Origin of the sequence: Marinobacter sp. NP-4(2019) (genome assembly GCF_003994855.1) — a bacterium.
In the GTDB taxonomy this organism is placed as follows: Bacteria; Pseudomonadota; Gammaproteobacteria; order Pseudomonadales; family Oleiphilaceae; genus Marinobacter.
The window spans coordinates 2767548-2825056 of sequence record NZ_CP034142.1 but is presented as its reverse complement, the minus strand read 5'-3'; the positions used below and the strand labels follow the sequence as shown (position 1 = coordinate 2825056).

Annotated in this window: 51 protein-coding genes (2 of these 51 cut by a window edge); 31 read left to right on the top strand and 20 right to left on the bottom strand. The window is 57.9% G+C overall.

What is annotated here, in order from left to right:
* On the top strand, nt 1–63 hold the 3' portion of the coding sequence (locus EHN06_RS12845) for a nucleotidyltransferase family protein (protein ID WP_127332948.1). 501 nt of this gene lie to the left of the window's left edge; 63 of the gene's 564 nt are visible here — the last part of the coding sequence; its start codon lies off the left edge, out of view; the stop codon is at nt 61–63.
* Here the strand turns inward: EHN06_RS12845 and EHN06_RS12840 are convergent.
* The 3 genes from EHN06_RS12840 to EHN06_RS12830 all read right to left on the bottom strand — a co-directional run bounded on the left by EHN06_RS12840 (nt 23) and on the right by EHN06_RS12830 (nt 2877).
* The gene (locus EHN06_RS12840; RefSeq protein WP_127332947.1) at nt 23–1018 is read right to left on the bottom strand and encodes a response regulator; all 996 of its coding nucleotides are present in this window, start codon (nt 1016–1018) and stop codon (nt 23–25) included. The genes EHN06_RS12845 and EHN06_RS12840 overlap by 41 nt on opposite strands.
* A gap of 50 nt (nt 1019–1068) precedes the next feature.
* A complete protein-coding gene (locus EHN06_RS12835; RefSeq protein WP_127332946.1) occupies nt 1069–2220 on the bottom strand; it encodes a PEGA domain-containing protein in 1152 nt (383 codons plus the stop codon).
* Nucleotides 2221–2322: 102 nt separating this feature from the next.
* A complete protein-coding gene (locus tag EHN06_RS12830) occupies nt 2323–2877 on the bottom strand; it encodes a hypothetical protein (protein ID WP_228257301.1) in 555 nt (184 codons plus the stop codon).
* 121 nt (nt 2878–2998) lie between these two features.
* On the opposite strand from EHN06_RS12830, the gene EHN06_RS12825 reads away from it, so the two are divergent.
* Nucleotides 2999–5923 (top strand): insulinase family protein, encoded by a 2925-nt coding sequence (locus tag EHN06_RS12825; protein WP_127332945.1) that lies wholly within the window; start codon nt 2999–3001, stop codon nt 5921–5923.
* Nucleotides 5924–5984: 61 nt separating this feature from the next.
* On the opposite strand, the gene EHN06_RS12820 is transcribed toward EHN06_RS12825, so the two are convergent.
* Nucleotides 5985–6800, bottom strand: a complete 816-nt coding sequence (locus EHN06_RS12820) for a pyruvate, water dikinase regulatory protein (protein ID WP_127332944.1) — start codon at nt 6798–6800, stop codon at nt 5985–5987.
* Between the two features lie 159 nt (nt 6801–6959).
* On the opposite strand from EHN06_RS12820, the gene ppsA reads away from it, so the two are divergent.
* On the top strand, nt 6960–9296 hold the full coding sequence (ppsA, locus tag EHN06_RS12815; RefSeq protein WP_416332559.1) for a phosphoenolpyruvate synthase: 2337 nt from the start codon (nt 6960–6962) through the stop codon (nt 9294–9296).
* 30 nt (nt 9297–9326) lie between these two features.
* On the top strand, nt 9327–9806 hold the full coding sequence (rraA, locus tag EHN06_RS12810) for a ribonuclease E activity regulator RraA (protein WP_127332942.1): 480 nt from the start codon (nt 9327–9329) through the stop codon (nt 9804–9806).
* 56 nt (nt 9807–9862) lie between these two features.
* On the opposite strand, the gene EHN06_RS12805 is transcribed toward rraA, so the two are convergent.
* From EHN06_RS12805 to EHN06_RS12795, 3 genes are all read right to left on the bottom strand, one after another.
* On the bottom strand, nt 9863–10153 hold the full coding sequence (locus EHN06_RS12805) for a PilZ domain-containing protein (protein ID WP_127332941.1): 291 nt from the start codon (nt 10151–10153) through the stop codon (nt 9863–9865).
* A 4-nt stretch (nt 10154–10157) separates the two neighbouring features.
* Nucleotides 10158–10829, bottom strand: a complete 672-nt coding sequence (locus EHN06_RS12800) for a TIGR04211 family SH3 domain-containing protein (protein ID WP_228257300.1) — start codon at nt 10827–10829, stop codon at nt 10158–10160.
* Nucleotides 10830–10954: 125 nt separating this feature from the next.
* Nucleotides 10955–11254 carry a YciI family protein gene (locus EHN06_RS12795; RefSeq protein ID WP_127332940.1) on the bottom strand — a complete coding sequence of 100 codons (300 nt, stop codon included), beginning with the start codon at nt 11252–11254 and terminating at the stop codon, nt 10955–10957.
* Between the two features lie 87 nt (nt 11255–11341).
* On the opposite strand from EHN06_RS12795, the gene EHN06_RS12790 reads away from it, so the two are divergent.
* The gene (locus EHN06_RS12790; protein WP_127332939.1) at nt 11342–12220 is read left to right on the top strand and encodes a PHP domain-containing protein; all 879 of its coding nucleotides are present in this window, start codon (nt 11342–11344) and stop codon (nt 12218–12220) included.
* On the opposite strand, the gene EHN06_RS12785 is transcribed toward EHN06_RS12790, so the two are convergent.
* Both EHN06_RS12785 and rne read right to left on the bottom strand, forming a co-directional pair.
* Nucleotides 12217–12759, bottom strand: a complete 543-nt coding sequence (locus EHN06_RS12785) for a YecA family protein (protein WP_127332938.1) — start codon at nt 12757–12759, stop codon at nt 12217–12219. The genes EHN06_RS12790 and EHN06_RS12785 overlap by 4 nt on opposite strands.
* A 3-nt stretch (nt 12760–12762) precedes the next feature.
* Nucleotides 12763–15882 (bottom strand): ribonuclease E, encoded by a 3120-nt coding sequence (gene rne / locus EHN06_RS12780; protein WP_127332937.1) that lies wholly within the window; start codon nt 15880–15882, stop codon nt 12763–12765.
* Between the two features lie 600 nt (nt 15883–16482).
* Here rne and rluC point away from each other — a divergent pair.
* The 3 genes from rluC to EHN06_RS12765 are packed head-to-tail and all read left to right on the top strand — an operon-like array spanning nt 16483 to nt 19325.
* Nucleotides 16483–17571 carry a 23S rRNA pseudouridine(955/2504/2580) synthase RluC gene (gene rluC / locus EHN06_RS12775; RefSeq protein WP_127332936.1) on the top strand — a complete coding sequence of 363 codons (1089 nt, stop codon included), beginning with the start codon at nt 16483–16485 and terminating at the stop codon, nt 17569–17571.
* Nucleotides 17572–17616: 45 nt separating this feature from the next.
* Nucleotides 17617–18264, top strand: a complete 648-nt coding sequence (locus EHN06_RS12770) for an HAD family hydrolase (protein WP_127332935.1) — start codon at nt 17617–17619, stop codon at nt 18262–18264.
* A 29-nt stretch (nt 18265–18293) separates the two neighbouring features.
* Entirely contained in the window at nt 18294–19325 is a 1032-nt protein-coding gene (locus tag EHN06_RS12765; protein WP_127332934.1) for a S49 family peptidase, read from the top strand.
* Here the strand turns inward: EHN06_RS12765 and EHN06_RS12760 are convergent.
* Nucleotides 19322–19915 carry a Maf family protein gene (locus EHN06_RS12760; protein ID WP_127332933.1) on the bottom strand — a complete coding sequence of 198 codons (594 nt, stop codon included), beginning with the start codon at nt 19913–19915 and terminating at the stop codon, nt 19322–19324. The genes EHN06_RS12765 and EHN06_RS12760 overlap by 4 nt on opposite strands.
* Nucleotides 19916–20044: 129 nt before the next feature.
* Between EHN06_RS12760 and EHN06_RS12755 the strand changes: the two genes are divergently transcribed.
* From EHN06_RS12755 to putP, 13 genes are all read left to right on the top strand, one after another.
* Nucleotides 20045–20599, top strand: coding sequence for a YceD family protein (locus EHN06_RS12755; RefSeq protein WP_127332932.1), 555 nt, complete (start codon nt 20045–20047; stop codon nt 20597–20599).
* Nucleotides 20600–20688: 89 nt separating this feature from the next.
* Complete coding sequence (rpmF, locus tag EHN06_RS12750) at nt 20689–20868, top strand: 50S ribosomal protein L32 (RefSeq protein WP_127332931.1); 180 nt, start codon at nt 20689–20691, stop codon at nt 20866–20868.
* A 43-nt stretch (nt 20869–20911) separates the two neighbouring features.
* A complete protein-coding gene (gene plsX, locus EHN06_RS12745; protein WP_127332930.1) occupies nt 20912–21913 on the top strand; it encodes a phosphate acyltransferase PlsX in 1002 nt (333 codons plus the stop codon).
* Between the two features lie 113 nt (nt 21914–22026).
* Nucleotides 22027–22965: an ACP S-malonyltransferase gene (gene fabD / locus EHN06_RS12740; RefSeq protein ID WP_127332929.1), complete on the top strand. Its 939-nt coding sequence runs from the start codon at nt 22027–22029 to the stop codon at nt 22963–22965.
* Between the two features lie 35 nt (nt 22966–23000).
* Entirely contained in the window at nt 23001–23744 is a 744-nt protein-coding gene (gene fabG / locus EHN06_RS12735) for a 3-oxoacyl-ACP reductase FabG (protein WP_127332928.1), read from the top strand.
* A gap of 132 nt (nt 23745–23876) precedes the next feature.
* Nucleotides 23877–24110, top strand: a complete 234-nt coding sequence (gene acpP, locus EHN06_RS12730) for an acyl carrier protein (RefSeq protein WP_008174976.1) — start codon at nt 23877–23879, stop codon at nt 24108–24110.
* Nucleotides 24111–24242: 132 nt separating this feature from the next.
* Nucleotides 24243–25490 carry a beta-ketoacyl-ACP synthase II gene (fabF, locus tag EHN06_RS12725; RefSeq protein ID WP_127332927.1) on the top strand — a complete coding sequence of 416 codons (1248 nt, stop codon included), beginning with the start codon at nt 24243–24245 and terminating at the stop codon, nt 25488–25490.
* A 6-nt stretch (nt 25491–25496) separates the two neighbouring features.
* Nucleotides 25497–26318 (top strand): aminodeoxychorismate lyase, encoded by an 822-nt coding sequence (gene pabC, locus EHN06_RS12720; RefSeq protein WP_127332926.1) that lies wholly within the window; start codon nt 25497–25499, stop codon nt 26316–26318.
* 1 nt (nt 26319) lies between these two features.
* Complete coding sequence (gene mltG, locus EHN06_RS12715) at nt 26320–27375, top strand: endolytic transglycosylase MltG (protein WP_127332925.1); 1056 nt, start codon at nt 26320–26322, stop codon at nt 27373–27375.
* Nucleotides 27372–28007, top strand: a complete 636-nt coding sequence (tmk, locus tag EHN06_RS12710; protein ID WP_127332924.1) for a dTMP kinase — start codon at nt 27372–27374, stop codon at nt 28005–28007. Before mltG ends, tmk begins: the two co-directional genes overlap by 4 nt.
* Nucleotides 28008–28114: 107 nt before the next feature.
* Nucleotides 28115–28894 carry a helix-turn-helix transcriptional regulator gene (locus EHN06_RS12705; RefSeq protein ID WP_127332923.1) on the top strand — a complete coding sequence of 260 codons (780 nt, stop codon included), beginning with the start codon at nt 28115–28117 and terminating at the stop codon, nt 28892–28894.
* 202 nt (nt 28895–29096) lie between these two features.
* The gene (gene putA, locus EHN06_RS12700; protein ID WP_127332922.1) at nt 29097–32285 is read left to right on the top strand and encodes a bifunctional proline dehydrogenase/L-glutamate gamma-semialdehyde dehydrogenase PutA; all 3189 of its coding nucleotides are present in this window, start codon (nt 29097–29099) and stop codon (nt 32283–32285) included.
* Between the two features lie 66 nt (nt 32286–32351).
* Nucleotides 32352–33845: a sodium/proline symporter PutP gene (putP, locus tag EHN06_RS12695; RefSeq protein WP_127332921.1), complete on the top strand. Its 1494-nt coding sequence runs from the start codon at nt 32352–32354 to the stop codon at nt 33843–33845.
* A 125-nt stretch (nt 33846–33970) separates the two neighbouring features.
* Here putP and EHN06_RS12690 read toward each other — a convergent pair whose 3' ends face one another.
* Nucleotides 33971–36565, bottom strand: a complete 2595-nt coding sequence (locus EHN06_RS12690; RefSeq protein WP_127334441.1) for a bifunctional aconitate hydratase 2/2-methylisocitrate dehydratase — start codon at nt 36563–36565, stop codon at nt 33971–33973.
* Between the two features lie 258 nt (nt 36566–36823).
* Between EHN06_RS12690 and EHN06_RS12685 the strand changes: the two genes are divergently transcribed.
* Entirely contained in the window at nt 36824–37432 is a 609-nt protein-coding gene (locus tag EHN06_RS12685) for a tRNA-(ms[2]io[6]A)-hydroxylase (protein WP_127332920.1), read from the top strand.
* A gap of 6 nt (nt 37433–37438) precedes the next feature.
* On the opposite strand, the gene EHN06_RS12680 is transcribed toward EHN06_RS12685, so the two are convergent.
* Nucleotides 37439–38320 carry a LysR family transcriptional regulator gene (locus EHN06_RS12680; RefSeq protein ID WP_127332919.1) on the bottom strand — a complete coding sequence of 294 codons (882 nt, stop codon included), beginning with the start codon at nt 38318–38320 and terminating at the stop codon, nt 37439–37441.
* A 143-nt stretch (nt 38321–38463) separates the two neighbouring features.
* Between EHN06_RS12680 and EHN06_RS12675 the strand changes: the two genes are divergently transcribed.
* Nucleotides 38464–39234, top strand: coding sequence for a ferredoxin--NADP reductase (locus tag EHN06_RS12675; protein ID WP_127332918.1), 771 nt, complete (start codon nt 38464–38466; stop codon nt 39232–39234).
* 144 nt (nt 39235–39378) lie between these two features.
* A complete protein-coding gene (locus tag EHN06_RS12670; RefSeq protein ID WP_228257299.1) occupies nt 39379–40452 on the top strand; it encodes a hypothetical protein in 1074 nt (357 codons plus the stop codon).
* Here EHN06_RS12670 and EHN06_RS12665 read toward each other — a convergent pair.
* On the bottom strand, nt 40428–41534 hold the full coding sequence (locus EHN06_RS12665) for a class I SAM-dependent methyltransferase (RefSeq protein ID WP_127332917.1): 1107 nt from the start codon (nt 41532–41534) through the stop codon (nt 40428–40430). The two genes, EHN06_RS12670 and EHN06_RS12665, sit on opposite strands and share 25 nt — an antisense overlap.
* Nucleotides 41535–41755: 221 nt before the next feature.
* On the opposite strand from EHN06_RS12665, the gene EHN06_RS12660 reads away from it, so the two are divergent.
* The 3 genes from EHN06_RS12660 to EHN06_RS12650 are packed head-to-tail and all read left to right on the top strand — an operon-like array spanning nt 41756 to nt 44834.
* Nucleotides 41756–42376 carry a TetR/AcrR family transcriptional regulator gene (locus tag EHN06_RS12660; RefSeq protein WP_127332916.1) on the top strand — a complete coding sequence of 207 codons (621 nt, stop codon included), beginning with the start codon at nt 41756–41758 and terminating at the stop codon, nt 42374–42376.
* Nucleotides 42377–42414: 38 nt separating this feature from the next.
* Nucleotides 42415–43995 (top strand): PQQ-dependent sugar dehydrogenase, encoded by a 1581-nt coding sequence (locus tag EHN06_RS12655; RefSeq protein ID WP_127332915.1) that lies wholly within the window; start codon nt 42415–42417, stop codon nt 43993–43995.
* Nucleotides 43996–44042: 47 nt separating this feature from the next.
* A complete protein-coding gene (locus tag EHN06_RS12650; RefSeq protein WP_127332914.1) occupies nt 44043–44834 on the top strand; it encodes a TSUP family transporter in 792 nt (263 codons plus the stop codon).
* An 11-nt stretch (nt 44835–44845) separates the two neighbouring features.
* Here the strand turns inward: EHN06_RS12650 and EHN06_RS12645 are convergent, their stop codons facing one another.
* On the bottom strand, nt 44846–45907 hold the full coding sequence (locus EHN06_RS12645; protein ID WP_127332913.1) for a PA0069 family radical SAM protein: 1062 nt from the start codon (nt 45905–45907) through the stop codon (nt 44846–44848).
* A 168-nt stretch (nt 45908–46075) separates the two neighbouring features.
* On the opposite strand from EHN06_RS12645, the gene EHN06_RS12640 reads away from it, so the two are divergent.
* Genes EHN06_RS12640 through EHN06_RS12630 form a run of 3 tightly spaced genes read left to right on the top strand, consistent with a single transcriptional unit; the run spans nt 46076 to nt 48073 of the window.
* A complete protein-coding gene (locus tag EHN06_RS12640; RefSeq protein ID WP_206075789.1) occupies nt 46076–46672 on the top strand; it encodes a LemA family protein in 597 nt (198 codons plus the stop codon).
* Nucleotides 46672–47421: a TPM domain-containing protein gene (locus tag EHN06_RS12635; RefSeq protein WP_228257298.1), complete on the top strand. Its 750-nt coding sequence runs from the start codon at nt 46672–46674 to the stop codon at nt 47419–47421. The genes EHN06_RS12640 and EHN06_RS12635 overlap by 1 nt, the downstream gene beginning before the upstream one ends.
* A 34-nt stretch (nt 47422–47455) precedes the next feature.
* Complete coding sequence (locus tag EHN06_RS12630) at nt 47456–48073, top strand: TPM domain-containing protein (protein WP_127332911.1); 618 nt, start codon at nt 47456–47458, stop codon at nt 48071–48073.
* A 25-nt stretch (nt 48074–48098) separates the two neighbouring features.
* Here the strand turns inward: EHN06_RS12630 and EHN06_RS12625 are convergent, their stop codons facing one another.
* The 4 genes from EHN06_RS12625 to EHN06_RS12610 all read right to left on the bottom strand — a co-directional run bounded on the left by EHN06_RS12625 (nt 48099) and on the right by EHN06_RS12610 (nt 55607).
* Nucleotides 48099–51620: a mechanosensitive ion channel domain-containing protein gene (locus EHN06_RS12625; RefSeq protein WP_228257297.1), complete on the bottom strand. Its 3522-nt coding sequence runs from the start codon at nt 51618–51620 to the stop codon at nt 48099–48101.
* Nucleotides 51620–51790 (bottom strand): hypothetical protein, encoded by a 171-nt coding sequence (locus tag EHN06_RS21175; protein ID WP_164735571.1) that lies wholly within the window; start codon nt 51788–51790, stop codon nt 51620–51622. The genes EHN06_RS12625 and EHN06_RS21175 overlap by 1 nt, the downstream gene beginning before the upstream one ends.
* Nucleotides 51791–51889: 99 nt before the next feature.
* Nucleotides 51890–53698, bottom strand: a complete 1809-nt coding sequence (locus EHN06_RS12615) for a glycerophosphodiester phosphodiesterase family protein (protein ID WP_127332910.1) — start codon at nt 53696–53698, stop codon at nt 51890–51892.
* A gap of 37 nt (nt 53699–53735) precedes the next feature.
* On the bottom strand, nt 53736–55607 hold the full coding sequence (locus EHN06_RS12610; protein WP_127332909.1) for an LTA synthase family protein: 1872 nt from the start codon (nt 55605–55607) through the stop codon (nt 53736–53738).
* A 168-nt stretch (nt 55608–55775) separates the two neighbouring features.
* On the opposite strand from EHN06_RS12610, the gene EHN06_RS12605 reads away from it, so the two are divergent.
* Nucleotides 55776–56591 (top strand): hypothetical protein, encoded by an 816-nt coding sequence (locus tag EHN06_RS12605; protein WP_127332908.1) that lies wholly within the window; start codon nt 55776–55778, stop codon nt 56589–56591.
* Nucleotides 56592–56600: 9 nt separating this feature from the next.
* On the opposite strand, the gene EHN06_RS12600 is transcribed toward EHN06_RS12605, so the two are convergent.
* On the bottom strand, nt 56601–57326 hold the full coding sequence (locus EHN06_RS12600; RefSeq protein WP_127332907.1) for a UDP-2,3-diacylglucosamine diphosphatase: 726 nt from the start codon (nt 57324–57326) through the stop codon (nt 56601–56603).
* A protein-coding gene (locus EHN06_RS12595) for a peptidylprolyl isomerase (protein ID WP_127332906.1) crosses the window boundary here: on the bottom strand, nt 57323–57509 show its 3' portion. It continues 323 nt past the right edge of the window; the window shows 187 of its 510 coding nt (coding positions 324–510); its start codon lies off the right edge, out of view — the gene reads right to left on this strand; its stop codon occupies nt 57323–57325. Before EHN06_RS12595 ends, EHN06_RS12600 begins: the two co-directional genes overlap by 4 nt.

Here is a 57509-nt window from a genome sequence, read left to right as displayed (position 1 = left end):
TGGCAGGCGGTCCGTAAACGCCTCAGCCAAACAGACCTGACAACCAGGCAATCCCGACCGTGAAAATACTGAGGCTGATGGTCAGGCCGACGGCGTAGAATTTTGAGGTGGAAGAGCGCTGTCGCGCCAGATACAGATCCACTGTGCGCTGGGCAATATCTTCCGCCGTTTGCCGGGAAATTTCATGAGCCTGTTGGATCGCCTCGGACTGCAGGGTTTGCCAGAATTCCGTATCAATGGTCTGGACGCTGGTGATGTGGTCTTTCAGGTCGGCCATGTGTTCACTGGTAAAGCCATTACTCCGTGCCAGGGTCTGGCGTAAGTCAGTCAGTTCCCTGCCCAGATTAAGATTGACCTCTGCGGCTACCTCGTCCCTCAGGTGAAGCGTACTCTCGCGGATGCGCTCTTCCAGTGCCGTGAATTTTTCCTCGATCATCCCCTCCTGCTTTCGCCTGGATTCGTCCAGGGCCCGCTTGAGGTGATCGAATTGTTCATCAAACAGGTCACTCAGTAGTTCGTGCAGGCGGTTGTTGATGTGGGTTTTAACCGCCGAGCGGGCAATCTGTTCGACCTGTCCCTCGTCCTCCCTGGCCTGAGGTGTGCCATTCAGTAATTCCGGTGGCTCGGGCAGAGTGCCTTTGGAAACATCGCTGGAGAGCTGGGTCAGGACCTGGCCAAGGCCCTCGGTGTGAGGTGGCTTGGTGAGGATGTTGTAGACGCCGAAATTCTGTGCCTCTTCCATGAAGGACGGCGATTTCCTGGAGGTGCACATGATGATGGGAATGCCGGCTGTTTCAGGGTTGCCCTTGATGGCTTTTGTGGCTTCCATACCATTCATGCCGGGCATCAGGTGGTCCATAAAGATCACGTCCGGTCGGCGGTGGCTGCTGAGGAAATCCAGCGCCTCCTCCGCGGAGCCGGCCATGTTGACTTCCATGTCGTGGTTTTCCAGCAGCTTGCTCAGGGCAAATCTTGCCACTTTTGAGTCGTCTACCAGGAGTGCGCTCTTGATCGCCATGTCACAACCTCAACCTGTTACAGCAATGCGTTCATTATCGGGCCGGTGAATTACCAGCCTTCCAGTGGCGGGCACTGGGTTGCCCGGTAACTCTTTTCTCGATAACAGACACCGGGTTCCGTGGTGCGGGCGGTGAAAACCTCGCCGGCCGCGGTTGTCAGACGAACCTGTCCGTAGGGTTCGCCGTGTTTGAAGGTGGCCTCAATGGAGCTGCCATTGGGGTTGCGAAGCAGGCCCTCGCCGTGGAACTTGCCGTCAATGTAGCCACCTTCATATTTCTTCCCGTCGGCAAACACTTCGGCACCGGCGCCGTGGAAATCACCATTGGAGAATTCGCCCTCGTAATGGCGGCCGTCGGGGTAGGTCAGGCTGCCCTGGCCGTGGAATTCGCCGTCGCGGAAGCCGCCAACGTAGAGCATCCCGTCTGCCGTAGTGAGGGAGCCATGGCCATTCAGCTGACCTTCTGACCATTCGCCTGTCAGGATGTCGCCGTTGGCGCGCCTCAACGTTCCCTGGCCGTGAAAGTCACCATCTACGAAGTGGCCTTCGTATAGCCCTTCACTGTCCTGGTAGGTGCCGTCACCGGTCTTTACGCCGCCAATCCAGATGCCCTCGCGGAAGTTCACCGTGGTATAGGCCTTCAGCCTGCCGACCAGGGTCTTTGTCTGCCCGGCTTTCATGGCGATGGTTTGACTCCAGGGTTTGAATCCGGCTTTGCTGATGGTGACGTCATATGTGCCTGGAGCCAGCTCCAGGTCGAGGCGGGTGGCACCATAGTCACGACCGTTGATGGTGACGGTATCGCCGATAACGTTAGAGCGCAGGACCAGGGAGGCGGTTGTGGGCTCCGGTTGCGCGACAGGCTTTGGTTCTTGTGTGCTCTCCGGCTCGGCCAGCGCCACCGCCTCAGAGGCATCTGGCATGGGAGGGATGGTGAAGGGCTCCACGTCCGGAAGGTTGCGAACCCTTCCCTCGGCGGGAGGTGGCGTAATGTTCACCGTTTCGATACTTGGGGTGTCCGGTGGAGGAGGGGAGTTTTCAGGTTCCGCGGCGGTGTCTGCAAGGATGACGTTCGGGGCTTCCGGTTCCGCAGTGACCTCCTCAACTACTGACGTATCCTGGTGGATCGAGGCAAACCCCGCCGTGACCATTAGCATCAGGGCCAGTGCATTGATGAATAGCAGTGGTCGGGCGTCGACCATGGGAAACCTCGCATTCCTGCATTGCGGACGGCTCCATCTTAACCAGTGAGTGCAAAGTTATGTAACAGAAAGTATCTGAACTTAACGAGAATGCAGGACAAATCACACTTTGTCCGGAAGTCGATCATGGTTGAGCTGTTCCCATGAGCGCATATAGACATCCGCTTCGTATTCATAGGGAGAACGAAACGGGGTAAGCACGAAATCGAATACCAGGAAGAAAAATCCGACGGACGCCCAGGCGATGGCCAGGGTGCTGATGGTAGTTGCCTGAACTTCCGGGTTGGAGTCAACAAAGCCCTGTAGCAGGGGAATCAGGTCGGTTGCCATGACGACCGGGTTGAAGCTCGACAGTACGAAGGGGACCCAGAAAGCCAGGAAAACAGGGAAAAAACCGAATGACCAGAGTAGGCGGCGCAGCAGATACATACCGGCTTCCCGCCAATAACGCTGTCTGACTTCCGGTACCTTTCGGATTCGCTCGACGTAGCGACGGCGCTCGGCCCAGTATGCGGCGACTTCCGGTGCCTGCACGGCGCCTTTTCCTGAAATCGCGCCCGGCCTGGCGGTTGTATCGGCGCGTTGAGGAGCGGCCTGAGCGGCTGAATCGTTCAGATCCGGAGTCTGGCTGGCGTCGTTGGTGATTTCTGTGGTCATGGATTCGGGGATTACCTTAATTGGCTACAGGGCTGTCTTGTTGGCTACAGGACAGGTGCATGATAATCGATAGTACGTGTTACCCTACAAGTCTCAAATCGTTAAAGACAGGATAGATTGAATGGCTGCAGTGATCGACAACGCAACCCATCCGGCTTTTGAGAAGCTTCGCAGTCACCGGATTGGTACTCTGAACCTGACCGTTGAAGAGTATCGTCATCGCAAGACCGGCGCGCGGCATTTGCACATGGCCGCCGATAACGATGAGAACGTGTTCTTCGTGGCCTTGCGCACATTTCCGATGGATTCCACCGGTGTGGCCCATATCCTGGAGCATACCGCACTGTGCGGCAGTGAGCGTTATCCCGTGCGGGATCCCTTCTTCATGATGATCCGGCGTTCCCTAAATACCTTCATGAATGCGTTTACCAGCAGCGACTGGACGGCTTATCCGTTCGCCAGCATGAATCGCAAGGATTTCGACAACCTGTTGTCGGTGTATCTGGATTCGGTGTTCTTTTCCAAGCTGGATCCGCTGGATTTCGCCCAGGAAGGCCACCGCCTGGAGTTCGACAAGCCGGAAGATCCCGGCACGGACCTGGTCTATCGTGGAGTGGTCTACAACGAAATGAAGGGGGCCATGAGCGCGCCAACTTCCCAGTTGTGGCAGAACCTGTCCAGCCATCTGTTCCAGACCACGACGTATCACTACAACAGTGGCGGCGAGCCGGATCACATCGTGGACCTGAGTTACGATGATCTGGTGAAGTTCTACCGCCACCACTATCACCCCAGCAACGCGATTTTTGCCACCTACGGCAACATTCCGGCCCACGAGCATCACGAGCGTTTCGAGAGCCTGGCGCTGAATCGCTTTGACCGCCAGGACATCGAGCTGCCGGTCAGGGATGAAAAACGCATATTTGCGCCCGTACGGGTTGAGCAGGGGTACGCCGTTAACGAAGGGGAAGAGACCAGCAAGAAAACCCACATTGTCATGGGTTGGCTGCTGGGCCATAGCTTTGAGTTGCAGGAGAACCTGGAGGGGCAATTGCTGTCAGCGGTGCTGCTGGAGAACAGTGCCTCCCCGTTGATGCGCGCTCTGGAGACCACCGATATCGGCCATGCGCCATCTCCCATGTGCGGTCTTGAGGATTCCAACCGTGAAATGACCTTTGTCTGTGGTATCGAGGGCAGTGAACCCGAGCAGCAGAGGGCGTTGGAGGCACTGGTCGAGGGCACACTGCGCAAGGTGGTGGAAGAGGGCGTCAGTGAGGAGCGTCTTGAAGCCATCCTTCATCAACTGGAATTGCATCAGCGCGAGATTGCCGGTGATCAGTTCCCTTATGGGTTGCAACTGATCATGCAGGCCATTGCCCCCATGGTCCATGGTGGTGATCCGGTGGAATTGCTGGATCTGGAACCGGTGCTGGCGGATATGCGTGAAAAAATACGCGATCCTCAGTATGTGCCGGACCTGATCCGCAGGAAACTGCTGGAGAACCCACATCGGGTGACACTGACCCTGCGCCCGGACGACCAGTTGGAGAGCCGTCGCCAACAGGCGATTCGTGAGTCGCTGGCTCGGCGCAAGGCGGCGTTGACCGAAGAGGAGGTCAAACAGATTGTGGAGCGCGCCCGGGCACTGGAAGAGCGCCAGCAGCGTAAGGATGACGATTCCATTCTGCCGAAGGTGGATCTGACGGATGTGCCCCTGCAGATGCCGGAGCCGGAAAGCCGGTACGCCGGCGATATCGGGGCGACGGTCTATGCCCGTGGCACCAACGGCCTGGTCTACGAGCAGGTTGTCCTGCCGGTGCCTGACTTGAGCGAAGACGAGCTGTTGCTGCTGCCTTACTACACCACGCTGATCCCTGAGGTGGGCTGTGGGGAGCTGGATTATCTGCAGATGCAGGATCGAATTTCGGCGGAATCCGGTGGAATCAGCGCCTCTTTCTCCGCGAAAGGCGGCATTGACGATGTTCAGAAGCTGTCCGGGTACCTGATTTTTAACGGTAAGGCCCTGGCCCGCAATCGGACCGAGCTGACCCGCTTGTTGAGCGATGTGTTTCATGGCGCCCGCTTTGACGAGACCGAGCGGGTGCGCGAGCTGATTGCCCAGATCCGCGCCCGCCGTGAGCAGTCGGTGACCGGCAGTGGCCATGCCCTCGCCATGGGGGCGGCCTCCCAGGGGATGAGCCCGGGGGCCTGGCTGTCGTTCCGCATTGGTGGTCTGGAGGCGATACGTGGTACCAAGGCCTTGGACAAGGCGCTTAACGATCCCACCGAGCTGGAAGCGTTTTGCAACAGGCTGGCGGACCTGCATCGCAAGATCCAGAGGCAGTCGCGGCAGTTCCTGGTCATCGGCGAAAATGACCAGCTCAGTCCAATGCTGGATGACCTGAAGGCGTGCTGGCAGTCAGTCGAATCTACGGAATCCGCTCGCTGGACAATGGCTCCGGTTAACTACAGCACTCGCCAGGCCTGGCTCACGTCTACCCAGGTAAATTTCTGTGCCAGGGCGTACAGCACGGTGGCGGTGGATCATGAAGATGCCGCAGCATTGACCGTCCTGGGCGGCTTCCTGCGTAATGGCTACCTGCATCGGGCGATTCGCGAGAAAGGCGGAGCCTACGGCGGTGGCGCCGGCCAGGACAGCGTCAACGGTACGTTCCGGTTTTTCTCCTACCGCGATCCGCGGCTTGCAGATACCCTCGAGGAATTTGACAGCGCTCTGAACTGGCTGCAGGAAGCAGACCATGATCCTCAGGAACTCGAAGAATCCATCCTCGGGGTGATTAGCCAGCTGGACCGCCCCCGCTCTCCGGCGGGTGCGGCGAGACATGCCTTCCATAACCAGTTGTTTGGCCGTACCCCTGAGCAGCGCGCCAGATTCCGGGAGCGTGTATTGGCGGTGACGCTGGATGACCTGAAGCGGGTTGCGCGCCAATGGCTGGTGCCGGAATATGCCAGCACCGCCGTGGTGACCAGTCCGGAAAACCGTAAGGTAGCGGAACAGCTGGGGCTGGAAATTCAGGAATTATAAGCAGTGATGGTCGGGACAGCGCTCGTCCGGGCGCTGTCCCGGTGTTCATCGGGATCGGTGCCTACCGGTTTCGTTTCAGGCCCGTGGCGACCATGATGCGGGTGGAGATTTCCTCGACAGAGTAAGCTGTGGTATTCAGGTAAGGAATTCGCTCACGCCGATACATCAACTCAATCTCTTCGATTTCGTGCATACACTGCTTGATTGAAGAATACCGCGAGTTAGGGCGCCGTTCGTTACGAATGGTGGCCAGCCGCTCCGGCTCAATGGTAAGTCCGAAAATCTTCTCTTTATGCGGTTTCAGGGCCGCAGGCATCTGCTGGTCCTGGAGGTCTTCTTCCGTAATGGGGTAGTTGGCGGCTTTAACCCCATACTGCAGAGCCAGGTAGAGACAGGTGGGCGTCTTGCCGCTGCGGGAGGCGCCGACCAGGATCAGATCGGCCTCGTTGTAATAGCGTGTGCGGGCACCGTCATCGTTGTCGAGGGCAAAGTTAACGGCTGCGATGCGGCGTTCGTAATTGCCTTCGTTGTTAATCGAGTGGGATTTGCCCACGGAGTAGGACGACGACGATTGTAATTCCTGTTCCAGAGGGTTCAGGAAGGTACCAAAGATATCCACCATGAATCCGTCGGCGTCGGAAATGATGCCACGGATATCACTGTTAACAATGGTATCGAACACCAGTGGGCGGCTCTGGTCGGTTTCCGAGGCCTTGTTGATGCGCTTGACCATGTCCCGGGCCTTGTCCGCATCGTCAATGTAGGGCACCGTTACTCTTTCAAATTCAATCTTTTCAAATTGGGCGAGAAGGCTGTTGCCGAGGGCTTCGGCGGTAAGGCCGGTGCCGTCGGAAATAAAGAAGGCAGTTCGTTTCATGGTTGTTGTCCAGCTCCGGATTCGACGGGTTCCCTAGGTAATTGCCGCAGGTTACAGTATCATACACGGCCAGTTCGAGACTGCGCAGCGCAGAATGCTCTAATGAATCAAGGGAGACGTGCTTTGGAAGATTACATTATCTGGTTTGATCACCTGGGAATGTCCGATGTTGACCGGGTAGGGGGCAAAAACGCCTCGCTCGGTGAAATGATCAGTAATCTCGCCAATGCAGGTGTTACCGTTCCGGGTGGGTTCGCAACCACGGCCCATGCTTACCGTGAATTTTTGGCCACCGATGGACTGAAGGACAAGATCGACCAGGCTCTTGATGAGCTGGACGTCAACGATGTGAACGAACTGGCCAGGGTGGGTTCCCGCATTCGCCAGTGGGTGATCGATACCCCGTTCCCGGAAGTGCTTGATAATGCCCTAAAAGAGGCTTACGCCAAGCTGCAGGATGGCAACGACAAGATGGCCGTCGCTGTGCGTTCCTCTGCCACTGCGGAAGACCTGCCGGACGCGTCGTTCGCTGGCCAGCAGGAGACCTTCCTGAATGTGGTGGGTCTGGATCAGGTGCGTACTTCGGTCAAGGAGGTATTTGCCTCCCTGTTTAACGACCGCGCTATTTCCTATCGCGTTCATCACGGTTTTGACCATAAGCTGGTGGCGTTGTCTGCCGGTATCCAGAAGATGGTGCGCAGTGAAACCGCTGCCAGTGGCGTGATGTTTACCCTCGATACCGAATCCGGCTTCCGTGATGTGGTGTTTGTCACCGCTTCTTATGGCTTGGGCGAGACGGTGGTTCAGGGTGCCGTTAACCCGGACGAGTTCTATGTTCACAAGCCCACCCTTCAGGCCGGTCGCCCTGCGGTCCTGCGCCGTAACCTGGGAAGCAAGGCCATCAAGATGGTCTACCATTCCAGCCCCGGCGAAGGTCAGTTTGTTGAGACCGTGAAGGTTGAGCAGGAAGATCGTAACCGCTTCTGTATTAACGATGCGGAAGTGGAAGAATTGGCCAAGCAGGCCATGATCATCGAAAAGCATTATGACCGGCCGATGGATATTGAATGGGCCAAGGACGGTGACGACGGCCGAATCTACATCGTTCAGGCGCGCCCCGAAACGGTCAAGAGTCGTGCTGCCGCCAACGTCATGGAGCGTTATCTGCTGAAAGAAACCGGCAAGGTGCTGGTGGAAGGTCGGAGTATCGGTCACAAAATCGGTAGCGGTCCGGTCAAAATCGTCGAAAGTATCAATGAAATGGATCGCGTTCAGCCGGGCGATGTTCTGGTCACGGATATGACGGATCCGGACTGGGAGCCGGTGATGAAGCGCGCTTCTGCCATTGTCACTGACCGTGGTGGCCGTACCTGCCACGCCGCTATCATTGCCCGTGAGTTGGGCATCCCTGCGGTCGTTGGCTGCGGTGACGCGACGGAAATACTGAAAGACGGCCAGGAAGTGACGGTTTCCTGTGCCGAGGGCGATACCGGCATGATCTACGAGGGCGCCCTGGATTTTGAGTTGCGGGAAAATACCGTCGACTCCATGCCCAATATTCCGTTCAAGATCATGATGAATGTGGGCAACCCGGATCGTGCGTTTGATTTCCAGGCGCTGCCAAATGAAGGCGTCGGTCTGGCCCGCCTGGAATTCATCATCAACCGCATGATCGGTGTTCACCCCAAGGCGCTGCTCAACTTCGATGGTCTGCCGCGGGACATCAAACAGACCGTTGAAAAGCGTATTTCCGGCTATTCGTCCCCGGTCGACTTTTACATCGACAAGCTGGTTGAGGGTATCTCCACCCTGGCGGCGGCGTTTGCACCCAAGAAGGTGATTGTGCGCCTGTCGGACTTCAAGTCCAACGAATACGCCAACCTGATTGGCGGTACGCTGTATGAGCCGGATGAAGAAAACCCGATGCTGGGCTTCCGCGGTGCCTCCCGCTACATTTCCGAAACCTTCCGGGACTGCTTTGAGCTGGAATGCCGTGCCTTGCAGAAAGTACGCAATGAGATGGGGCTGACCAACGTTGAGGTCATGGTGCCGTTCGTCCGTACCGTTGGTGAAGCCGAGCAGGTTGTGAATCTGTTGGCCGAGAACGGGTTGAAGCGCGGCGATAATGGCCTGCGGGTGATCATGATGTGTGAGCTCCCGGCGAACGCCATCCTGGCGGAGCAGTTCCTGGAGCATTTCGATGGTTTCTCTATCGGCTCCAACGATCTGACCCAGTTGACCCTGGGCCTGGATCGGGATTCCGGCATCATTGCACACCTGTTTGATGAGCGGAACGAAGCCGTCAAGGCGCTGCTGTCCAATGCGATTCAGGCCTGCAAGAAAGCCAACAAGTACATCGGTATCTGTGGTCAGGGCCCGTCCGATCATCCGGATCTGGCCAAGTGGCTGATGGATCAGGGTATTGATACCGTATCCCTGAACCCGGATTCGGTACTGGATACCTGGTTCTTCCTGGCCGACGAAAAGATTGACTGAGTTCATTTCCAGGATAAGGAGAGCGACAACGTGGCAAACATTATTACCCCTGACCTGTGTGACGAGTTTCCGGAAGTAAAGGTTGCGGAGCCGGGCTTCAATAACTACGGAGGCATCAAGGCCTTCGGCGGTGAGATTGTGACCGTAAAGTGCTTTGAGGATAACTCCGTGGTCAAGGAGCAGGTTGGGCTGCCCGGTGAGGGCCGGGTGATGGTTGTCGATGGAGGCGGGTCAAAGCGCCATGCCTTATTGGGTGACATGCTGGCAGAAAAAGCGGCGAGCAACGGCTGGGCAGGCCTGATTATCTATGGCTGCGTGCGTGACGTGGATGAGATCGGCAACACCGAGCTGGGTGTCCAGGCCCTGGATACCTATCCACGCAAGAGCGAGAAGCGCGGCCTGGGTGACCTGAACGTACCGGTGACCTTTCACGGGGTGACGTTCCAGCCGGGACATTACGTGTATGCTGATAACAACGGTATCATCGTATCGGAGAAGCCGCTGGTCTGACCTTCGGTTTTCCCGCTACGAATAAGAACGGCGGCCATTGGCCGCCGTTTCTGGTTTCAGCGAGTGACTTCGCTGATGTTGGCTCCCAGCAGAAATCCGTCACCCTCGGGCTCACATCGGACTACTTCGCACACGGTTTCCAAGGGAGGGAACTGGTCGCTGGAGGGGTGAAGAACAGTCTGTAGCTCTTCACCAACCGCAAAGGACCGCTCAACATACAACTGCATGCCGGTGGCGCTCAGGTCCCGGCAAACGCCGGTGAATGTCTCGCCTTTGCTGTCGGTAATCTTGATCTCCGAGTTCACCTGCATGCGATGGAAATCGCGTTTTTCCGAGTAGTCCTTCATAGGTTTACGCCCAGTTGTCTGTTTTTCTTGTGGGTTTGAGCATTGGAATAATGAGGGCCAGGAGGACGCCGCCCAGTACCAGCGCAGCGCCTAGCAGCATGAAATCGGATTCCTTGCTGGCTTCAAGCCGTTCGTTTTCGGCGGTCAGCACTTCCAGGTCATTGCGGAGTTTCTGATTTTCCTCGCGCAGCTCCCGGTTTCGTTGTTGGATGTTCAGGGCATCGGCAGAAACTTCCTTGACCCGCCTGAGTTCCTGTTGGAGTTCTTCAGAACGGTTGGAAAGCGAGGTCTCGGAGCTGCGCAATTCGTCTCGTTCCGCGGTAACCGTGCTGAGCCGTTCCCTGGCCTCGTTCAATTCGCTGCGAGCGGCCTCCAACTGACGAGTGGCGCGCTCCAGGCGGTCGCGGGCAATGGGGGTGTCGGTCAGGTACTGCTTGGATACCCAGCCCTCGGTCCCCTTGGGCGTCCTTACCTTGGTGTAGTTCTCATTGGAGGTGTCGAGTACTTCCAGCGGCGTGCCGCTCGGCAAGGCGTTTTCAATGATTCGGTACTGAGTGCCGGGGCCCGAACGAACAGGCAGGTATAACTGGTCGTCCACATACATGGTCCTCGCCTGGGCTACGGCTATGGAGGACACGATAATAAAAATACTGAGAATAAAGCGAATGAACGTCACTGGTTATATTTCCTGAGTTTTGCGATGGTCGGACAGTCAGCGATTAAAGACGCAATTTTGTCACAGCCTCTCCGGCGTTCAAGCAGCGTATTATTACAATACGCTCATGGACACTTGTCGGTGGCTCAGGGCAGAACGGCCTTGAACGGCTTGACGGTGACTTTCTGGTAAACACCGGCGTCAACGTATGGGTCTGCGTCTGCCCAACTCTGTGCAGCCTCCAGAGAGTCGAATTCGGCAATCACAAGGCTGCCTGTAAAGCCGGCTTCGCCGGGCTCCGGCGTGTCCAGGGCAGGATGAGGGCCGGCCACCAACAGCCGCCCTTCGGCCTTAAGCGCCTGAAGACGTTCAATGTGCGCGGGGCGGGCGGTTTGCCTCAAGGGCAGGCTGTTCTCGACGTCCTCACTGATAATGGCGTAGTACATGAAAGGCTCCGGGATATTGAGTGATACAGGCAGCGGCCTGACTGGTACACTGCCTGCCAGTACTTCATATTAGCTTCAGGAATTTTTGTGACTATACCCCAAGAATCCGCATTCTGCATTGATCTGCACTGCCACAGCACCGCTTCGGATGGTGCCCTGGCGCCCACTGATGTGGTCCGCAGGGCAGCCGAACAGGGTGTAACCCACCTGGCGTTGACTGACCACGACACCATTGATGGTTTACCTGAGGCGCAGGCGGCGGCGGATGCTGCCGGGATAACGTTGATCAATGGCACCGAATTGTCCTGTCTCTGGAAAACCCAGACCATTCATATCGTCGGTCTTGATTTTGATCGCGACAACCCGGTCCTTGTTGAGGCACTTACGCGCCAGCACGAGAATCGCTGGGCCCGGGCGCGAATGATTGAAGAGCGCCTCCGAAAGGTCGGAGTCTCTGAGTTACTGGCTAAAGCCACGGACAAAGCCGGTGGTGACGTGCCTGGGCGGCCCCACTTTGCCCGGGTGCTGGTAGAAGAAGGGAAAGTGAAGGACTCGGCGCAGGCGTTCAAGCGCTATCTGGGAGCCGGTAAGCCTGGAGACGTAAAGGCCTTCTGGCCGGAGTTGGCGGAAGTTGTCCAATGGATCACTAAGGCGGGTGGTGTAGCGGTACTTGCCCATCCACGTAAATACCGTATGACGGCCACCAAATTGCGCAACCTGGTTCATGACTTCATCAGGGCTGGCGGGCGCTCGATAGAGGTATCAACTTCCGGTCAATCCAGTGGCGACCTGGGGTTTCTGGCGGAGCTGTGTCGCCGGCAGGAATTGCTGGCCTCCCAGGGAAGCGATTTCCATTTCCCGGGGGCGCCTTGGTGTGAGCTGGGCAATATCATGAAAATGCCAGACGGGCTGGAGCCGGTCTGGCATCATTTCAAACAGCCTGCAGGGCTGAGTGCGCCCACTTAATCGGGCGCGTGGAAGAGCAGGTACAGGTCGGTCAGTGAGTCCGGGATAGCGTCGGCCATCTGCCGGGACAGCTTGTCACTGTTGCGGACCTTCTGGAAGTCCTCATCGTCAAACAGGCCGGACAACGTCAGCATTGGCACCAGGAGGTCAGCGGTTTCATCCTCGCCTCCGGCCTGCAACCATTCATCCTCACGCTCCAGGAAGGTGTCCACGAACCCGGCGCACCAGTTTTCCAGAGCGTTCATCGGGTCGCCGTCTTCCGGCTCAGGAAGCTCAAGGGCCTGGCCCATATCCAGGGAATGGGCCATGTCCCGGGTCAGCTGGTTGACGCAGTGGCTGAAAATCTCCGGTACCTGACCTTCGGGAAGCTGGTCGCTTCCCGTGGCCAGGCGGAAGATCTCTTCCGTCGACAGTTCAACCGGCCCGACAACGCTGGCGCAAACCACTCCGTGAAGCCCGAAGAAATCCAGGGCGTCGTCGCCCCAGGGTTCCGCGAACAGAATATCTTCCAGTGCTTCAATATCCGAATTGGATAGCATGCCTTAGTTACTCCCGGCCTTTTTGGCCTCTTCCGCAGCTCGCTGACGTTTGCGAACTTCCCTCGGATCATTGTAGGCACGTCCGGGCGTTACCGGTACTTCCGGGGCCTTATCGGCGCTCGGTTGCTCGGCTGCTTTCTCCGGCTGCTTTGTTTCTGGCTCGGGCTGTTTAGTCTCCGGCTCAGGCTTTTTGGCCTCGGGCTCGGGCTTTTTGGCCTCGGGCTCGGGCTGTTTTTCGGCCTCCGCAGGTTTTTCTGAAGACTTGTCCGCAGGTGCAGGTTCCGTCTTGGCTTCCTGTTTTTCCGGTTGTGCCGCAGGTTTTTCTACCTTGGGTGCCGGCTTTTCGGCAGCGGGTTCAGCCTTGGGCTCGGTCCTGGTGTCAGCGGCAGGTGTCTCCGGCTTGGCGACATCGGCCTTGGGTGCTTGCGCTTTGTCCTCAGCGGCCTGCTTGTCCTGGTCGCCAGACTTTGCAGCGGTTTCCGGCGCTTCAGTGGCTTTTGGAGCCTCGCCGGGGACTGCCGGCTTGCTGTCAGCGACTTTGCTTTCAGCCTTGGGCTCTTTCGGAGCTTTGTCCTCTGTCTTGCTCTCAGCCTTTTTCTCCGGCTGCTTCCGTGCGGGCTTGCTTTCGGGTTTTGTTTCAGCCTTGGTGTCTGAGGCTGGAGCCCCATCGTTCCGGGCTTTCTCGCCAGCCTTTGATTCGCTCTTCTGTTCAGGCTGTTCCGGCTTTTTCTCTGTCTTGGCCGGAGTCTGACTGTCTGCTTTGGTCGCTTTCTCGGAAGGTTTATCCTCCGCCTTCGGTGCCTGGGCTTCCGCGACTTTGGGCTTGGCGTCAGCTTTCACCTCCGGTTGGGAGGTGTCCTGGCGTTCTTCCGGCTGAGTGTCCTTCTGGTGCCGCTCGCTGCGAGACGCCTTGCGATCCGCCGGCGTGGATGCCGGAGTTTCGGCCGGGGAGCCATCACGATTGCGGGCGCGACGCGGTTTGCGGCGCTTGTCATCGCTACCGCCTTTTTCAGGGGCGCTCTTGGCGGTGCTGTCCTGCTGCTCGCGGGTGTCTTTTTGGTCCTTCTGTTCGCGCTGGTCTTTTTGATCCCGCTGTGGGCGGTTGCGTCCCTGGCCACGGCCCTGACCTCCGCGACGGCTGTCGCCACCTTTGCCATCAGCACCCTGGCGACCCTGCTGGCCACCACGGCTTTGGTCCTCACCGCGGGCACGGCTACGATTACGGTTATCGTCGCCACGGCTCTGCTGCTGACCGGACTGTCTGCGATCACCGCCGCTGCGGTTGCCCTGGCGGCCATCATCCCGTGCTACGCGGGATTTACGGCGATCCTGACGCCCCTGGGTGCGACGGTCTTCGCGCACGGTGCGTGCGGTTTGTTGCTGCTCTTTGTCGGTAGTGGTGCTCTCACCCCTGAAGAAGCAGGCAATCTTGCGGCCCAGTTTGCGGAACAGGCCTTCTTCCTGGTCGTTCGCTGCGGTGGCAGTTACCTTAGCCGGCGTGGGTGCCGGGGCGGCAGTGGGCCGGATAGCTTTCACTGCGGCCTGTTCGCGCACCGGTTGCTGGGCAGTCGGTGCCTCATACACCTCTTCTTCGCGCTGACTGTACTCTTCGGCAACCTGATAACTGGAGACATGCTCGGGACCGGTTTCGTCATCGCGCATACGGACAATTTCGAAATGCGGTGTTTCCATATGAGGTGCCGGCACGACCACCAGGCTGACTTCCTGGCGCGCTTCGATGTCAGCGAGCTGCTTGCGCTTCTCGTTGAGCAGGAAGGTGGCAACGGCGACCGGGACGATGGCCCGTACTTCTCCGGTCTTTTCTTTGGAAGACTCCTCGTAAATCAGGCGCATGATGCTCAGGGCGAGGGACTCGATACCGCGGATGGTGCCCTGACCCTCACAGCGGGGGCAGACCTCGCTGCGGGTTTCGCCCAGGGACGGACGCAGGCGCTGGCGGGACATCTCCAGCAGGCCAAAACGGGAGATCTTGCCGACCTGGACCCGGGCGCGGTCAATTTCCAGCGCTTCGCGCATCTTCTGCTCGACTTCGCGCTGGTGTTTGGCCGGGGTCATGTCGATGAAATCGATCACGATCAGGCCGCCCATGTCGCGCAGGCGGAGCTGGCGCGCGATCTCTTCCGCAGCTTCCAGGTTGGTCTGCAGCGCGGTTTCTTCGATGTCGTGACCCTTGGTGGCGCGGGAGGAGTTGATGTCGATGGACACCAGTGCCTCGGTCGGGTCGATGACGATGGAGCCGCCGGAGGGCAACTTTACTTCGCGTTGGAACGCGGTTTCGATCTGACCTTCGATCTGATAGCGGCTGAACAGCGGAATTTCATCCTTGTACAGCTTGATCTTGTTCTCGAAGGTGGGCATGACCGCGCGAACAAAGTTCAGTACGTCCTCGTGGACGGTCGGAGCGTCGATCAGCACTTCGCCGATGTCCTGGCGGAGGTAGTCGCGCACCGCGCGGATGATGACATTGCTTTCCTGGTGGATCAGGAAGGGCGCCTTGCGCTCGCTGGCGGCCTGGGTAATGGCCTCCCAGAACTGCACCAGGTAGTCGAGGTCCCACTGGAGTTCTTCCGTGGAGCGGCCAATACCGGCGGTACGGACGATAATGCCCATGGACTTGGGCACCTGAACGTCGTTCATGGCCTCTTTCAGTTGGGCGCGTTCCTCGCCTTCGATGCGGCGGGAAATACCACCGGCACGGGGGTTGTTGGGCATCAGGACCAGATAGCGGCCCGCGAGGGAAATGAAGGTGGTCAGGGCTGCGCCCTTGTTGCCACGCTCTTCCTTGTCAACCTGAATGATGACTTCCTGGCCTTCGGAGACCACGTCCTTGATGTTGATCTTGCCTTCGATCTGCCCCGGGGATTTCTTGAAATACTCCTTGGAGATTTCCTTCAGGGGCAGAAAGCCGTGCCGTTCCGCGCCGAAGTCGACAAAGGCGGCTTCCAGGCTGGGCTCTACGCGGGTGATACGACCCTTGTAGATGTTGGCTTTCTTCTGCTCACGGGAGCTGGATTCGATATCAAGATCAAACAGACGCTGGCCGTCTACGAGGGCGACGCGCAACTCTTCAGGATGAGTTGCATTGATTAGCATTCTTTTCATGGAAAGAAAGGGTTCCTGTCGTTTGGTTTTGACAGAAAACCGGGGGGAGAAACATCTGCGAAGCAGAACGTGCGTGCCGCGGGCTTCCTACTGCTGAAGCGAACCGGCGGCCAGACGGATCAGGCCCTGAGGGGAAGTTGTCCCGTGAGCCTGAGACCACCGCCGACGGTCCGTCTGCCATAGGGCAGGGAGAAGTCGTGTAAGGTAAGTGTCTGTTGACGCATGTTATCCGTTTTCAGGTTCACACTGGTGCCTGGGTCTCACGTCGTATTCGTAATCTGGACGGCCCGGCCCTGCGTGCTGGTAATGATTCTTCGCGATGTCGCCCGACGGTTTTCCGTACGGTTGTTTCCACTCTCCCGGGGCCCGGTCAGAGGCCGTCAATGTGGCTTGCCGTGATGACCCGGGAGCATTTTAATCGCCGTACCCGGTAATGATTGGGCTTACGGCGTTCAAACTCTTAAATAGTGTCGGTATACTTCTGCCGCTCCGGCTTCTGACTCATTGGGTCAGGCCGTAGACAAACGGCAAAGCACGCCGGAATATAACAGTATTCTTTCGGGGCTTCAATCCCGCATTTACATCACCGATAAGGTATTCATGTCCAAAGCGCCCAGAAACAGGCAGGCACGGCAATCCGGTCCCCGGCGGGGGCAGGCTGCCCGCCCCCAGAAACCCGCAACGGGAGGTCGGCCGCAGCAGGTGTCAGCGCCATCCGGGGGAAAAGCTGGCGAGATTCGCCAGGGGGTCCGGCGGGTCGTGGTGGATGAGGACAACGAAGGTCAGCGGCTGGACAACTTTTTGCTGGCGCAGCTTCGCGGTGTTCCCAAGAGCATTATCTATCGCGTTATTCGCAAGGGTGAAGTCCGGGTTAACAAGGGCCGGGTAAAACCGGATACCCGGCTCAAGGCTGGCGATGAGGTGCGCATCCCCCCGGTGACGCGCAAGGAGAAACCGGAACAGGTCGCGCCGGGCTCGCGGGTGCAGGGGGTGATGGAGAATGCCATTGTGTTCGAGAATGAGCACATGCTGGTGGTGAACAAGCCCTCCGGCATCGCTGTCCATGGTGGCAGCGGGCTGAGTTTCGGGCTGATCGAGGTGCTGCGTTCCGCGCGCCCGGGCACCCGTTTTCTCGAGTTGGTGCATCGCCTGGACCGGGATACCTCGGGGCTGGTGATGGTGGCCAAGAAGCGGTCGGCGCTGCGGTATCTTCAGGACGAGCTTCGCCATAAGCGCATCCGTAAGCACTACCACGCTTTGGTGGCGGGTGACTGGCCGGATGACGTGAGCCGGGTGGAGCAGCCGCTGTTGCGTTATGAGATGCCCAATGGCGAGCGCCGGGTCCGGGTGGATGAGGCTGGTAAGGCATCGCTGACAACGTTCCGGTGTCTTTCGGCCTTCGGCGGTTACAGTCTGGTCGAAGCGTCGCCGGTAACGGGCCGGACTCACCAGATTCGTGTGCATGCCTTGTGGGCAGGTCATCCGATTGCCGGGGATGACAAGTATATGGATGATGTCAGCCTGAAAGCGTTTCGTGCCGCTGGCGGGCAGAGGCTGATGCTGCATGCCCGCGCGCTGGAGTTTTCCCTGCCGGTGACCGGTGAGCCGGTGCGGCTGGAGGCGGCTTATGACGATGCGTTTCAACAGTTTCTCGACAGGCTGGCGTTGCGTCGAAATTCAAACCGGTAACCCAGGCCCGCAGTGCCAGTTTATCGGGAAAGCAGGAACAGGTTTATGGACGTTAAAGTCGTGATTTTTGACTGGGATGGCACCCTGGTGGATTCCGTGGAACATATTGCGGACAGCCTTCATCAGGCGGCCACTGACTTGGGCTACCCGGCCCTTGAGCGTGAAGCGTATCGGGATATCATCGGATTAGGGATGGTCGAGGCTCTGGAAAAGCTCTATCCGGGCATCAGTCGCGCAGAAATGAACGCGATCCGTGAAGGTTACGCACGCTATTTTTTCGCCAAGGTAACCACGCCCCAGAATGTGTTTGAGGGGATGGCGGATGTGGTGACGGATATTCGTCTTGCAGGCCGAGGGTGTTCGGTGGCGACCGGTAAGAGTCGCCGGGGGCTGGACGGTGCTTTGGTGTCGAGCGGGCTTGGGGTGCATTTCGACATCACCCGTTGTGCCGATGAGACTCGGTCCAAGCCGGACCCGGCCATGTTGAAAGAGATCATTACGTTTTACGGAATTGAGCCCTCCGAGGCAGTGATGATCGGTGATACCCGCTACGATCTTGAGATGGCGCAGCGTATCGGGATGCCTTCAATCGGAGTCGAGTGGGGTGTCCACAAGCGGGATGTTCTCGGGCAGTATGCGCCGCATGCGGTCGTCGAATCCGTGCGGGATCTGCGGGATGTACTGGGTTTGTGAGCGGTATCAGTAACTAAGGAAAGCTGGGTATGAGTGAGTGGAATTCTGACAACAAGCCCGAGTGGGGAGATCCTCCGGCAACGCCTGAGTCGTCGGGTGGCGGCAGGAAGCCGAATCTGCCGCCGGAAAGCGGTCGTGACTGGAAGCTGATTGAAAAGCTGGTGCTTTCCCTTCAGTCCGAGCAGCGGAAAAGTCGCCGCTGGGGGATCTTTTTCAAGCTGCTGACGTTTGCATACCTGTTTGCCTTGCTGTTTATCATCAAGTTTCCTTTGGGTGACAGCCTGGAGGCGGCCACGGGCTCGCATACAGCTTTGGTGGAGATAAACGGAACCATCGCGGCTGACGAACTTGCCAGTGCGGACAATATCGTCGGCTCCCTGCGTAAGGCTTTCGAGGCGGATAATTCCGTTGCGGTTGTGTTGCGCATTAATAGCGGAGGCGGCAGTCCGGTTCAGGCCGGCTATGTCTACGATGAGATTCAGCGTCTTCGTGGCGAGCATCCGGACAAGAAGGTCTATGCTGTCATTTCCGATGTCGGTGCCTCCGGGGCTTACTACATTGCCGCCGCTGCGGATGAGATATATGCCGATAAGGCCAGTCTGGTGGGCTCCATCGGCGTAGTGGCCGGTGGTTTCGGGTTTACCGGGGTGATGGATAAGGTCGGGATTGAGCGCCGGCTATACACTGCGGGCGAAAATAAGGCTTTCCTGGACCCGTTCTCTCCGGAAAATGAAGAGGAAGTTGCTTTCTGGCAGGGTGTGCTGGAAACCACCCATAGCCAGTTCATTGAAAAGGTCCGGGAAGGGCGAGGTGATCGCCTGGCGGATGACGAGCGGCTGTTTTCGGGGCTGGTCTGGAGTGGAGAGCAGGCGCTGGAGTTGGGGTTGATCGATGGTCTGGGGAGTGCCTCTCACGTTGCCCGTCAGGTGATTGGCGAGGAAGACTTGGTTGACTACAGTCGTCGCAAGTCACCGTTCCAGGATATCGTTGATCAGTTTGGGGTGTCTGTCGGTAATGCCCTGGCCAATCGCATGATGGAAGCGCGTTTTGAGCTTCGCTAGCGCAGCAAAGGGTTCTGGCCCCAGGAGCGCAACATGTCGATCAGGGCAATCAGTGGCAGGCCGACCAGGCTGTTCGGGTCCCGTCCTTCCAGGGACTCGAACAGGGCGATGCCCAGCCCTTCCATCTTGAAGCTGCCGGCGCAGTCATAGGGCTGTTCCCTTGCCAGGTAGCTTTCTATTTCCCTGGTTTCCAGGGTTCTGAAGTGCACCTGGTAGGGCTCGCAGTGAACCTGGCTGGCGCCAGTGTCGGCATTAGTCAGGGCAAGGCCTGTCAGGAAGGTGACCTGCTGGCCGCTGCTTCTGGTGAGTTGGCGAACGGCCTGTTCGTGGTTGCCCGGTTTGTTGAGTATGGTGCCGTCGGGCAGGCAGGCAACCTGGTCGGAGCCGATAATCCAGTGTCCCGGGTGGCTGGATGCCAGTGCCTGGGCCTTTTGCCTGGCCAGTCTGGTGGCCAAGTTCTCCGCAGTTTCACCGGGCTGGATGGATTCGTCTATATCCGGGCTTGCGCAGGTAAAGGGCAGGCCCAGCCGTTGGAGCAACTCCCGGCGATAGGGGGAAGACGAGGCGAGCAGTAATGGTTGTGACTTCATGAATTTGCCTGTTTTTCAGCGGCACTGCCGGGATTTGTCGTAGAATACACCTATTCATACCGGAACCGCTGTGCAAAAGGCAATGAAGTCTTTGACAGCGGCCCGTCGGGCCCCTAAAATTGCGCGCCTATGTCAAAAGCGTCAAACGCCGAGTTACCCAGATCTGTCGATCCCTATCGGTTGGCGGAGCAGAACACCGTGTTGGAGGGAGAAATTCCTCTGATCGGGTTGTCGCGTTTCCGTGAAGCGATACTGGGTTATGGCGAGGGGGCGGTGTGCCGGGTTCGTCTGTCATTCACCATGGACAGTCAACGTCGTCGCATCGTATCGGGAGAGTTGCGGGCGCCGGTCGATCTGGAATGCCAGCGCTGCATGAATGCCATGCACCGGACACTGGATTCTGAATTTACGCTGGGGCTCGTTACCAGTGATGAACAGGCGCAGCAGTTACCGAAGGAGTTGGAGCCGTTCCTGACGGATGAGTTCAGTGCGGATCTCTGGTCCATGTGTGAAGATGAACTGCTGCTGGTGCTGCCACCATTCCCGCTTCACGACCGGAACGACTGTCCGGCCCGGGAAGATCTGGAAGCATACGAGCCTGATGGTGAGTCGGCTGCGCCGGAGAAACCATCAGGTGAGAACCCGTTCAGTGTGCTGGCGGATCTCAAGACGAAGAAGCATTAACCGGGCGCGGTGTCCTGCGGGAAGCCAGCGCGATACTAACGAATAGACGTTACTGTTTTAGTTCACGTTAACAGGTCAGGAGCATAATCATGGCTGTACAGCAAAACCGAAAGACCCGCTCAAAGCGTGGCATGCGCCGTTCACACGACGCCCTGAGCGCCGCAACTCTGTCCACTGACACAACCACCGGCGAAGTTCATCGTCGTCACCACGTGTCTCCGGACGGCTTTTACCGTGGTAAGCAGGTAATCGAAGCGCGCGACGAGTAACTCGTTGCAGTCAGGCCGCAATCCAGTGCCGGATGCAAAAAGGGTGACGTCAGTCACCATTGCGATTGATGCCATGAGTGGCGATCGCGGGGCCGCGGTGGTTGCCTCCGCGGCACTGGATGCGGTGCGCGAAAATGAAGCCTTGAGTCTTATTCTGGTTGGTATCCGGAGTGAGCTCGAGGCTTTTTTGGATCCCGGGCACCCCCGAATTCGCATCGTTGAAGCGGCGGATGTGGTTCGGATGAACGAACGCCCGTCCCATGCGCTCAGACACAAGCGCAATTCCTCAATGGCGGTAGCCCTCAGTCTGGTGCGCGATGGCGAGGCCCAGGGCTGTGTCAGTGCGGGCAATACCGGCGCGCTGATGGCGTTTGGCCGATCCATTATTCGGATGTACCCGGGTATTGAGCGCCCGGCGATTTCCAAACTGATTCCCTCCCTGCGCGGTCGGTGCCATGTTCTGGATCTGGGCGCCAATGTCGATTCCACTGCGGAAAACCTGTATCAATACGCCCTGATGGGGTCGCTGATGGCATCCGCAATATGTGCCCAGCCAGAACCCCGGGTGGCCCTGCTTAACGTGGGTGAGGAAGAGATCAAGGGAAATGAGCAGGTGCGTCTCGCCTCTCACATGTTGGCCCAGTGCGATACCATCAATTACATCGGCTACGTAGAAGGCAGTGATCTGTTTCGCGATGTGGCGGATGTCGTGGTCTGTGATGGCTTTGTCGGCAATATTGCCCTCAAAACCGGAGAGGGCGTGGCGGGCCTGTTGATCGAATTGATGGAGCAGACCTTTACCCGCACCCTCTATGGGCGATTTGTTGGGTTGCTGGCGCGCCCGCTTATTGGTCGGTTGCTGCGGTTGATGGACCCATCCCGTCACAATGGTGCCAGCTTGCTGGGTCTGCAGGGCGTGGTGATCAAAAGCCATGGCAATGCCAACGAGCGCGCCATGCTCTCGGCCATTCGTCAGGCGGTCAGGGAGGTTGAGCTGGAGGTGCCCCAGCGTATCAATGAGCGCCTTGACGATTTGATGATTTGACCTGTCTGCGACTAAAGTCTGTTCTCTGAAGCCGGTACATTGGTGCGACTTTACCTTAAATTGTACTATTGGCTAATCTCCCGCAACCCTCCAATGACGGTAAGATTCCGCTTATGAAATCAGCCTTTATTTTTCCCGGACAGGGGTCGCAGTCAGTAGGCATGCTGGCAACAGCTGCCGAGCACTGGCCCATTATCGAACAGACCTTCTCCGAAGCGTCTCAACATCTTGGTTACGATCTGTGGCACCTTTGTCAGAAAGGCCCCGCAGAAGAGCTCAACCAGACCATGGTTACCCAACCCGCGTTGCTGACTGCAAGCATTGCCCTTTGGCGGCAGTGGTTTGTTGCTGGTGGTAAACGGCCCGATTTTCTGGCCGGGCACAGCCTGGGTGAATACAGTGCACTGGTGGCGGCGGAAAGCCTGGACTTTCTGGATGCCATCGAGCTCGTGCGCCTGCGTGGCGAGTTGATGCAGAATGCTGTGCCCGCCGGTGAGGGCAAAATGGCGGCTATTCTCGGGCTTGAGGATGCTGACGTGGTTGCCGCCTGCGAAGAAGCGGCCAGCGGCGACGTGGTGTCTGCTGTTAATTTCAATGCACCGGGGCAAGTGGTTATTGCCGGTTCCGCTGCGGCTGTGGAGCGCGCGGTCGAGGCCTGCAAGGCGAAAGGGGCTCGCAAGGCCATGCCATTGCCGGTGAGTGTGCCCTCTCATTGTGCACTGATGAAAGGCGCCGCTGAGGAACTGGCCACCGCACTGGATGAAGTCAGTTTTAATGATGCTGTCATCCCCATCATACAGAATGTTAATGCATCGGCGGGGACGGATGCCGATACACTGAAGGCCAATCTGGTCAAGCAGCTTTATTCGCCGGTGCTCTGGACCGATTCGGTACGTGCGCTGGTCGCCAGTGACGTGCAGGTTGCCGTTGAATGTGGGGCTGGTAAGGTTCTTGCTGGTCTGATCAAGCGTATCGACCGCAATTTGTCGGTGCATGGAATTGAAGACCCGGATGCGCTCGCGAAAGCAATGGATGCATTCGGACAGTCCTGAACCGTTGGATAGTCCTAAACAGAAGGGAGCGAACCATGTCTCTTGAAGGCAAAACCGCACTGGTTACCGGTGCGACCCGCGGTATTGGTAAGGCCATTGCGCGGGCATTGGCAGAGCAGGGCGCCGAGGTGGTAGGTACGGCAACCAGCGCTGAGGGGGCTGAATCGATTTCGGCCGCCATGAAAGAGGCGGGGCTGAATGGCTACGGCATCGTGATGAACGTCGCGGACCCCGGCAGTATCGAGGAAGGCCTCAAGGCGGTGTCGGAAAAATCCGGCGCGCCGGTGATCCTGGTCAATAATGCCGGTATTACCCGTGATAACCTCCTGATGCGTCTGAAGGATGATGACTGGACTTCCGTGCTGGAAACCAACCTGTCCAGCGTGTACCGCACCAGCAAGGCGGTGCTTCGCGGGATGGCCAAGGCCCGTTGGGGGCGAATCATCAATATCAGTTCCGTCGTGGCGGGCATGGGTAACCCCGGGCAGGGCAACTACTGCGCTGCAAAAGCCGGCGTGGAAGGCTTTACCCGAAGCCTGGCGAAAGAAATGTCGAATCGTGGCATCACTGCAAATTGCGTGGCGCCCGGATTTATCGACACGGATATGACTCGAAAACTGGACGATAAGCAACGCGAGGCTATGCTGGAAGTCATACCCGCGGGTCGTCTGGGTGAGCCGGAAGAAGTCGCAGCCGTGGTTGCCTTCCTGGCGTCGGAATCGGCCGGTTACGTAACGGGTGAGACCATCCACGTAAACGGTGGCATGTACATGGGATAAGCCCATTTCAGGGCTTGTGCGCAACTCCTTGTCGCACAACATGTTTAACAGAATCCCTGCTTGTTTGCGGGTAGGGTTTAAACTACACTTGCAGCACTTAAGTTGCTTGGTTGACACAAAAGTGAGGACATTATGAGTACAGTTGAAGAGCGCGTGAAGAAGATCGTTTGTGAGCAGTTGGGCGTTAAAGAGTCCGAAGTTCAGAATTCATCTTCTTTTGTAGAGGATCTTGGCGCTGACTCACTGGACACCGTTGAGCTGGTTATGGCACTGGAAGAGGAATTTGAAACCGAGATTCCTGACGAAGAGGCCGAGAAGCTGACAAGTGTTCAGGACGCGATCGACTACATTGTCGCGCACACCTGATACTCTGCACGTTTTTTAAGCCAGGCCAGAAGCCGTCCTAGTGTAAAATCTAAGGACGGCTTTTTTATTGGCTGATCTTAATTTCTAATTCGGATTTCGGTGTCACACGGTTCAAATCAGGTGAAAGGGGTTATGACTAAACGACGTGTTGTGATTACAGGCATGGGCATGCTGTCGCCACTGGGTAACAGTGTCGAGTCCTCGTGGGAAGGAATCCAGGCGGGGCGGAGCGGAATAGGGACGATTGATCGCTTTGATGCTTCCGGCTACAACACCCGGATAGGCGGTGCCGTCAAGGATCTGGACATCGAACCCTACCTGTCGGCAAAGGATGCCCGAAAGCTGGACGCCTTTATCCATTACGGTCTGATTGCCGCGCAACAGGCAGTCGAGGCTAGCGGCCTGGATCAATACACCGATCTGGATAGCGAACGTGTGGGTGTCGCTATCGGCTCGGGTATCGGTGGCCTGGAATTTATCGAGAAAAGCGTACTGGCCATGGATAAGTCAGGGCCGCGCAAGGTGTCGCCGTTCTTTGTGCCTGCCTCGGTGATCAATATGATTTCCGGGAATGTGGCCATCCGCTTTGGCTATCGCGGCCCCAATATTGCCATTACCACGGCCTGCACGACGGGTACCCACAATATCGGTTACGCCGCCCGGACAATTGCCTACGGTGATGCCGACGTGATGCTGGCTGGTGGTTCGGAAATGGCCACCACCCGCACCGGCTTGGCGGCGTTCTCCGCGGCCCGGGCGCTGTCCACCCGCAACGACGAGCCGCAGAAGGCGAGTCGCCCCTGGGACAGGGAGCGGGACGGTTTTGTCCTGAGCGACGGTGCCGGGGTGCTGGTGCTGGAAGATCTGGAACATGCCCAGCGCCGTGGCGCCACGATCTACGGTGAAGTGATCGGGTTTGGCATGAGTGACGATGCCCACCACATCACCGCTCCCCCGGAGTCTGGTGAAGGGGCTGCGCGCTCGATGAAAAACGCCATTCGGGATGCGGGCATCGAGCCGTCCGAGATTGATTATATCAATGCCCATGGTACCTCGACCCAGGTGGGGGACGTGGCCGAAGTCGCAGCGGTGAAGAGTGTGTTTGCCGATCATGCCGGTAAACTCGCCATGAGCAGTACCAAGTCCATGACCGGGCATTTGCTGGGAGCGGCCGGTGCGGTTGAGGCAATTTTTTCTGTGTTGGCGATTCGTGAGGGCGTATTGCCTCCCACGATCAATCTGGACAACCCGGATGACGGCTGTGATCTGGACTTCGTTGCCAACCAGAGCCGGAAAGCGGATGTTCGCGTTGCCCTGTCCAATTCCTTCGGTTTTGGTGGTACCAACGGCACGTTGATTTTCCGCCGTTACGAGGATTAAACCGGTTTGTTGAACGTAATTTCGGCGAACAGTAACAACGTTTCTGCGACCGATCGTGGTCTGTCGTACGGCGACGGACTGTTTGAAACCATTCGTATGGAAGGCTGCGGGGCAGTTCTGCTTTCCCGACACCTCCGGAGAATGGTGGCGGACGCCGCAGTGCTGGGCATTGCCGTTACTGAACCGGAGTTACGTGCCGCCGTACGCGATGCGGTTGGAGTGCACGCGGAGACCTTTGGCTCCGGAAGCTGGGTTCTCAAGCTGGTACTGACCCGCGGAAGCGGTGGGCGTGGCTACCGCCCTGCGGACGAAGGGATGCCGAATCTGATTGTGTCCGTCAGTGCTATGCCACCCGTTCCCGGTCCTGAAGGTGTTGTGGCCGGTGTCTCGGAGTTTCCGTTGACCGTTAATCCACGCCTCGCTGGCATCAAGACGCTCAATCGCCTGGAGCAGGTGATGGCGAGCCGTGGGCTGACCGATGAGCTGTATGAAGTGGCGATGTGTGACTCTGCCGGTCAACTGGTTGAGGGAACCCGCACCAACGTGTTGATGAAAACCTCCGCTCACTGGATAACTCCGCCTCGGGAGTGCCTGGCGGTTGCAGGGGTCATGCGCGGCCATGTGATGGATTACCTGGATCGTCAGGGGGAGAAAGTGGAATATTCGGCGATCCCCCCTTCGAAGCTCAAAGGGCCTGATTTTCAGGGGCTCTACCTGATGAACAGCGTGATTGGTATAGTGCCAGTTCGCAGATTTGACGGGCTGGATTTGCCAGTTAATGACGCTCTTGCGACAATCTTCAACCCTCTCGATTTAGTGGAATTCTAGTTTGCTCCGGAAGTTACTGATAGCCGTTGTTTGTCTTCTGATCCTGGCCGGTTCCGGCGGTGCGCTTTGGGTATGGCAGGGAATGAAAACCCTGGATATCCCGGTGACACTGGAAGAGCCGGTGCTGTTCGATGTGCCTATGGGGACGGGCTTTGGCCAGGTGGCACGCAAGCTGGAAGCCGAGGGGTTTCTGGAGGATTCCCTGTGGATGCGACTTCATGGTCGCCTTAACCCGGAGGTAATCCAGGTAAAGGCCGGAGAGTATGAGATTAACTCTGGTATGAGTCCCCGGCAGATTCTGTCGAAGATGGTCGCTGGCGATACCAAACAATGGTCGATTCAGTTCATAGAAGGCTGGACGTTCCAGGACATGCGTCAGGCCTTGGCAAACAGCGAACATCTCGTGCTGGAAACCACCGATTGGAGTGATGACGACATCATGAAAGCGGTTGGTGCCGAAGGCGAGCATCCCGAGGGTCGCTTTTTCCCGGACACCTATGCGTTTACCCGTGGTGAGACGGATCTGGATCTCCTGCGGCGGTCTTTTGAGCGCATGGAGCAGGTCCTGGCGGAGGAATGGGAGGATCGGGCGGAAAACCTGCCGTACGATTCTCCCTACGAAGCCCTGATCATGGCGTCCATCGTCGAGAGGGAAACCGGGGCCCCTGCCGAGCGTGGCGAGGTGGCCGGTGTCTTCGTGCGACGGTTGCAGAAGGGCATGCGGCTGCAGACGGACCCCACGGTCATTTACGGCATGGGGGATCGTTACGTTGGCCGCATTACCCGCAAGGATCTGCAGCGCCATACGCCCTACAATACCTACCGAATTGACGGGCTGCCGCCCACACCTATTGCCTTGCCGGGCAGGGAAGCGATTCACGCGGCGCTGAACCCGGAAGGCGGGGATGCGCTCTACTTCGTCGCCCGGGGTGACGGCACCCACAAATTTTCCAGAACTTTGAGCGAGCATCAGAAGGCGGTAAGGGAATTCCAGCTTAATCGCCGTTCGGACTACCGGTCATCCCCGGCTCCCGTCGTTAACGGGGAGAACCCATGACTCAGCGTGGCCGATTCATTACCTTCGAAGGTACCGAGGGCGTTGGGAAATCCACCCAGTTGCAGACTGCGGCGGATACGCTGACCGCGCTGGGGGTGGAATTTATTGTCACCCGGGAGCCTGGTGGTACGCCGATGGCCGAAGCCATTCGGGAGTTGCTGCTGACGCCGCGGGACGAACCGGTCAACGAGACCACAGAACTCCTGCTGATGTTTGCAGCTCGTGCTCAACATCTGCACACCCGTATTCTGCCGGAACTGAATGCGGGGCGGTGGGTGTTGTGTGACCGCTTTACCGATGCCACATTCGCCTATCAGGGCGGTGGTCGCGGTGTCCCGGAAGAACACATTGCGTTGCTGGAAGATCTGGTGCAGGGGGAGGTCCGGCCGGATCAGGTGATTCTGCTGGATGCACCGGTCGAAACCGGAATGACCCGCGCCCGCCATCGCGGTGACCTGGATCGCTTTGAGCAGGAAGCTTTGGCGTTCTTTGAGCGCATCCGCGCTACCTACCTGAAACGGGCCTCTGCAGACCCTGAGCGTTATCAGATCGTTGACGCCGCCAGGTCACTGGAAGTGGTCACTGAGGACGTAGTCAGTCGTATCACTGCGATGGTGACAAAGGCATCCTGATGGCCCGGCTGCCTTTGTGATATCGACGTTTCGGTCAATTTCGTGCAAGTTTTGACCTGATCTGCTTTAATTGAGTCACATTCTCAAAAGAAATCCGGAAACCGGAAATGTTGAACGCACGCTTGTTGAAACTTCCCATAGCGTCACACCAGCATCGCCATGAGCATCATCAGATAGTCGTGGGTGTGAGGGGAGAGGCCGATATCAGCGTGGATGGCACCGGTTCTCACCTCGATACCTGGCGAGCTTGCCTGGTGCCCACGGAAGCACGCCACGACTATTGTGGGGATAACCAGAACCATGTTCTGGTGATTAATCTGGATCCCTACATGCCTGCCCTCAACACGCCCGCCCATGCGGAATACGAGCGATTGGCTCCTCTGTTTGAGCGGCCGAGAACCCTGGACATGGATAATAGACTGCAAGGGCTGGTGCAGTTCACCGCCGGTGAGTTTGACCGGGCACCGGAAAACGATGGCCTTAAGCAGCATCTGGCGGCCAGCATCCTGCATTGCATGGCGGAGCGCCTGAATGACGGGCGATCAGTACAGGCCCATCGTCATACCATCCGGCCGGACACCATTCGCCGCTATATCATGGAAAACCTGCATCGCAAGATCACGGTTACCGACCTGGCGGGAGTGGCCTGCCTGAGTGTCAGCCGATTCCATGAAATGTTCCGGGAAGTCACCGGCATTACTCCTCATCAGTTCCTGTTGCAGACTCGCCTTGATCAGGCGGCACAGTTACTCCTTTCCACCGGACTTTCGGTGTCTGAAGTCAGTTACCGGACCGGGTTTTCATCCCAGGGTGCCCTTACCAATGCGCTGAGAAAATACAAGGGCACTACTCCCACCAAGTTACGGTTAGGTGAAAAAGTCGCCTGATTTCACTAAAAATCAGCAGTTCCGGACGAATTTGCAAAAGAATCGTAGGAATTTGTAAGTCTGTAATCCGTAGTAATACTAACTTACAGGTTCAGTTGATCATCGTCAGGACGCTGCCGGAACCAGGCGCCTGTTTCCTGACCTGAAAGCACTATGTTGGATATCGGAGAGACCGTCTCCGATATCGGGAAGGGGTATGCCTATGTTCAGTGCAAGCAAGGTTCTTGAGCCGGCATTCCAGGAGCAGTCGCGATCCTGTTTCTGGGAGAGCATTATCGGAAACTATGCCGTTGACGAAACCCGCTACCTGAATGAGCTGATTCCCCTGGCCCAGAGCGATGCAGCAGAACAACGTGCGGTTACCGAAACAGCCACCACGCTGATCAGAAAAGTGCGCGAGCAGGACGACGCCGTCCATATGGTCGATGCCTTGTTGCAGGAATACAGCCTGGATACCGAGGAAGGTATCCTGTTGATGTGCCTGGCTGAAGCCCTGATGCGAATCCCGGACAAATACACTGCGGATGCCCTGATCGGCGACAAAATGTCAGTGGCAGACTGGCAGAAACACGTTGGCCGCAGTGAGTCCACGCTGGTTAATGCCTCCACTTGGGGGCTACTGCTTACCGGCCACGTGGTCAAGATGGACAAGCGCCTCGATGGATCCCCCTCCAGCATCTGGAGGCGGCTGGTCAAGCGCAGCGGCGAACCGGTCATCCGTAGTGCCATGTACCGCGCCATGGCAATTATGGGTAAGCAATTCGTGCTGGGGCGGGATATCGACGAAGCCCTGAAGAACGCTCGTGAATATCGTGACCTGGGCTATACCTATTCTTTCGATATGCTTGGCGAAGCCGCCTTGACCAGAGACGATGCCGAGCGCTATTTACAGGATTATCTGCGCGCCATAGAGTCTGTAGGCAACGATACCTACCCTTCGGCCGGCGTACCGTCCCCCTCTATTTCCATCAAATTATCTGCCCTGCATCCACGTTACGAAGTCGCTCAGGAAGAGCGGGTCCTCAAGGAGCTGGCTGAGACTGTGGGCGGATTATTGGAACGGGCGCGGGAAAAAGGCGTGTCGATTACCATCGATGCAGAGGAGATGGACCGCCTTGAACTTTCCCTCAAGTTGTTTGAGAAAGTTTACACGTCACCGGTTGCCCGGGGTTGGGGCGGGTTTGGTCTGGTTATCCAGGCTTATTCCAAGCGTGCATTGCCGGTGCTGTGCTGGTTGACCAGGCTGGCAAAAGAGCAGGGCGATGAAATCCCGATTCGGCTGGTCAAGGGCGCGTACTGGGATACCGAGATCAAGATCTGCCAACAATTGGGTCTCGACAGCTATCCGGTGTTTACCCGTAAGGAAGCCACGGACACATCCTATCTGGCGTGCCTGCGCTACCTGCTGAGCGATTACACCGATGGCGCCCTTTACCCTCAGCTGGCCAGCCACAATGCCCATACCGTGGCTTCGGTGCTGGCGATGTCAAAGAACAAGAGCCGGAAGATCGAGTTCCAACGCCTGCATGGCATGGGGGATGCGCTTTACAACGGGATTCTTCAGGAGCATGACATTCCGGTTCGTATTTACGCCCCCGTTGGTGCCCACAAGGATCTGCTGCCCTATCTGGTGCGTCGCTTGCTGGAAAATGGCGCCAACTCTTCTTTCGTGCATCGCCTGGTGGATGCTGCCACACCGATTGAAGCCCTGGTGCAGGACCCGGTTCAGGAGCTGCAGAAGTACGATTCCCTGCCAAACGACCGCATCCCCTTGCCAACGGATATCTACGGTGGCGAGCGCAGGAACTCAAAAGGCCTGAACATTCATATTGCCGCCCACCTGAATCCTCTGATGAATCATCTGGCCGAGTGGGGGAACACCAGTTGGGATGCCGGTCCGGTGATCAACGGTACTCGCCGTCGGGATGGAGAACGTACGCAGGTTCGCTCACCGTACGACCGGACCCGGTCTGTCGGGCATGTGGTGTGGGCCGGCGAAGGCCATGCGGCGGAAGCCCTGGAGGTTGCTACGGCAGGTTTCCGGAGCTGGAGCGAGCGCCCGGTAGAGGATCGCGCGCGCTGCCTCGAAAGGTATGCCGATCTGATGGAAACCCACATGGAAGAGCTTATGGCTCTCTGTTGCCGAGAAGCGGGCAAAACCATGCAGGATGGTATTGACGAAGTACGGGAAGCCGTGGACTTCTGTCGCTATTACGCCATCCAGGCGCGCGCTCGCTTCGGCAAGGCCATCGCGCTGCCAGGACCGACCGGAGAGAGCAACGAGCTTTATATGGAGGGGCGGGGCGTGTTTCTCTGCATCAGCCCCTGGAACTTCCCTCTGGCCATTTTTACCGGCCAGGTCATGGCGGCGCTGGTTGCAGGCAATACCGTGATTGCCAAACCGGCGGAGCAAACCAGCCTGTTGGCCCACCGGGCGACGGAACTGATGCTGGAAGCCGGCTTCCCGCCGGACGTTATTCAACTGTTACCCGGTGATGGCGGAACAATTGGCGGCAAACTGACCCCGGACCCCAGGATTGCCGGCATCGCCTTCACCGGATCTACCCAGGTTGCCCACATTCTTAACCGCACACTGGCTCAGCGTGAGGGGCCGATTGTGCCCCTGATCGCAGAAACGGGCGGCCAGAATGCGATGATTGTGGACAGCAGCGCACTGCCGGAACAGGTGGTGCAGGATGTACTTCAATCTGCTTTTGCCAGTGCCGGCCAGCGTTGTTCCGCATTGCGGGTATTGTACCTGCAGGAAGACGTGGCAGACCGGATGGAAACATTGCTCGCAGGAGCCATGCAGGAGTTGTCTGTTGGTAACCCCGAACTCCACCGTACCGACGTGGGGCCGGTGATTGATGAAGAGGCGCAATCCAGCCTGCAACAACACTTGCAGGAGCTGGAGAGCGGTGCGCGGTTGATTGCCCGGGCCCCGGTTCCACCTGCCTGTCAGGCTGGCTACTTCATCGCGCCTTCGGCGTACGGCATTTCCAGCATCAATGAGCTGAAGACCGAGCATTTTGGTCCTATTCTTCATGTTATTCGTTACCAGGCCGAGAAGCTCGACGACGTCATCAACGAGATCAATGGCGCCGGTTACGGCCTGACGTTGGGCATTCACAGTCGCAGTGAGAGCACGGCGGCCTATATTGAACAACGGGTAAAAGTGGGCAATTGCTACATCAACCGTAACCAGATTGGTGCCGTTGTTGGTGTGCAACCGTTTGGCGGTCGTGGCCTGTCCGGCACTGGCCCGAAGGCGGGAGGCCCGCATTACCTGCTGAGGTTCGCCACCGAGCGTACCCGCACCATTAATACCACGGCGGTAGGCGGTAACGCGTCGTTGCTGTCGCTTGGTATTGAGAAAGTCGAGGAGAAATGAGAACAACGACAGGGATGTCGTAACACCCAATAACGAACCCAGATAGCGCACGGGGAGAAAACTAAAATGATAGGAAACAGCGTAGGGGTGAGCATAACCTTTATTTTCTACATCTTGTTGATGTTGGGAGTAGGTTACGTCGCCTGGAAACGTACCACGAATCTTTCAGACTACATTCTCGGTGGCCGGAGTCTCGGGCCACTGCCATCTGCACTGAGTGCTGGTGCTTCAGACATGAGTGGCTGGCTGCTTCTGGGCCTGCCGGGCTATGCCTATGCAGCCGGTTATGAAGCTATCTGGATTGCCATTGGCCTGTTGGCCGGTACCTGGCTGAACTGGCTGTTTGTTGCTCGTCGCCTGCGTACCTACTCCCTGGCAGCCGGGGATTCACTGACCCTGCCTTCCTACTTCGAGAACCGTTTTAACGACACCAGCCGTATCCTGCGAGTGGTGTGTGCGTTCTTCATTCTGCTGTTCTTCCTGTTCTATACCAGTTCCGGTCTGGTTGCAGGCGGTAAGCTGTTTGAGACTGTATTCGGCATCGACTACACCACGGCTGTCATCATTGGCACCATCGCGGTGGTGTCCTACACCTTCTTCGGTGGTTTCCTTGCGGTGTCCTGGACGGACGTAATACAGGGGCTGCTGATGTTTGCCGCGCTGCTGCTGGTGCCTATCATGGCGATGAACGCCGCTGGCGGCTGGGGAGCAACTGAGATGGCAATGGAGGCGAAGAATCCGGAGTTTCTCAATGCCCTGACCGGAACCGACGGCAGTGCCTTGAGCGCTATCGCCATTATCTCACTACTGGCCTGGGGGCTGGGTTACTTTGGTCAACCGCATATCCTGGCACGTTTCAAGGCGATTCGTTCCGAGGATGATGTGCCGGCCGCACGCCGTATTGCCGTTACCTGGAGTGGCCTGGGACTGCTGGGTGCACTGTTGGTTGGCTTCTCGGCCATTGGTTATTTTGAGACGCCACTGGACGACGGCGAGCGTGCCTTCATGCTGCTGGTGGACGCTCTGTTCCATCCGGTTATTGCCGGTATCCTGCTGGCCGCCATCCTGGCGGCCATTATGAGTACCGCCGACTCCCAGTTGTTGGTGTCTTCCTCCGCCCTGGCTGAAGATTTCTACAAGGCGCTGTTCCGCAAGGAAGCATCACAGAAAGAGCTGGTATGGGTGGGTCGTCTGGCCGTAGTGGGTATCGCCATCATTGCACTGTTGCTGGGCCTCGATCCGGACAGCAAGGTGCTTGAACTGGTGTCCTATGCCTGGGCCGGCTTTGGTGCCGCCTTCGGTCCCGCGCTGATCCTGTCGCTGTTCTGGAACAAGATGAACCGTGCTGGCGCCATCGCAGGTATCGTGGTCGGTGGTGTGACCGTAGTGGTCTGGGGCAACCTCACCGGTGGTCTTTTCGACCTCTATGAGATTGTACCTGGCTTCCTCTTCGCCACCATTGCGATTCTGGTTGTGTCCAAGCTCTCCGGTGAGCCTCACCAGAGCATTCAGGACCAGTTCCAGCGTGCCATGGGTCGCGGAGCACGTGATCTGCCGTAAACGGTCTCAGGACTGTTGAAAGGGGCTCCTGCGGGAGCCCTTTTTTGTTTTACGGATTTGCATCACAAAAAAACGCCAGCCCGTAGGCTGGCGTTGTTATGGAGCTAAACCTTAAAGGTTAGTGCTTAGGCGACGTTCGCTTCAGCGGCCTTCTTGGTGTAGTTCTCCATCTGGTCGAAGTTGAGATACTTGTAGATCTCTTTCGACATGCTGTTCAGGTCCTTGGCGTACTCCATGTACTCCGCGGGGGAGGGGAGTTTGCCCAGTACCGCACCCACAGCAGCCAGTTCCGCGGAGGTCAGGTACACGTTGGCACCATCGCCGAGGCGGTTCGGGAAGTTACGGGTGGAGGTGGACAGCACCGTGGACTTGGCGGCCACACGTGCCTGGTTACCCATGCACAGGGAGCAGCCCGGCATCTCGGTGCGCACACCGGCGGTGCCGTAGGTGTTGAAGTAGCCTTCTTCCATCAGCTGCGCCTGGTCCATCTTGGTCGGCGGAGACATCCACAGGCGGGTCTTCAGGGGCTCTTTGTTCTGCTCCAGAAGCTTACCAGCGGCACGGAAGTGACCGATGTTGGTCATGCAGGAACCGATGAACACTTCGTCCACCTTGTCGCCAGCAACTTCGGACAGGAACTTGGCGTCGTCCGGGTCGTTCGGGCAGCATACGATCGGCTCCTTGATGTCGGCCAGATCGATTTCCACCACGTGGGCGTACTCGGCGTCTTTGTCGGCACGCATCAGCTTCGGATCGGCAATCCACTCTTCCATCTGCTTGGCGCGACGCTCCAGGGTACGCGGATCGCCATAACCTTCGGCAATCATCCAGCGCAGCATGGTGATGTTGGAACGCAGGTACTCGGCTACGGACTCTTCAGACAGGTTGATGGTACAACCGGCTGCGGAGCGCTCGGCAGAGGCGTCGGACAGCTCGAACGCCTGCTCAACGGTCAGGTGCTCAAGGCCTTCGATTTCCAGGATGCGGCCGGAGAATTCGTTGATCTTGCCTTTCTTCTCAACGGTCAGCATGCCCTGCTTGATGCCGTACAGCGGAATAGCGTGCACCAGGTCACGCAAGGTGATGCCCGGCTGCATTTCGCCCTTGAAGCGAACCAGAACCGATTCCGGCATATCCAGCGGCATAACACCCGTTGCGGCGGCAAACGCGACCAGACCGGAACCGGCCGGGAAGGAGATGCCCATCGGGAAGCGGGTGTGGGAATCGCCACCGGTACCCACGGTGTCCGGCAACAGCATGCGGTTCAGCCAGGAGTGGATAATACCGTCACCCGGACGCAGGGCGACACCGCCACGGGTCTGGATGAAGTCTGGCATGGTGTGCTGCATTTCCACGTCAACCGGCTTCGGATACGCGGCGGTGTGACAGAAAGACTGCATCACCAGGTCGGCCTGGAAGCCCAGACACGCCAGGTCTTTCAGCTCGTCACGGGTCATCGGGCCGGTGGTGTCCTGGGAGCCGACGGTGGTCATGTGCGGCTCGCAGTAGGTGCCAGGACGAACGCCTTTGCCTTCTTCCAGGCCACAGGCCTTGCCAACCATCTTCTGACCCAGGGTGAAGCCCTTGGTACCGGCTTCCGGATCCGTCGGCAGACGGAAGATGTCGGTAGCACCCAGGCCCAGGGCGGCACGCGCCTTGGCGGTCAGACCACGACCGATGATCAGCGGAATACGGCCGCCAGCCTGAACTTCATCCAGAATGACGTCGGACTTGAACTTGAACTCGGAGATGGTCTCGCCGGCTTCGTTCAGGATCTTGCCTTCGTACGGACGAATTTCGATCACGTCGCCCATGTTCATGTTGTCGACCGGTGCTTCGAATACCAGGGCGCCGGCGTCTTCCATGGTGTTGAAGAAGATCGGGGCAACCTTGTTACCGATACAGACACCGCCGGCACGCTTGTTCGGCACGCCCGGGATGTCTTCACCGAAGAACCACAGAACAGAGTTGGTGGCAGACTTACGGGAAGAACCGGTACCTACTACGTCACCTACGAAGGCAACCGGCAGGCCCTTGGCCTTGATTTCGTCGATCTGGCTCATCGGGCCGGTTACGCCGGGCTCTTCCGGCTTCAGGCCGTCACGCTCCATTTTATAGGCAGCGCGGGCATGCAGCGGGATGTCCGGACGGGACCAGGCATCGGGAGCCGGTGACAGGTCGTCGGTGTTGGTTTCGCCGGTGACCTTGAACACCACCATCTTGGTGCTTTCGGGAACCTTCTTCTTGTTGGTGAACCACTCGGCGTTGGCCCAGGATTCAATCACAGCCTTGGCAACGGCGTTGCCGGCGTCCATCTTTTCCTTGACGTCGTTGAACGCGTCAAACATCAGCAGGGTACGCTTCAGCTGTTCACCGGCCAGCTCAGCCAGTTCGGAATCGTCCAGCAGGTCAACCAGAGTGGCGATGTTGTAGCCACCCTGCATCATGCCCAGCAGCTTGACGGCTTTCTCTTTGTCCAGCAGGGGAGAGCTGGCTTCGCCTTTGACGATGGCGGTCAGGAAAGCGGCCTTGACGTAGGCAGCTTCGTCAACGCCCGGCGGAATGCGGTTTTCCAGAAGATAAACAAGCGTTTCTTCTTCGCCGGCAGGGGGATTTTTCAGCAGCTCGACCAGCGCGGCGGTCTGTTCTGCGTTCAGGGGCTTGGGGGGAATACCCAGAGCTTCGCGTTCTGCGACGTGTTCACGGTAGGCTTCTAACACGATATGGACCCTCATCAGTTGGAATGTCCCGCGTTGTGGGCGTCGGTGCCCGGCGGAAGTGTTATGGCGGAAAAGGCCGCAGGAGCCTCTGAATAACGCCTCAAATCGCTGATGGGGTTTCAGGATTTATTCAGAGACTCCTTGATCTGGCGCTGCATTCTATAGGAAAGCCCTTACAAAGTTAAGATGGACAGACGTCGGAGTGTTCTGTTATGTGGTGTATACTCGCCGCCCCGATACACTGACCCTACGTTTACCATGACCGAAGCCCTGCAAGACATTCACGATTTCCTGCCCTGCCGCACGCCTCGCCGCTGGATTGAAAACGCCCTGGCCAATCAGGATCTGATGCTGATTGATCACGCCCATTGTGAGAAAAAAGCCGCATCGACCGCGTTAAGCCTGATGTACCGCTACGTGGACAACACCGATCTGCTGAACAAAATGTCGCGTCTGGCCCGGGAAGAGTTGCGTCATTTCGAGCAGGTGCTGGCCATCATGAAAAAGCGGGGGGTGGACTATGCTCACCTCAGCCCTGCCCGATACGCCGCCGGGCTGAGGCAGGAAGTGCGGGCTGAAGACCCCGGCAGGCTGGTGGACGTGCTGATTGTCGGCGCCATTATTGAAGCCCGCTCCTGTGAGCGTTTTGCGGCACTGGCGCCACATCTGGATGGCAAGCTGGCGGATTTCTACAACAGCCTGTTGAAGTCGGAAGCCCGCCATTACCAGGATTACCTGACCCTGGCACAGCAGGCCAATGGTGGCCCGGTCGATGAAAGGGTCGCCGTGTTCCTGGCGCTTGAGCAGAAACTGGTCGAAGAGCCTGACCGTGAGTTTCGATTTCATAGCGGGCCGGTCACGGCCTGATACCGGTTACAGTTGACGGCACAACTCCATCCAGGCGTCGATGCCGGCACTGCGGTATTTCTGTTTGTGCAGTATAAAGTAGAACTGCCGATCGAAACGCCGATACTCCGGGACGGTCAGCGGCACCAGGCTACCGCGCCGAAACGCATCTGCCAGACAAACCTGTGACAGGCAGCCAATGCCCAGCCCGGCTTCCACCGCGCGCTTGATGGCTTCGGTGTGTTCCAGTTCCAGCAGGATGTTCAGGTCCGGCAACAGCCCGTGCATGCCTCTTTCGAAGCTTTGGCGGGTACCGGACCCCTGTTCCCGCATGACCCAGGTGGCGTTGCGAAGGTCTTCGTCATCCAGCTTCTTCTTCCGTGCGAGCGGGTGGTCGGGGGAACAGAACACCACCAGTTCGTCCTCCCGCCAGGGGATCACTTCCAGTTCCGGTGCCTGTAGTTCCCCCTCTATCAACCCGATATCCAGCTCAAAGTCACTGACCCGTCTGGCGATGGTGCGAGTATTGGCGACCTCCAGGGACACCCTGGGGTGCGTAGGGGTATTCATGTATTGGGCCATCACACCAACGGCCAGATAGTTACCAATAGTGAGTGTGGCCCCGACTTTCAGTGCGCCGACTTCCGAGTGTTTGCTGAACGCCTGCTCCAGCTCCCCGGCCTGGGCAAGCAGGGCTTCCACTTTCGGGCGATAGAGGCGTCCCAGTTCGTTCAACTGGAGACGCTTGCCGACCCGGTCGAAGAGCTGGATGTCGAACTGGTTTTCCAGCTCTTTCAAGGCGCTGCTGGCCGCTGATTGCGACATGGCAAGGGATTCCGCCGCACGGGTAATGTTCTGGAAATGCGCAGCGGCGAGGAAAACCTCCAGCTGGCGGAAACTGTATTTCATGAGCGTACCACCGTAATCGATAATACCGAATAAGGTTATGAAAATATCCCATTTTGTCGATAGGTTAGCTGCGGGTTAGAATTTATTCAATTCGGATCTTCAACTTATTGCGTTCGAGCAAACAGAACAGGCGAGAGTTAATCATGAGCAATCTGATCAAAGAGAAAGTCACCAGCGTACGCCACTGGAACGACACCCTGTTCAGTTTCACTACCAGCCGTGATCCCGGGTTTCGTTTCAAGAATGGTCATTTCACCATGATTGGCCTGGAAACCGATGGCAAGCCCCTGATGCGCGCCTACAGCATTGCCAGCGCGAACTACGAGGAAGAGCTGGAGTTTTTCTCCATCAAGGTTCAGGACGGCCCTCTGACCTCGCGCCTGCAGAAAATTCAGGTCGGGGACGAGATTCTGGTCAGCCGTAAGCCGACCGGCACCCTGATCATGGACAACCTGTTGCCCGGCAAGAACTTGTGGCTGATCAGCACGGGTACCGGCCTGGCGCCGTTCATGAGCATCATCAAGGATCCGGAAGTCTATGAAGCCTACGACAAGGTGATCCTGACCCACGGCGTGCGTTATGTCTCCGAACTGGCCTACCAGCAGGAAATCGAAGCGTTGCCGGAAAATGAATTCTTCGGCGAGATGGTTGACGGTAAGCTGCTGTATTACCCCACCGTGACCCGTGAGGATTTCCGTAACCAGGGCCGCCTGACCGATGCCATGGAAAGCGGCAAGATCACCCGGGAACTGGGCCTGCCGGACTTCGATGTAGAGAACGACCGTTTCATGATCTGCGGTAGCCCCAGTATGCTCAAGGACACCTGCAGCATTCTCAACAACATGGGCTTCAAGGAGGCCCGTGGCGGTGATATGGGCCACTACGTGATCGAGCGGGCATTTGTGGAGCAGTAAACAGCCCGCCAATACTGTTGGCCAGACCGGCCGCTAAAAGACCCCGGGGTGAGAGCTCCGGGGTTTTTTGTTGCGCCAGGTTCTTTCGTTGGACCCGACCTGTGATAAAACAATGGTTGAACGGGAAGGACCTGAGGTGGGTGCTTGAAGAAATTCACGGTGATCCTCGGTGTGGGGTTGTTATTGGCGGTGTTTGCCAGTTATGCATCCCGACCAGTGCCGATTGAGCAAAAGCTTGTCTCCATTCAGGCTCGGGAGGCGTGGCCTGGGTTCGACCGCATCAGCAACGAGCCCATTGAAGTTCAGGCAGCGGTTCTGGATCTGGGAGAGGACCCCGTGACACGGCTGAAAGCCCAGGCTGCTCTGCTGGTGTACCCTGACATGGCCCGCACCATTCTCCCCCTGTATGCGTCCGAGCCCGAATTCCGGGAGGTGTTGCGCACCTATGGCGAGCAGGCCTTGCCCCCTATCGACTTTTTCCTGCGTGAACCGGTCAGTTCCATAGAATGGATGAACATGGCTGCCCGCCAGTACCAGCGGGCCAAGGATTACGTTGCCGAGCTCGGGGGAAGCCCCGCCGCCCCTGAAGAACCGGCAACACAAGACGCGTTGACGCCAGAGGAGCGGGGTTGGTACGCGGTGAATTTCATCCGCAATGAAGGGCACGACTTCCTGGGGCAGTTTGTGGTGGATCCTGAAGGGGAGACCCAGTGGGTCCAGACGGAACGGGTGACCGAGGGTATCACCCGGTTCTTTACCAGTGGAATCCGGCAATTGGAGGCAAACTACCGAACCGGGGAGGAGATTTCGGCCAGTGACGTTGGTTGGGCCTCTGTGGATGTGCTGGTATTTGCCAGCGCGGTCAAGGTGATCCGCGCCGGGCGAAATGTGGCCAGAACCACCCAGGGCGCGAGGATTTCAACCCGATCGGCTGCTCTGGCGGCCCGTATGACGGGCGGTGGACGTCTGTTGCTCAGCAGTGCCCGCTATGCCAAGTGGCCGGTCATCATTGGCGCAGGGTACCTGGTGGTGCGCCACCCCAGCGTGATCAACGATTTTTTCGCGGGGGTGGCTGATGTGCTGGGTGTTTCTCCACTGGCCATCCAGATTGCCGGCTGGCTGATCATTCTGATTCCTGCCATGTACATCGTCAGCTGGTTGTTGCGGCCTGTAATGACCCTGTTTCGAATGACTCAGGGGCGACAGACGTACCAGTAATTCTGGAAGTCATGCTCAAGCTCATGGACATCGACGTTCCGGAAGCCTGCTGCATGAAAGTACTCCAGGGCTTTTTCCTTCCCCCACATCGCTCCCAGCCCCTCGCCATCCTGGGCCAGGGAAACGGTCATGCAGTGCATGCAGGAAATGGTGTAAAGCAAAGGTCCGATCGGGTGATCCCGGTCACTGTGGTGATGGCTTGATCCCTTGATGTCCTGGGACAGATAAACACCGTCGTCGGCCAGCACCTTCCGGATACCCCGCAACACAGCGAGCGGGTCCCTCTGGTCGTGCACGGCATCGAATGTGGTGATCAGATCGAATGCGCCGGTTCGTCCACTGTGCTCAAGATCACTGACATCAAACACCTCGAAGGTTGTGTTGTCATTCCCGAGCGCCCTGGCTTCCTGGGCGGCATACCTGATGGCCTCCCCGGATAGATCGTATCCGGTGAACCGGCTGCGCGGGAACAACCTGGCCAGCTTGTTCAGTGCCCGCCCCCTGCCACAACCAACGTCGAGGACACGAATCCCTTTCTCCAGTCGTTCAACAAGACCCGGAACGAGCGGCAGGATATGAGTTTCCAAAGCAGGAACAACGGACTGGCCGCTGTCCTCGGCCATGACCTCGTGGAAGCGCCCGAAGCGCTCGTATGGAACGCCGCCGCCGTGTCGAAAGCAGTGAACAATGTCGTCCTCCACGGAGCCAAGCAGCGGGATATACTGGGCGAACACGGCTATGTTATCTGTCGGTGACTCACGGCAGAGGCTGGCCGCGTGTTCCGGGGGCAGGTAGTAGGTTTCTTTTTCGGGGTTATTCTCGACAATGTTGCCGACGGTCATCGCTCCGAGCCATTCCCTGACGTAGCGCTCATCCAGGCCAGCCTTTTCGGCAATCTCGGCGCTGGTTGCTGGTGGCATGTCTGCCATGGTGTCAAACAGCCCGGTGCGGTGGCCGACCGAGATCATCAGTGCCAGCGCACCCGAGTTCAGTGTATCCATCATGCGGTCGCTGAATGCGTCTGCCACCGCCGGATCTGTTTCGGTGACTTCATCGATGAGGGTCTCTGCGTTGTCTGTCATAGTGCTATCCTCCTTATTATCGATAACTGGTTGTTTCCAGTCATGACCAGCATGCGCCAGGAGACGAATGGCAACCAGAGAGCACGCGGTATGGTTTTTCGATAAGTATTTAGCTTTTTTAAAACAATGGGATACAGTGTTTCGGTGCTCACGAGGGCACTGGCGGTCAGGGTTCCCGCAGGGAAAACCATACTTGGGGTATGGTTCACCGGAGGTGGCAGATGGGAAAGGGACAGGCTACCCGTGAGCGATTGTTGGATATCACTGAAGAATCGGTACTTCGGAAGGGCTTTGGTGCAACCTCGATTGAAGAGGTGATTGCCGAGGCAGGCATAACCAAAAGTGGCTTCCTGTACCATTTTCCCAACAAGAACGCGTTGGCCCGTGCACTGTTGCTGCGTTATATGGCGCGAGAGGACTCCTTGCTGGATGATGTGTTTGCCCGTGGCCGCGAGTTGACTGACGACCCGTTACAGGGATTCCTGGTCGGGCTCAAGTTGTTGGCGGAGATCATGGAGGATTTACCGCAGGCACATCCGGGGTGCCTGGTGGCGACCTACTGCTATCAGGAAAGCCTGTTTGATCGTGATGTGCGGGAACTGAATCGGCGTATTGTCCTGAGTTGGCGCGAGCGGTTTCGCCGGCTTCTGGACTCCATCTACCAACATTACGCCCCCCGGGAGACTGTCGACCCGGATGCGTTGGCGGATATGGTTTCAGCGGTTATTGAAGGTGGTCTGGTTCTGGGACGGGCTACCGGAGAGCGCGCCATCCTGCCAAGCCAGCTAATGTTGCTTCGCAGTTATATCAAGCTGTTGTTCGAGCCTGGCACCTTGCGGTAGCGGGGCGTTGTTCATCCGGTTGAAGGAACTCTACAAGAATGGAAAAGCATGTTGGTTGGCTTCGGGTGCTGGGTGCTTTTTTGTTGGCTCTGATTGTTGGAATCCTGGCAGGCAGCCTCGTTCAGACCCAGTTTAACCTTCTGGCGCTGCAGAATCTGGGCGTTGAGATTGGTCTCGGGACACGCCTGCAAACGAGCCTTGAGGACCTGGTGAACTTCGTTCCGGTCTACGGGGTGGTTTTTGGGGCCAGTTTTCTGCTGTCACAAATGGTAACGAGCCTGTTCATCCGGTTGTTGGACCTGCGTTGGCGAACGTCTTTTCTGTCATTAGGCGCCGCCGTCGGGCTTTGGGTAACCTTCAAACTGGTGGATTCCCTGGCCCCCATGCCGACCCTGATTGCGGCCACGCGGGGAGCAGGGGGAATGATGGCGATGCTGGCCACAGCGGCGTTGTCCGGTTGGTTGTTTGCGCATTTTTCCTGGCGGCGTGGCAGCGGAAAGATGCCACGTCATTTTGCCATTGGTGCTGTGCTCATTACCCTTGGATGGACTGCGCCGCAGGAACCGGTTCAGGCGGACGCGTCCTCGGGATATCGGTTGGAAACGTTCGCGATAGGGTTGGAACACCCCTGGTCCCTGGCGTTCCTGCCCGATGGCAGGGCCCTGGTGACCGAGCGACCAGGGCGTTTGCGATTGCTTTCCGCCGATGGAAATAAGGTGTCTGCCCCCCTGTCGGGCGTACCGAAGGTATTTGCTTCCGGCCAGGGAGGGTTGTTTGATGTCCTGATCGCGCCGGACTTTGATGAAAGTCGCCACATTTATCTGGCATACGCCTGTGGCACCTGGAGCGCCAATCACACCTGTGTTGCCCGGGGGCGTCTGGTTCCAGGTGGGCTGGACAATGTTCAGGAGGTGTTCCGTAGCCTGCCGGCGAAAACAGGGGATGCCCACTTTGGCGGGCGCATGGTGTGGCTGCCGGATGCCACGCTTATCCTGACGTTGGGAGACGGTTTTGATTATCGTGAGGAAGCCCAGAGGCTGACGAGCCACATCGGGACCATCGTCAGGATTAACCGTGATGGGTCCGCTCCGCAGGACAACCCGTTTACCACTGACTCCAACGCACTTCCGGAAATATACAGTTACGGGCACCGTAATGTTCAGGGCGTGGTGTTTGATTGGCGCAACAACCGGCTTATTGCCCATGAACACGGGCCCCGGGGCGGTGATGAGATCAATGTGATCGAAAGTGGTTGCAACTATGGTTGGCCGGTGGCTACGCGGGGGCTGGACTACACGGGCGCACGGGTGTCGCCGTTTACTGAATATGATGGCATGGAGCCTCCCGCATTACACTGGACGCCGTCTATCGCGCCGTCGGGCATGACCCTGTATGACGGGGACCTGTTCCCGGAATGGCGGGGCAGCCTGCTGGTGGGTGCTCTCGCTGCCAGGCGTGTACATCGTGTTGTTCTCAGCAACGATGGTGCCGTGGATATGGAAACCCTGTTTGGTGAGCTGGGTGAGCGCATCCGGGATGTGCGCACCGGTCCTGGTGGGGCGGTTTTCCTGCTGACAGACAGTCCGGAGGGGAGGGTAATACGGGTAACCCCGTGGTAAGGTACGCCGCCAAAATCATCGTCTAGACTGTCGTATGTCAGGAATCCATGTCTGATCTTGCTTTCTACCAATACGCCCTCATTGTCCTGATCTTTGTCTGGAGTGGCTTTGTCCGCTCCGGGCTGGGCTTTGGTGGCGCGGTATTATCCCTGCCTTTCCTGTTACTGGTGCTCGACGAGCCGCTGGTTTTCCTGCCGATCATCTCGGTGCACCTGCTGTTCTTTTCCTCGCTGACCATCTGGATGAACAACCGCAAGTCGGGCAGGGAAAAGCGCGGCGGTGGTAACGGTACGGCGGCAGAGGGCACGGTAGACTGGCACTATCTGTGGAAGATACTGGCGATCATGATCGTACCCAAGCTCATCGGGGTGGTGGGGCTGATTACCATGCCCTCCCATATTCTCAGTGCCATTATCTTCGTTATCGTTGCGCTGTATTCGGTCTCTTACATTCTCAACAAGCCTTTTCGCAGTGGCAGCCGGGCTGTGGATACGGTCTTTCTGATGGCGGGTGGTTATATCAGTGGTACATCGCTGATAGGGGCGCCTTTGATCATTGCCGTTGCAGCCCAGCATCTGCCTAAAGAGAAGCTGAGGGACACCCTGTTTGCCCTGTGGTTTATCCTGGTCACCATCAAAATGGCGGCATTTGTCTATGCTGGTGTGGACCTGCAGTTGATTCACCATCTCTGGTTGCTGCCGGCTGCGGCTATCGGCCACGTCGTCGGGCTGAAGGTTCATGACAGGATGCTGAGGGCGGAGACGCCGATATTTTTCCGGGTCTTGGGGACCGTATTACTGGCAGTCAGCACCTTGGGTATGGTCAGTGTCCTGCTGTAACGCAGCGGGTGTCAGATCAGGTTCATTTGTTCCCCGCCCGGGCGATGGAACAGGTCGGTGCGCAGTGGGGCCGTCTCGTTTTGATTCATGCCCAGACTCCGGCTCTTTTTGTTGAAGCGTTGGCGGATCAGCTCGGCGTACGGGCCGGTGCCTGTCATTCGCTTGCCGTAACGGGCGTCATAACTCTTGCCACCCCGTAAATCACGGATTCGGTTCATGACGTGATCCGCACGCTGTGGGAAATGCCGGTGCAGCCAGTCCTGGAACAGTTCATCCAGCTCCAGCGGCAACCTCAACATGATCCAGCTCGCCCGTTGGGCACCAGCCCCGGAGGCTGCCTCCAGTATGGCTTCCAGTTCGTGGTCGTTGATAAACGGGATGATAGGCGCGGCCAGAATACCTGTTGGCACTCCGGCGGCGGATAGCTCGCGGATGATCTTCAGTCGTGTGGCAGGGGCGGCGGTGCGGGGCTCCATGACCCGTTTCAGGCCGTTGTCCAGCGTGGTGAGACTGACCCGGACCGAGCAGAGCCCCTGGGCCGCAAGCTCAGACAGCAAATCCAGATCGCGAAGGATCAGCGTGCCCTTGGTGATAATGGACACGGGGTGGCGGTATTCGGCCAGTACTTCGAGAATTTCCCGGGTGATCCGTCGCTGTTTTTCGATGGGCTGATAGGCGTCGGTATTCACACCCAGCGCAATGGTTGAGACTTGGTACCCGGGCTTGTCGAGTTCCCTGCGGAGCAGTCGGGCGGCGTTAGGTTTGGCGATTAGCCGAGTTTCAAAGTCCAGCCCCGGGGACAGGTCCCAGTAGGCATGGGTAGGTCTGGCGAAGCAGTAAATACACGCGTGCTCACACCCGCGATAGGGGTTGATGGACTGATCAAAGGGCAGGTCAGGGGACTGGTTGCGGCTGATGATGGTCCGTACCTGCTCATCGGCCACTTCGGTGGCCAGTGAGTCCGGGTTCAGTTCGTCGTCCGGGTCCTGGTACCAGTCGCTGTCTGCCTGCCGATCAGTGACAATGGGCTGGAACCTGTTGTGGGGATTCAATGCGGTGCCGCGGGTTTTCATGGTCAACCTCTGATACTGTCTGTATATACAGTAATGGGCATAGTACGCCTTGTATTTGCAGGTGTCGACCCCATAACACAGGCAATTGTGGTAATGTCCTGACGTTACTCATTCTGGCTTCACAGACTCACAAGGAACGGATACATCATGGTGAACAGTCCTGCCATCATGCAGCGCAGCAATAGCCTGCGGCTCACAGTTCTTGCCCTGTTGACACTTATGCTGACGGGGTGCGGTATCAACAACATTCCCACCTACGACGAGCAGGTAAAATCCGCCTGGTCCCAGGTTCAAAACCAGTACCAGCGTCGTGCCGACCTAGTCCCCAACCTGGTAGAGACCGTGAAGGGGTTTGCTACTCAGGAGCGGGAGACCCTGACGGCGGTTATTGAAGCCCGCTCCAAAGCGACGTCGATCCAGGTGGATGAGAGCATCCTCAATGATCCGGAGAGGTTGCAGCAATTTCAACAGGCACAAGGCGAGTTGAGCAGCGCCCTGAGCAGGCTGATGGCGGTATCGGAGAGGTACCCGGACCTGAAATCCAGCCAGAACTTCCTGGCATTGCAATCCCAGTTGGAGGGCACGGAAAACCGTATCGCTGTTGCCCGGAGAGACTTTATCCAGGCGGTGGAGCGGTACAACACGGAGATCCGCACCTTCCCCGGCAGGCTCTGGCACAGTTTCCTGTATAGCGATATGGAGCTGCGTGCCAACTTTGAAGCCACGACACCCGATGCAGAGGAAGCGCCGCAGGTGGAATTCTGATGGCTATGAGTTGTTGCCGGATACTCGTCTTCGCTGCGCTGGTTGTCCTGCTACCGGGCCAGGTGCTGGCGCAGTCCACTCCCGATTTTCCCGAGCTGACTGGGCGGGTGGTGGATAACGCCGACATGTTGCCGGGGCAGGTGGAGTCGCGTCTGAACCGTATGCTGGAAGCCCACGAACAGGCCACCAGCGAGCAGGTCGTAGTGGTTACCCTGCCGAACCTTCAGGGGTATCCGATTGAGGACTATGGCTATCAGCTTGGCCGGCATTGGGGCATTGGTCAGGAAGGCGAGGACAACGGCGCCTTGTTGATCGTGGCGGAAGACGAACGTCGTATCCGTATTGAGGTGGGTTATGGTCTGGAAGGCCGTCTGACGGATGCCACTTCCGCCACCATCATCAACCAGATTATTACCCCGGCCTTCCGTGCCGGCGATTTCCCTACAGGTATCGCCAATGGGGCCGAAGCCATGATTCAGGTGCTCGGGGGCGAGCCGCTGGCGGTCCCCCAATCCCGGCAGGTGAGTAAGGAGGATCGTCCCCATCCTGCACTGGGTATCCTGTTCTTCATCATCGTGGCCCTGTCGTTCTTTGGTGGCATGGGTGGTCGTCGTGGTCGCAGCGCGTTGCTGGGTGGCCTCGTTGCTGGCTCCCTGATGGGAGGTCGCAGCGGTGGAGGCTTTGGTGGCGGTGGCTTCAGTGGTGGCGGTGGCGGTTTTGGTGGCGGTGGCGCTTCCGGCGGCTGGTAAAACCACTTCATGATTCAGCGAGATTAATATAACCATGACTCTATTGAGTGAAAGCGAGCAGAAACAGGTAGCCAAAGCGATAGCCGAGGTGGAGCAGGAGACCGACGCTGAGTTGGTGACGGTACTGGCCGCCAGTTCCGATGACTATACCTATATCCCGCTGCTGTGGGCGGGCATCCTGGCGTTGTTGGTGCCCGGCGTTGTCAGTTATTTCACTGGCTGGTTCGGTGTAAGCGGGCTGTTGATGGCCCAGTGGAGCACGTTCATCGTGTTATGTCTGCTGTTCCGGTTTTCGGGGGCGGCCCGTTGGTTAGTGCCCAGGTCGGTACGGTTCTGGCGCGCCTCCAATATGGCTCGGCGTCAGTTTCTGGAGCAAAACCTGCACCATACCGCCGGTGGCACCGGCGTTCTGATTTTCGTATCGGAAGCCGAGCATTATGTCGAAATCCTGGTGGATCAGGGGATCGCCGGCCTGATCGATAACCGGATCTGGGAAGAGATTGTCGCCGACTTCACCAGCAAGGTCCGTCAGGGCCGGACCCAGGAAGGCTTCGTTGATTGCATCCGGGCCTGCGGTGCCCACCTAAAGACCCAGATTCCTGCCACCCGTGAGAAAAATGAGCTGCCCAACCACCTGATCATCCTGGAGTAACCCGGGCAGATGTGGCCAGTTGCGACTAGCGGTCGGATCCGGTCAGCCCGTGGAGATCCGGTATGGTGCGAACATGGAGGTCGCGTTGTGGGAAGGGAATCTCGATACCTGCTTCCCGCAATGCTTTGGTGACCGAGGCATGAATCTCATGTGACAGTGGCATGATGTCGAGGAGGTCCTTGACGAAAACCCTCACTTCGAAATCAATACTGCTGTCGCCAAGACCGACGCAGAATACGGCCGGTGCGGGGTCGTCCACCACGCGCTCGTTGCCGTTGGCAACTTCCATCAGGATCTGCTGTACGGTATCCACGTCTGATCCGTAAGCCACGCCCACCCGGAGTATGACCCGTGTAATGGGGTCGGAGAGCGTCCAGTTGGTCAGATCCTGGGTGACAAAGGTCTTATTGGGGACGATCTGTTCCTTGCGATCCCAGTCAACAAGCGTCGTCGCGCGAATGCGTATGCGAGACACGGTGCCGGTGATGCCACCAATGGTCACCGTGTCTCCGACGCGAATCGGGCGTTCAAAGAGCAGGATAATACCCGAGACGAAATTGGCCACGATCTCCTGTAGCCCGAAGCCGAGCCCCACACCCAAAGCTGCCACCAACCACTGCAGCTTCGACCATTGAACGCCCACCACGCCAAGGCATATTACAACCCCCAGGAACACGATGAGGTAGGTGGTGATGGTGGTGATGGCATAACCGGATCCCGGTTCCAGGTGCATCCGGCTCAGAATCATCACTTCCAGGGTGCCGGGAAGGTTTTTGACGGCGAGAACCGTGCCTGCTCCCACCAGCAGTGCAAGCATCAGGTCACCCAGGGTTATGGGTAGCGGATCGCCACCTTCAAGGTCTGTGGTGATTGTCCACAGGGTAATGTTGTCAAATAGCTGCAGTGCGGGAATGACGTTGGCCCAGAGCAGCCAAAGGCCGGATATGGCCACCACGGCGACCAGGATTTTCAACAGGGAAGTGCTCTGCTGGCTGATGTCCTTGAGGTCCATTTCCGGCATATCCAGTGCCTGAGGTACGCCTTCGCCTGACGATTCGGCGGCTTCCCTGGCTTCTGCCATTTTGCGTTCGGCAGCTCGTTGCTCTCGCAAACGTTCCAGTGTTAAACGGCGCTCACGAACCGCGAGCATGCGTAACCCGAGATAGAACAGCAGGGCATTGAAGGCAAGCCAGCAAATGCTTATGAAAAGGTTACGTTCCAGTTCCAGCGCGGTGTAGTGATACCCGAGTATGGAGGCCGCGGCCAGCACCAGGGGCGTGGCGACGGCCAGAAAATGCAGTACGAACAGGAATCGACCGCCCGGCTTTTCCGCACGAACCGCGCTCATGATGCGTTGGGCGAAGATCGCCAGCGCCACCGATACCACTATGAACAGTAGTCGTCCCAGGCTTTCTTCAAACTCGGAGCCACTTGGCGTCGCGGTGGTGGCTGAAAGAATCGTAATGGGAATGACCACGGCCAGCAGGATCGGGATTTCCCTGCGAATGGCTTCCAGGGAGTGTTTGTTCCAATGAAAATGCCTGTCCCCAAGGCCATCCTTGCGGGCTACCTTGTGAATAAAGTTCAACAGCAGGGTGATAAAGGCGGCAGCGGTGAAACCATTGGAAAGCGCTGAAAAGAACTCATTGCCTTCCATCAACAGTAGCGCGCCTGCCGCCAACGCAAGCACCCCGGGCAGGGTCAGCAGCACACTGTGGATCAGGGCAAACAAAGTTATGGCAACGCGATCACGGCCTACATTACCGACATACTCGCCATTGGTCTTGAGATTTGTCTTGATTGCCCGGCGTTTGAACAGCAGCAGTGCAAGTATTGCAAAAAGCACGATGATCCGGGCCCGGCGTTCATCAAAGGACTCTTTAATGGCCTGGCTGAAGGGTTCCAGCCTGAGCTCGGAGGCGAGCCAGACGAACGATTCCAGGAGGGCCGAGAGGGTATCCGAGCCCACCCGCGATGCGTTAGGTAGCCAGAATAGTCGTTGTTGCAGCAGTGTCTGGTAGTCCAGCACCTGTTCCTGCAAGGCAGTTACGGTGTTGTAGTAATCATTGAGAACGTCGATGTGTTGCGTTACCGCTTCGTGGAGCTGGCGAATCAGCCTGGCCCGTTCGCTGCGTAACTGACCTCGGGCATTATCCTCAGGGTCCACAATCGCTTCATACTCTTCCAGTCTGAGTTGTTCTTCGCGGGCGGTTGACAGTTGCTCTTCAATACCCTTGATCAGTTCGCTGGCAATACTCTGTCGCCGTAGACGTTCCAACCGTTGTTTCAACAGGCCGGCATAGTCACCTGTCAGGTTGAGCCCGGCTGTCTCCAGCCTCAGTTCAAAGCTTTCGTATTCGTCTTTCAGGCGATTGAGGATGGATTCAGCGTAGTCCAGGCGCTCGACGCTGGATTCCACACCCGTCAGGCGTTGATTGAGGGATGCCTTCAGGGCCTGTATTTGCTGCCGGATGTCCGCATTCATTGACTCCTGGAGCTCGATTTTCGGCGGACTTTCCGTTTCGGCTTCAAGTTCCGGCTGTACGGCTGGTACCGAGGCTTCTGCGTCGGACTTTGTATCTGTCTCATCCTGACCGTAGATTGGCGTAGCCAGCGAGCACAGCAGAACCAGCCAGGTCAGCCATTGTTTCAATAACGATGCGCTGACCGGCTGGCGATGGCTTTTCATCGATGGATTATCCTCGCACTGTAAGTTGATGTTTCGCTCCGCCGCCAGAGTCATTTGAGCTTGTAGGCCACTACATAGTCGCCAATGGTGGTGCCCGGTATTGGTGGGTCCGAGCGCCTCTTGGTTCTTGGGTACCAGTCTGGATGTAAACGCCATATACAGTGGCATCCCGAACATGACCTGACGCTCGGGATCCACGGCAACGCCGCCCCAGTTGAACACCCCGAAGTTGCCCGGGTACACGATGGTGCCCTGTACCGATGGAGGTGTGTACTGGCCTTCGTAGCGCAGGGAGTGGAACTTTATGCGGCAGATCATCTGGTCAATGGCAGTGGCTCCCCACATATCGGAAGCTTTCAGGGGCGGCGGCCGGAAACTAAGCGCGGATAGCGGCTGCGTGGGGGCCGCATAATCGCCCTCGATAGTGCCTTGCGGCGCCTCCTGTTCGGTAATGGGGATCAGGGCGTCGCCGGTTTCAAGGCTCAGGGCCACAACCGAGGAAGCGTAGATTTCTTCCTCAGGCGTGCGGTACATGCCCAGTTGATCCGGAGTCCGGTTTCCCATGGGGAAATACACCATGCCCAGCTCTTTGTCGGCACTGGCTATCGACCAGCTGTTGGGAGAACTGGTGGAATAGGTGTCTTCAGGAGCAATGGGTTGGGTCTGATCCGGGTTGGCAGGATCCCAGTTCCACACCAGTTTGCCGGTTCTGGCATCGTAGGCGCGGATGACGCCCGATGGTGAGTTAATGTCATAGTTGTCGTTAACTGAACCGGCCACGACAACCACGCCGTGGGCCACGACAGGCGGTGATGTGGAGTAATAATAGCCATCCTGGCGATAGGGCATATTGTGCATCAGGTCCAGTTCCTCGCCAAGGCGGGGATTGCTGATAACAGACTCGGCGTTGAGTTCAGAGTTGCTCCGGCTAGCGTGTAGTACCAGCTGCCACCCAGGGAAAGCAGCCAGACACCGCCTATCAGCAGGGGCAGTCCAAAAAGAAAGAGGATAATGGTCAGTAGACGCATGAGGCTGAAAACTCCTTTTCTCGGACGTTGGTTTGTATTTGAGTAAAGGGGGCCACATTGGCGTGGTCAAGTCCGGTTTGTATGAATGCCCCAAGCCACTTACCGCATCCAATTGCGGAGTTTGATGGCAAGCAGTTCCGCATCGGACAGGGTGTCCCGCTCCCGCAGCAGTCTGGCCAGTACGTCAGGCCGGTCGGTAATGATGTTATCAACCCCCATATCCACAAACCGTGACATCGCCACTGGCTGGTTGACGGTCCATACGTGAAGCTCATTGCCGTCGCGGTGAGCCCTGGCCACCGCAGCCGGGGTGGCGCGATTCATGCGCAACCCCAGGATGTCGTAATTGTCTTCCCACAGCGGCCCTATCACAAACTGGGCCAGCAGGGCCGTTTCGAGGTCGGGTTCCAGTTGCCTGACTTCCTGCAGGGTAGCCCAGTCCGCGGCGGCGACCACGGTCCCCTCCACAAAGTGCTTGTCCTGCAGAAGCTTGACGACAGCCTGTGTCAGGTGGGGGGTATTGCGGTCGGGCTTCAGGTCTACGAACAGGCCGGCGCGGTCGCGAACCGATTCTATCGCCTGGGCAAGGGTGACTATGCGCTCATCCATGAAGGCGCTGTCGAACCAGCTGCCAGCGTCCCGGTGGCGGATTTCGTCGTAGGTCACGTCACTGATGCGCTCCTCCAGGCCAAATACGCGGCTCATGTCGGAGTCGTGCCAGAGTACAGGGACACCATCCGCGGTGATCTGCACGTCGATCTCGATAAAGTCAGCGCCGTCCCTGATCGCCTGCTCTATCGCGCTGAGCGTGTTTTCAGGCGCTTTGAAAGCACTGCCCCGGTGTGCGGTGATTGTGACCTGTTCCCGCTGGCCCAGGGAATCCACGACGAACCACGCCTGGGATAACGCCAGGATGACCACCAGGGCCTCCGCAATCCATGCCTTGGGACCCGCGTTGTCCGGCACCGGGTAGCGAAGCGGTGGCTCCGATGTCGATGGCCCTTGGTCGTTTGCCCGGTGGTACAGGCTGACAATGAACGCGCCATAAGCAGCGGTGCCAAAGAAGGTGACCGCGATACCAATAAGGATGTAGCTGGCGATGAAAACAAGGATGACGGGCACCAGTATGTCGGTCCGGTCGGGAAGGATGGCGAACAGCGCCGTGGCGATGTGATCAAATGCAAGGGTGACCAGAACCGGCAGCAGAAGCAGCAGGGTCAGCCCGGAAATCAGGACGCCGGTGGCATGCCCCCGGTGGCCACGGGTCAGACGAGTACTTTCGCGTAACGCCTTCAGGGGGGTGAGGTTTTGCAACATCAGGCACGGTACGGCCAGTATCCAGCGCAGGTAAAGGGTGCCGTTGCAGACCACCAGGCCGGACAGGAAAAGGGCGGCGCAGGCAGTGAACCACCACAACTCCGGCGGCTTCTCCAGGCGTAACAGGTAGGGATCGTATGACGCCAGCAGCCATGCCCACGCCAACCCGACAGCAGCCAGGAAGGGCAGTGCAATCAGCAGGTGGGTGACAACCTGGGTGACGGTTAACCAAAATAGTGCAGGGCCCTTGCGCGCCATTCCCCAGAGCGCGCTCAAGGCGGTTCGGTAATGCCGGTGTGGTGGCGACGCTGCGATCAAGGTCATGCCGGCCTGCTGTAGCAGGATGACCAGAACAGTGAGATGGAGAGTCACCACCACCCAGACCAGCCCCCCGGGAGAAATCAGGAACTCGAGAATCCCGCCGGTGCTGACGGCGGCCTGGCCGGTGACCGGTTTCAGGGATGCCAGCGCCCAGGTTATCACCGGGGTGAACACCGCCATGGCCAGGCCTGAAAAAAACAGGTAAAAGGTCAGGAGGGCCCGGCGCCGGGTGTGCAGGGTATTCAGTGTGCCGGTAATCAGTGTTTTCATGGTTCACGGACGTTCAGGACGCTGAATGTGTCTCGGGTCAGTCTTCTGTCGGCTCCATGTCAGTGGCATTCTCGAACAGTGCCAGCCGGTCTTCCAGTGACAGGAACGGTGGCTCATCGGTTTCCCGGAAGCTGCCAAACATGCGTTTCGGATCGAACGACCAGGAAGTGCAGCGGGTCAGCATTTCGGTACAGGACAGCAACTGACCGCTCTCACGAAGGAAATACTTGAGCCCGGTGTACGTATCCGCCAGCAGGATATCCCGTCGCTTGCGATCGTTGGAAACCAGCAGGCTGCGGCCAATCATATCCCCTGCCTGATCACCATGACCGGTGGCGTCCAGGATGGTCAGAGGAATGTCCAGTTGAGCGGTGATGGCGTCGCGGCTGGTATAGCGGGCCAGACCCTGTTGCTCGGGAGGGCGGACTGCCAGCGCTCCCAGATTGCTGTTGAGGGGCAGGGTCTCATGGTCCGTGCGCACAAAGCCCCCGGACTCGTCAGAGGTCAGGATCACCAGGGTGTTGTCGAGGGTGCCTGCGGTTTCGAGTGTCTCCAGAAATTTTCCCAGGGTTTTCTCCATCACCCTCATGGCCTTTCTGCGGGCTTCCTGTGGCTTCACCATGTCGGCCTCCCCGGCCTCGTCCCCGTTTATGGCGCGATCCGTCTCCATTTCCTCTTCAATTTCTTTCTCAGCTTCCTCGCCAATCTTGAAGGGGTGATGGGTGCCCACATTCAGCAGGGTGACGAACCACGGCGAGGCGTGTTGGTCCAGCGCCTGCAGGCGGGTGGCAACGTCGACGAAGTACTCGGGGTCCGGTGGTCCCCAGCCCGCAATATCCTCTTCGTTGGAAAAGTGTTCGGCGCCGGTCACATCCATGAAGCCCGCTCTGGGCATGAACTCGTCTTTTTTCATATAGTGGATCGGTGCAGCCTGCCAGTAGGCGGTGTGGTAACCCTGGGCCTTCAACTTACCGGGCAGGCAGTCCGGATTCGCCCGTTCCTCGGCCACATCCTGCATTTTTGTCGAGGGACGACGGAAATCCGGATAACGTCCGCAAATGATGGTGAAGGTGCCCCGGTCCGTCTGACGTTCCATACTCAGCGTGTTGCGATAAATCCTGAACCCCCGATCTTTCAGGAGACCTTCCAGGTGTTCGAGCCTGACCGTGGGCTCCAGCCCATGATACTGGCTGATGCTGGGGAAGTAGCCGCCGGACAATCCTTCGATCATGATCAGCAACACATTCGGATTATTGGTCACAGGACGCGACGTGATCTGCTGGTGGAAGAAATTGGTACGGGCTTCCAGGCTGTCATCCGCTTCCACGGCTTCATCGCCAATCTCGGTACCGACCGGGTTGATGATGGCGCCGGGTATCTGGGCGAAAGAGCTCGCCACCACGTTATTGGCGGGCGTTGTCAGGCTCGGGAACGCCAGGGTATACGCCAGCACCACAACGAGCGCCGAGGTGACCAGCGCGGTGAATCCCTTCGGAGGCTTGGGCACCAGTGCACGATGGGTACGGTGGAGAACCCAAGTAAAGGCGATGTAGGTAGGCAGCAGAAACAGGTAAACGTTAATCAGGCTGCCGGTAATAAAGGTGGGGTCTATGCCCTTGCCGGCAAAAGCCAGCTGAAACAGGGTGCCATGGGTCGCCAGGTGCATGCCCGCAACGTAGACTGCGCTGCCCAGCAGGATGACCAGCACTGCGCGTGAGGCGCCGCTGGTGATGGTGAGCAAAACCCCGAGAATGAACGCGCCGGCGAGATCGCTACCCAGGGCACCAAGGGGGTTGGGCCAGACTCCGCTCTGGAGGATATGAGCGCCCCGCACCAACAGAACCCAGATGAAGGCAAGCACTACGGTTAGCAGAAAACGACGATCCGTGAGGACCGTTAAAACTCTCATTGGGTGGGCTTTCCTGTGTAAAGTGTCTTTGTACAGTATGCTTGAGAGTTCTCCAGCTTCAACTGTTTGTCTGTGCCGGGCCGTTTTATGTAACAGAATTAATTCGGCCCGTCGGGTTCGATGGTTAAATAATGGTGGCGACTGGTTTTCAAAAGAAGGGGTGAGGTCGTGCGCACGTTAGTGATCGGCCTGCTGCTGGGGTTTGCCATTCTGCTGCTGGTGGATGAGGTGACCCGGCGGGAAGATGGGCTGCAGTTGTCTCTTACCGAGGCCGAGCTGGCGTGGATCGGCACGCAGGTGTTTGAGAATGAATGCGCCGGCCGGTGGGAATGCCTGGTGCACTGGAACGAGGGCGAAGCGTTTCCGTCTCTTGGCATCGGACATTTCATCTGGTATCCGGAGGGCGTCAGCGAACGATTTGTAGAGAGCTTTCCGGCGCTGGTGGCCTTTATGAAAGAGCGCTCTGCGCCGGTGCCGGAGTGGCTCGGGCAGGCCGCGCCCTGGCCGGACCGGGATGCCTTCCACCGTCTCGCAGACGGTGCCCGGGTTGAAGCGCTGCGGCGCTTCCTTGCGGAAACCAAGGGGCTTCAGGCGGAATTTATCCTGCAGCGGGCCAGGGCTTCAATAACGGACGTTATCGCGGCGTCTCCGAAAGAAGAGCGGTCACACATCCGGGAGCGCCTGGCTGCGTTGATCGCCACGCCGGGTGGCGCATACGCAGTGCTGGATTATGTGAACTTCAAGGGAGAAGGGCTGTCCCCGGACGAAACCTATCGCGGAGAAGGTTGGGGGCTATTACAGGTATTACGCGGGATGTCTGGACCAGTGGATAGTCGGGTACTGGAGCGGTTTCGTGAGGCTGCCGCAGCAGTACTGACCCGGCGGGCCAACAATGCCAGTAACCCCATCGAGAAAGAGCGCTGGCTACCTGGTTGGCTCAAGCGGCTCGATACTTATCGGGAACCGCCTGAGTCCACATTGTAACCACCAGTCTTAAAGCGGCTGTTTGTCCAGTACGGGTTCCTTGCCCGGCTCGACGGTCAACCACCACATATGCTTGTCCCAGTCGCCCAGCACAATGCGACGGGCGGGCTTGCCATTGGCTTCCAGCGGATGCTCAGCGGGGCGATGGGTGTGGCCGTGGATCAGGCGTTGCACGCCATGTTCTTCCATGATCTTGACGACTTCTTCCGGGGTCACGTCCATGATGAACTCTTCCTTGCCCTGATTCTTCGCCATGCTGATTTCCCGTAACTGGCGGGCCATCTGCTGGCGGTCTTCCAGGGGGCGCTGGAGAATCATCTGTTGCCACTGTGGATTGCGCATGTTCTCGCGGAATTTCTGGTATTCCACATCGGCGGTGCACAAGCTGTCACCGTGCATCAGCAGGGTGGGGGTGCCGTAAAGATCCACGACGGTTGGGTCGTCCAGCAGTGTGGCGCCTGCGCGGGCACAAAAGTCTTCGCCAATCAGGAAGTCGCGGTTACCGTGCATCAGGAAAATGGCGGTGCCCCTGTCGCTGAGGGCTTTCAAGGCCTGGGCAACCTGTTCCTGCAGAGGGGTGCGTTCATCGTCCCCGATCCAGGCCTCAAAGAAATCCCCCAGGATATAGAGTCGCTCCACACCCCGGGCACGATTTTCCAGAAATCCGAGAAACGCGTCAGTGATGTCCGGTCTGGATTCTTCCAGGTGAAGGTCGGAAATGAACAGCGTGGTCACGCTGCGCCTCCGTCTCCGACTACCTCCGCCTTTTCGATCACCACGTCTTCGGCGGGAACGTCCTGATGGCCGGCGCGCATGGTGGTCCGTACCGCGCGGATGGCATTCACGGTGTCCATGCCGTCAACAACCTTACCAAATACACAGTAGCCCCAGCCTTCTGCATTCTTTGCGGTGTGGTCC

What these genes read in the sequence shown, in the direction of transcription:
- EHN06_RS12835 (WP_127332946.1), bottom strand. Translation starts at nt 2,220, where the DNA reads ATGGTCGACGCCCGACCACTGCTATTCATCAATGCACTGGCCCTGATG.
- EHN06_RS12630 (WP_127332911.1), top strand. Translation starts at nt 47,456, where the DNA reads ATGACTCTATTGAGTGAAAGCGAGCAGAAACAGGTAGCCAAAGCGATA.
- EHN06_RS12660 (WP_127332916.1), top strand. Translation starts at nt 41,756, where the DNA reads ATGGGAAAGGGACAGGCTACCCGTGAGCGATTGTTGGATATCACTGAA.
- EHN06_RS12680 (WP_127332919.1), bottom strand. Translation starts at nt 38,320, where the DNA reads ATGAAATACAGTTTCCGCCAGCTGGAGGTTTTCCTCGCCGCTGCGCAT.
- EHN06_RS12615 (WP_127332910.1), bottom strand. Translation starts at nt 53,698, where the DNA reads ATGAAAACACTGATTACCGGCACACTGAATACCCTGCACACCCGGCGC.
- EHN06_RS12830 (WP_228257301.1), bottom strand. Translation starts at nt 2,877, where the DNA reads ATGACCACAGAAATCACCAACGACGCCAGCCAGACTCCGGATCTGAAC.
- EHN06_RS12675 (WP_127332918.1), top strand. Translation starts at nt 38,464, where the DNA reads ATGAGCAATCTGATCAAAGAGAAAGTCACCAGCGTACGCCACTGGAAC.
- acpP (WP_008174976.1), top strand. Translation starts at nt 23,877, where the DNA reads ATGAGTACAGTTGAAGAGCGCGTGAAGAAGATCGTTTGTGAGCAGTTG.
- EHN06_RS12625 (WP_228257297.1), bottom strand. Translation starts at nt 51,620, where the DNA reads ATGCACAATATGCCCTATCGCCAGGATGGCTATTATTACTCCACATCA.
- EHN06_RS12665 (WP_127332917.1), bottom strand. Translation starts at nt 41,534, where the DNA reads ATGACAGACAACGCAGAGACCCTCATCGATGAAGTCACCGAAACAGAT.
- EHN06_RS12820 (WP_127332944.1), bottom strand. Translation starts at nt 6,800, where the DNA reads ATGAAACGAACTGCCTTCTTTATTTCCGACGGCACCGGCCTTACCGCC.
- EHN06_RS12825 (WP_127332945.1), top strand. Translation starts at nt 2,999, where the DNA reads ATGGCTGCAGTGATCGACAACGCAACCCATCCGGCTTTTGAGAAGCTT.
- fabG (WP_127332928.1), top strand. Translation starts at nt 23,001, where the DNA reads ATGTCTCTTGAAGGCAAAACCGCACTGGTTACCGGTGCGACCCGCGGT.
- rluC (WP_127332936.1), top strand. Translation starts at nt 16,483, where the DNA reads ATGTCCAAAGCGCCCAGAAACAGGCAGGCACGGCAATCCGGTCCCCGG.
- ppsA (WP_416332559.1), top strand. Translation starts at nt 6,960, where the DNA reads ATGTCCGATGTTGACCGGGTAGGGGGCAAAAACGCCTCGCTCGGTGAA.
- EHN06_RS12805 (WP_127332941.1), bottom strand. Translation starts at nt 10,153, where the DNA reads ATGAAGGACTACTCGGAAAAACGCGATTTCCATCGCATGCAGGTGAAC.
- EHN06_RS12640 (WP_206075789.1), top strand. Translation starts at nt 46,076, where the DNA reads ATGCAGCGCAGCAATAGCCTGCGGCTCACAGTTCTTGCCCTGTTGACA.
- EHN06_RS12840 (WP_127332947.1), bottom strand. Translation starts at nt 1,018, where the DNA reads ATGGCGATCAAGAGCGCACTCCTGGTAGACGACTCAAAAGTGGCAAGA.
- EHN06_RS12655 (WP_127332915.1), top strand. Translation starts at nt 42,415, where the DNA reads ATGGAAAAGCATGTTGGTTGGCTTCGGGTGCTGGGTGCTTTTTTGTTG.
- EHN06_RS12705 (WP_127332923.1), top strand. Translation starts at nt 28,115, where the DNA reads ATGTTGAACGCACGCTTGTTGAAACTTCCCATAGCGTCACACCAGCAT.
- rpmF (WP_127332931.1), top strand. Translation starts at nt 20,689, where the DNA reads ATGGCTGTACAGCAAAACCGAAAGACCCGCTCAAAGCGTGGCATGCGC.
- EHN06_RS12635 (WP_228257298.1), top strand. Translation starts at nt 46,672, where the DNA reads ATGGCTATGAGTTGTTGCCGGATACTCGTCTTCGCTGCGCTGGTTGTC.
- fabF (WP_127332927.1), top strand. Translation starts at nt 24,243, where the DNA reads ATGACTAAACGACGTGTTGTGATTACAGGCATGGGCATGCTGTCGCCA.
- tmk (WP_127332924.1), top strand. Translation starts at nt 27,372, where the DNA reads ATGACTCAGCGTGGCCGATTCATTACCTTCGAAGGTACCGAGGGCGTT.
- EHN06_RS12795 (WP_127332940.1), bottom strand. Translation starts at nt 11,254, where the DNA reads ATGTACTACGCCATTATCAGTGAGGACGTCGAGAACAGCCTGCCCTTG.
- fabD (WP_127332929.1), top strand. Translation starts at nt 22,027, where the DNA reads ATGAAATCAGCCTTTATTTTTCCCGGACAGGGGTCGCAGTCAGTAGGC.
- EHN06_RS12685 (WP_127332920.1), top strand. Translation starts at nt 36,824, where the DNA reads ATGACCGAAGCCCTGCAAGACATTCACGATTTCCTGCCCTGCCGCACG.
- EHN06_RS12760 (WP_127332933.1), bottom strand. Translation starts at nt 19,915, where the DNA reads ATGAAGTCACAACCATTACTGCTCGCCTCGTCTTCCCCCTATCGCCGG.
- putA (WP_127332922.1), top strand. Translation starts at nt 29,097, where the DNA reads ATGTTCAGTGCAAGCAAGGTTCTTGAGCCGGCATTCCAGGAGCAGTCG.
- EHN06_RS12755 (WP_127332932.1), top strand. Translation starts at nt 20,045, where the DNA reads ATGTCAAAAGCGTCAAACGCCGAGTTACCCAGATCTGTCGATCCCTAT.
- putP (WP_127332921.1), top strand. Translation starts at nt 32,352, where the DNA reads ATGATAGGAAACAGCGTAGGGGTGAGCATAACCTTTATTTTCTACATC.
- EHN06_RS12765 (WP_127332934.1), top strand. Translation starts at nt 18,294, where the DNA reads ATGAGTGAGTGGAATTCTGACAACAAGCCCGAGTGGGGAGATCCTCCG.
- EHN06_RS12785 (WP_127332938.1), bottom strand. Translation starts at nt 12,759, where the DNA reads ATGCTATCCAATTCGGATATTGAAGCACTGGAAGATATTCTGTTCGCG.
- rne (WP_127332937.1), bottom strand. Translation starts at nt 15,882, where the DNA reads ATGAAAAGAATGCTAATCAATGCAACTCATCCTGAAGAGTTGCGCGTC.
- EHN06_RS12650 (WP_127332914.1), top strand. Translation starts at nt 44,043, where the DNA reads ATGTCTGATCTTGCTTTCTACCAATACGCCCTCATTGTCCTGATCTTT.
- EHN06_RS21175 (WP_164735571.1), bottom strand. Translation starts at nt 51,790, where the DNA reads ATGCGTCTACTGACCATTATCCTCTTTCTTTTTGGACTGCCCCTGCTG.
- EHN06_RS12770 (WP_127332935.1), top strand. Translation starts at nt 17,617, where the DNA reads ATGGACGTTAAAGTCGTGATTTTTGACTGGGATGGCACCCTGGTGGAT.
- EHN06_RS12645 (WP_127332913.1), bottom strand. Translation starts at nt 45,907, where the DNA reads ATGAAAACCCGCGGCACCGCATTGAATCCCCACAACAGGTTCCAGCCC.
- EHN06_RS12610 (WP_127332909.1), bottom strand. Translation starts at nt 55,607, where the DNA reads ATGAGAGTTTTAACGGTCCTCACGGATCGTCGTTTTCTGCTAACCGTA.